At 71.9% G+C, this 57671-nt stretch carries 45 protein-coding genes and 1 riboswitch (1 of these 46 only partly in view); of the genes, 34 read left to right on the forward strand and 11 right to left on the reverse strand.

Going from position 1 to position 57671, the window contains the following annotated elements; genetic code table 11:
• The first annotated feature begins 58 nt into the window (after positions 1–58).
• The 3 genes from AC07FT_RS05005 to AC07FT_RS05015 all read left to right on the forward strand — a co-directional run bounded on the left by AC07FT_RS05005 (position 59) and on the right by AC07FT_RS05015 (position 5157).
• Entirely contained in the window at positions 59–2032 is a 1974-nt protein-coding gene (locus AC07FT_RS05005) for an IucA/IucC family protein (RefSeq protein WP_479174043.1), read from the forward strand.
• 165 nt (positions 2033–2197) lie between these two features.
• Complete coding sequence (locus AC07FT_RS05010) at positions 2198–2899, forward strand: GNAT family N-acetyltransferase (RefSeq protein WP_479174045.1); 702 nt, start codon at positions 2198–2200, stop codon at positions 2897–2899.
• A gap of 257 nt (positions 2900–3156) precedes the next feature.
• Positions 3157–5157 carry an ATP-dependent DNA helicase gene (locus tag AC07FT_RS05015; RefSeq protein ID WP_479174047.1) on the forward strand — a complete coding sequence of 667 codons (2001 nt, stop codon included), beginning with the start codon at positions 3157–3159 and terminating at the stop codon, positions 5155–5157.
• 108 nt (positions 5158–5265) lie between these two features.
• Here the strand turns inward: AC07FT_RS05015 and lexA are convergent, their stop codons facing one another.
• A complete protein-coding gene (gene lexA, locus AC07FT_RS05020) occupies positions 5266–6066 on the reverse strand; it encodes a transcriptional repressor LexA (protein WP_479174049.1) in 801 nt (266 codons plus the stop codon).
• Between the two features lie 433 nt (positions 6067–6499).
• Here lexA and nrdR point away from each other — a divergent pair, with 433 nt between their 5' ends.
• The 3 genes from nrdR to AC07FT_RS05035 all read left to right on the forward strand — a co-directional run bounded on the left by nrdR (position 6500) and on the right by AC07FT_RS05035 (position 10888).
• Positions 6500–7021 carry a transcriptional regulator NrdR gene (nrdR, locus tag AC07FT_RS05025; RefSeq protein ID WP_478773207.1) on the forward strand — a complete coding sequence of 174 codons (522 nt, stop codon included), beginning with the start codon at positions 6500–6502 and terminating at the stop codon, positions 7019–7021.
• 113 nt (positions 7022–7134) lie between these two features.
• A complete protein-coding gene (locus AC07FT_RS05030; protein WP_479174051.1) occupies positions 7135–10008 on the forward strand; it encodes a vitamin B12-dependent ribonucleotide reductase in 2874 nt (957 codons plus the stop codon).
• Positions 10009–10282: 274 nt separating this feature from the next.
• Positions 10283–10888, forward strand: coding sequence for a YdbC family protein (locus AC07FT_RS05035; RefSeq protein ID WP_471192747.1), 606 nt, complete (start codon positions 10283–10285; stop codon positions 10886–10888).
• A 59-nt stretch (positions 10889–10947) separates the two neighbouring features.
• Here the strand turns inward: AC07FT_RS05035 and AC07FT_RS05040 are convergent, their stop codons facing one another.
• Positions 10948–11589: a TetR/AcrR family transcriptional regulator gene (locus AC07FT_RS05040; protein WP_479174053.1), complete on the reverse strand. Its 642-nt coding sequence runs from the start codon at positions 11587–11589 to the stop codon at positions 10948–10950.
• Positions 11590–11713: 124 nt separating this feature from the next.
• Here AC07FT_RS05040 and abc-f point away from each other — a divergent pair, with 124 nt between their 5' ends.
• From abc-f to AC07FT_RS05065, 5 genes are all read left to right on the forward strand, one after another.
• Positions 11714–13360 (forward strand): ribosomal protection-like ABC-F family protein, encoded by a 1647-nt coding sequence (gene abc-f, locus AC07FT_RS05045; protein WP_479174055.1) that lies wholly within the window; start codon positions 11714–11716, stop codon positions 13358–13360.
• 9 nt (positions 13361–13369) lie between these two features.
• Complete coding sequence (locus AC07FT_RS05050) at positions 13370–14029, forward strand: histidine phosphatase family protein (RefSeq protein WP_479174057.1); 660 nt, start codon at positions 13370–13372, stop codon at positions 14027–14029.
• 11 nt (positions 14030–14040) lie between these two features.
• The gene (locus AC07FT_RS05055) at positions 14041–14934 is read left to right on the forward strand and encodes an ADP-ribosylglycohydrolase family protein (RefSeq protein WP_479174059.1); all 894 of its coding nucleotides are present in this window, start codon (positions 14041–14043) and stop codon (positions 14932–14934) included.
• Between the two features lie 199 nt (positions 14935–15133).
• Positions 15134–15835 (forward strand): ribonuclease HII, encoded by a 702-nt coding sequence (locus tag AC07FT_RS05060; protein WP_479174060.1) that lies wholly within the window; start codon positions 15134–15136, stop codon positions 15833–15835.
• Between the two features lie 67 nt (positions 15836–15902).
• Positions 15903–16565: a hypothetical protein gene (locus AC07FT_RS05065; RefSeq protein ID WP_479174062.1), complete on the forward strand. Its 663-nt coding sequence runs from the start codon at positions 15903–15905 to the stop codon at positions 16563–16565.
• 81 nt (positions 16566–16646) lie between these two features.
• Here AC07FT_RS05065 and AC07FT_RS05070 read toward each other — a convergent pair whose 3' ends face one another.
• Positions 16647–17267: a hypothetical protein gene (locus AC07FT_RS05070; protein ID WP_479174064.1), complete on the reverse strand. Its 621-nt coding sequence runs from the start codon at positions 17265–17267 to the stop codon at positions 16647–16649.
• A gap of 238 nt (positions 17268–17505) precedes the next feature.
• A complete protein-coding gene (locus tag AC07FT_RS05075) occupies positions 17506–19692 on the reverse strand; it encodes a RecQ family ATP-dependent DNA helicase (RefSeq protein WP_479174066.1) in 2187 nt (728 codons plus the stop codon).
• 111 nt (positions 19693–19803) lie between these two features.
• On the opposite strand from AC07FT_RS05075, the gene AC07FT_RS05080 reads away from it, so the two are divergent.
• From AC07FT_RS05080 to AC07FT_RS05105, 6 genes are all read left to right on the forward strand, one after another.
• The gene (locus tag AC07FT_RS05080; RefSeq protein ID WP_479174068.1) at positions 19804–21378 is read left to right on the forward strand and encodes a DUF4192 domain-containing protein; all 1575 of its coding nucleotides are present in this window, start codon (positions 19804–19806) and stop codon (positions 21376–21378) included.
• Positions 21379–21521: 143 nt separating this feature from the next.
• Positions 21522–22280 carry an NUDIX hydrolase gene (locus AC07FT_RS05085; RefSeq protein WP_254737157.1) on the forward strand — a complete coding sequence of 253 codons (759 nt, stop codon included), beginning with the start codon at positions 21522–21524 and terminating at the stop codon, positions 22278–22280.
• A gap of 129 nt (positions 22281–22409) precedes the next feature.
• Entirely contained in the window at positions 22410–24719 is a 2310-nt protein-coding gene (locus tag AC07FT_RS05090; RefSeq protein ID WP_479174070.1) for an ATP-binding cassette domain-containing protein, read from the forward strand.
• Positions 24720–24913: 194 nt separating this feature from the next.
• A complete protein-coding gene (locus tag AC07FT_RS05095; RefSeq protein WP_479174072.1) occupies positions 24914–25864 on the forward strand; it encodes a FadR/GntR family transcriptional regulator in 951 nt (316 codons plus the stop codon).
• 688 nt (positions 25865–26552) lie between these two features.
• Positions 26553–28115, forward strand: a complete 1563-nt coding sequence (locus AC07FT_RS05100; protein WP_479174074.1) for an RNA polymerase sigma factor — start codon at positions 26553–26555, stop codon at positions 28113–28115.
• Between the two features lie 234 nt (positions 28116–28349).
• The gene (locus AC07FT_RS05105) at positions 28350–29180 is read left to right on the forward strand and encodes a S1 family peptidase (protein WP_479174076.1); all 831 of its coding nucleotides are present in this window, start codon (positions 28350–28352) and stop codon (positions 29178–29180) included.
• A gap of 123 nt (positions 29181–29303) precedes the next feature.
• Here AC07FT_RS05105 and AC07FT_RS05110 read toward each other — a convergent pair whose 3' ends face one another.
• The gene (locus AC07FT_RS05110) at positions 29304–29534 is read right to left on the reverse strand and encodes a DUF7455 domain-containing protein (RefSeq protein WP_431772761.1); all 231 of its coding nucleotides are present in this window, start codon (positions 29532–29534) and stop codon (positions 29304–29306) included.
• A 441-nt stretch (positions 29535–29975) separates the two neighbouring features.
• Here AC07FT_RS05110 and AC07FT_RS05115 point away from each other — a divergent pair, with 441 nt between their 5' ends.
• The 6 genes from AC07FT_RS05115 (at position 29976) to AC07FT_RS05140 (ending at position 36967) form a co-directional block, all read left to right on the forward strand.
• Positions 29976–32099: a DNA gyrase/topoisomerase IV subunit B gene (locus AC07FT_RS05115; protein WP_471192774.1), complete on the forward strand. Its 2124-nt coding sequence runs from the start codon at positions 29976–29978 to the stop codon at positions 32097–32099.
• Between the two features lie 157 nt (positions 32100–32256).
• Entirely contained in the window at positions 32257–32757 is a 501-nt protein-coding gene (locus AC07FT_RS05120; RefSeq protein ID WP_479174078.1) for a DUF1453 domain-containing protein, read from the forward strand.
• Complete coding sequence (locus AC07FT_RS05125; protein WP_479174080.1) at positions 32754–33908, forward strand: sensor histidine kinase; 1155 nt, start codon at positions 32754–32756, stop codon at positions 33906–33908. The genes AC07FT_RS05120 and AC07FT_RS05125 overlap by 4 nt, the downstream gene beginning before the upstream one ends.
• Before the next feature lie 151 nt (positions 33909–34059).
• Positions 34060–34806: a response regulator transcription factor gene (locus AC07FT_RS05130; RefSeq protein WP_479174081.1), complete on the forward strand. Its 747-nt coding sequence runs from the start codon at positions 34060–34062 to the stop codon at positions 34804–34806.
• A 104-nt stretch (positions 34807–34910) separates the two neighbouring features.
• Complete coding sequence (locus tag AC07FT_RS05135; RefSeq protein ID WP_254737164.1) at positions 34911–35363, forward strand: DUF485 domain-containing protein; 453 nt, start codon at positions 34911–34913, stop codon at positions 35361–35363.
• Entirely contained in the window at positions 35360–36967 is a 1608-nt protein-coding gene (locus tag AC07FT_RS05140) for a solute symporter family protein (protein WP_479174083.1), read from the forward strand. The genes AC07FT_RS05135 and AC07FT_RS05140 overlap by 4 nt, the downstream gene beginning before the upstream one ends.
• A 28-nt stretch (positions 36968–36995) precedes the next feature.
• On the opposite strand, the gene AC07FT_RS05145 is transcribed toward AC07FT_RS05140, so the two are convergent.
• The 3 genes from AC07FT_RS05145 to AC07FT_RS05155 form a co-directional block, all read right to left on the reverse strand.
• Complete coding sequence (locus AC07FT_RS05145; RefSeq protein ID WP_479174084.1) at positions 36996–37703, reverse strand: response regulator; 708 nt, start codon at positions 37701–37703, stop codon at positions 36996–36998.
• Positions 37700–39376 (reverse strand): ATP-binding protein, encoded by a 1677-nt coding sequence (locus AC07FT_RS05150; RefSeq protein ID WP_479174086.1) that lies wholly within the window; start codon positions 39374–39376, stop codon positions 37700–37702. Before AC07FT_RS05150 ends, AC07FT_RS05145 begins: the two co-directional genes overlap by 4 nt.
• Positions 39377–39504: 128 nt before the next feature.
• Entirely contained in the window at positions 39505–40518 is a 1014-nt protein-coding gene (locus AC07FT_RS05155; protein WP_479174087.1) for a sucrase ferredoxin, read from the reverse strand.
• Positions 40519–40712: 194 nt separating this feature from the next.
• Between AC07FT_RS05155 and AC07FT_RS05160 the strand changes: the two genes are divergently transcribed.
• A complete protein-coding gene (locus AC07FT_RS05160; protein ID WP_479174089.1) occupies positions 40713–41120 on the forward strand; it encodes a tetratricopeptide repeat protein in 408 nt (135 codons plus the stop codon).
• Between the two features lie 575 nt (positions 41121–41695).
• Here the strand turns inward: AC07FT_RS05160 and AC07FT_RS05165 are convergent.
• The gene (locus AC07FT_RS05165) at positions 41696–44152 is read right to left on the reverse strand and encodes a DNA gyrase/topoisomerase IV subunit A (RefSeq protein WP_471192793.1); all 2457 of its coding nucleotides are present in this window, start codon (positions 44150–44152) and stop codon (positions 41696–41698) included.
• A gap of 304 nt (positions 44153–44456) precedes the next feature.
• Here AC07FT_RS05165 and AC07FT_RS05170 point away from each other — a divergent pair, with 304 nt between their 5' ends.
• The 4 genes from AC07FT_RS05170 (at position 44457) to AC07FT_RS05185 (ending at position 49404) form a co-directional block, all read left to right on the forward strand.
• On the forward strand, positions 44457–45818 hold the full coding sequence (locus AC07FT_RS05170) for a M16 family metallopeptidase (protein ID WP_479174091.1): 1362 nt from the start codon (positions 44457–44459) through the stop codon (positions 45816–45818).
• A 20-nt stretch (positions 45819–45838) separates the two neighbouring features.
• A complete protein-coding gene (locus tag AC07FT_RS05175) occupies positions 45839–47221 on the forward strand; it encodes a M16 family metallopeptidase (protein WP_479174510.1) in 1383 nt (460 codons plus the stop codon).
• A 215-nt stretch (positions 47222–47436) separates the two neighbouring features.
• Positions 47437–47599, forward strand: a riboswitch (cyclic di-AMP (ydaO/yuaA leader).
• 14 nt (positions 47600–47613) lie between these two features.
• Positions 47614–48402 carry a M23 family metallopeptidase gene (locus AC07FT_RS05180; RefSeq protein WP_471192797.1) on the forward strand — a complete coding sequence of 263 codons (789 nt, stop codon included), beginning with the start codon at positions 47614–47616 and terminating at the stop codon, positions 48400–48402.
• Positions 48403–48630: 228 nt separating this feature from the next.
• Complete coding sequence (locus tag AC07FT_RS05185) at positions 48631–49404, forward strand: GntR family transcriptional regulator (protein WP_479174093.1); 774 nt, start codon at positions 48631–48633, stop codon at positions 49402–49404.
• A 193-nt stretch (positions 49405–49597) separates the two neighbouring features.
• Here AC07FT_RS05185 and AC07FT_RS05190 read toward each other — a convergent pair whose 3' ends face one another.
• The gene (locus tag AC07FT_RS05190; RefSeq protein WP_471192801.1) at positions 49598–49888 is read right to left on the reverse strand and encodes an HPr family phosphocarrier protein; all 291 of its coding nucleotides are present in this window, start codon (positions 49886–49888) and stop codon (positions 49598–49600) included.
• A 234-nt stretch (positions 49889–50122) separates the two neighbouring features.
• Here AC07FT_RS05190 and AC07FT_RS05195 point away from each other — a divergent pair, with 234 nt between their 5' ends.
• From AC07FT_RS05195 to AC07FT_RS05215, 5 genes are all read left to right on the forward strand, one after another.
• Complete coding sequence (locus AC07FT_RS05195) at positions 50123–53002, forward strand: bifunctional acetate--CoA ligase family protein/GNAT family N-acetyltransferase (RefSeq protein WP_479174095.1); 2880 nt, start codon at positions 50123–50125, stop codon at positions 53000–53002.
• 21 nt (positions 53003–53023) lie between these two features.
• Positions 53024–53380: a hypothetical protein gene (locus AC07FT_RS05200; RefSeq protein ID WP_479174097.1), complete on the forward strand. Its 357-nt coding sequence runs from the start codon at positions 53024–53026 to the stop codon at positions 53378–53380.
• A gap of 223 nt (positions 53381–53603) precedes the next feature.
• Positions 53604–54200, forward strand: a complete 597-nt coding sequence (locus AC07FT_RS05205; protein WP_479174099.1) for a DUF5998 family protein — start codon at positions 53604–53606, stop codon at positions 54198–54200.
• Positions 54200–55423 (forward strand): alkaline phosphatase family protein, encoded by a 1224-nt coding sequence (locus tag AC07FT_RS05210; protein ID WP_479174100.1) that lies wholly within the window; start codon positions 54200–54202, stop codon positions 55421–55423. Before AC07FT_RS05205 ends, AC07FT_RS05210 begins: the two co-directional genes overlap by 1 nt.
• 43 nt (positions 55424–55466) lie before the next feature.
• On the forward strand, positions 55467–56195 hold the full coding sequence (locus AC07FT_RS05215; RefSeq protein WP_471192811.1) for a thymidine kinase: 729 nt from the start codon (positions 55467–55469) through the stop codon (positions 56193–56195).
• Positions 56196–56224: 29 nt separating this feature from the next.
• Here AC07FT_RS05215 and AC07FT_RS05220 read toward each other — a convergent pair whose 3' ends face one another.
• Entirely contained in the window at positions 56225–57004 is a 780-nt protein-coding gene (locus tag AC07FT_RS05220) for a VOC family protein (RefSeq protein WP_479174101.1), read from the reverse strand.
• A gap of 289 nt (positions 57005–57293) precedes the next feature.
• Between AC07FT_RS05220 and AC07FT_RS05225 the strand changes: the two genes are divergently transcribed.
• Positions 57294–57671 carry the start of a sulfurtransferase gene (locus AC07FT_RS05225; RefSeq protein WP_479174103.1) on the forward strand. The gene runs 459 nt beyond the window's last position, so only the first 378 of its 837 coding nucleotides appear in the window; the start codon lies at positions 57294–57296; its stop codon lies off the right edge, out of view.

A 57671-nucleotide genomic window follows, 5' to 3' on the forward strand; every position in this document is an offset into this window, starting at 1 on the left:
GCCCCCGGCCCTCGTTCTGCCTCCCGTGCCCGGAACACCGTCTTCCGCGAATCCGGGAGTGGCGGCGGGGACGCTGCCGCGCCAGGAGCCAGGTGCTCCAGGCCGAAGCTCCCAGGTGCCCCTGCCCCCGCCCCCGTCCGGACCCCCGTCTCTGGCACCCCTCGCTCCGCGCCCGAGCGCCCCGCGCCCTGGCGGCCGGAGTCTGCCCGCCTCCGGCTGCCTCCCGGCGGTGGCTCCCGACCCGCTCGATGACCCCGACCCACAGGTCGCGGCCGACGCGGCGGGTGTCGAGAACCTGCTGCGCTGCTGGGTCCGGGAGAAGGGCACCCCGTGCCCCGACGGCGACACCCTCCGTATCCCCCTCGCCGCGAGCGGAACCGTCCTGCTCGTCCCTCTGCGCTACTGGTCGCCCACCGGCTGGCACCGCTTCGGGCCGCCGGTGCTGGAGCACGGTCCCCATGACGCACCCTCCGTCGGCGCGGTGACCCTGGCGGCGCTGCTCACCCGTGAAGCCGCCTATGGCGCTCGCCGGGACGACCCCGACGCGGACGGCACCGAACTCGTCGGCCGGGTCGCGGATTCCGTACGGCGCACCGCCGCCTTCCTCTCCCACCGTCGAGCCGTACCGGCCGACCCCGGTGCGCACACCCCCTTTCTCAGCGCGGAGCAGTCCCTCGTCCTCGGTCACCCCCTCCATCCCGCCCCGAAGAGCCGCGAGGGGCTCTCCGACAGCGAATCGACCCTCTGCTCACCGGAGTCGCACGGTTCCTTCCCTCTGCACTGGATCGCCGTGGACCGATCGGCGCTGGTCTGTGAGTCGGCCTGGACCGAGCGGGGCCGGACCGTCCCCGCCGAGCGACTCGCCCTCTCCCTCGCGGGCAGTGGCCTTCAACTTCCGCCCGGAACCATCCCGTTGCCCCTTCATCCCTGGCAGGCCCGGGAGATCAGGCACCGCCCCGCCGTCACCGAGCTCTTCGACACGGGCGTACTGCATGACCTGGGGCCCTCAGGCGCCCACTGGAGCCCCACGTCCTCGGTGCGCACCGTGTACCGGCCCGGTGCGCCCGCGATGCTCAAACTCTCCCTCGGTCTCCGGATCACCAACTCCCGTCGTGAGAACCTGCGCAAGGAACTCCACCGCGGTGTGGAGGTCCATCGGCTGCTCCGCAGCGGACTGGCCGAGCAGTGGCGGGCGGCCTTCTCCGGCTTCCCCGGCTTCGACATCGTCAGGGACCCCGCCTGGCTCGCGGTCGACGGGCCGGACGGGGAACCGCTGACCGGAATCGATGTCGCCATCCGGCACAACCCGTTCGGACCGGGCGACGACGCGGTGTGCGTCGCCGGACTGATCGCCCTCCGGCCCTGGCCGGGCCAGCCGGTGATGCGCTCCCGGCTCGCCCACCTCGTGGCCCGGCTCGCCGCCCGCACCGGCCGCTCCGGTGCGGCCGTCGCCGCCGAGTGGTTCCTGCGCTATCTGCACACGGTCGTACGCCCCGTGCTCTGGCTGGACGGAGAGGCCGGTATCGCGCTGGAAGCCCATCAGCAGAACACGCTGGTGCTGCTCGACCCAGACGGCTGGCCCGTCGGCGGCCGCTACCGGGACAACCAGGGCTACTACTTCCGTGAGTCCCGGCGCTCCGAACTCCAACGACGGCTGCCGGGCATCGGAGCCCGCAGCGACACCTTCGTCTCCGACGAGGTCACCGACGAGCGGTTCGCCTACTACCTCGGTATCAACAATGTCCTCGGTCTGATCGGGGCGTTCGGATCACAGCGCCTCGTGGACGAGCCCGTCCTGCTGGCCGCGTTCCGCCGCTTCCTCGGCGCTGCGGCGTCCGGTCCTGACCGGACCCGCTCGCCACTGCCCGCACGGCTCCTCGACACACCCACCCTTCGTTGCAAGGCCAATCTCCACACCCGGCTGCACGGCCTGGACGAACTCGTGGGCCCGGTGGATACCCAGTCGGTCTACGTCACCATCACCAACCCCCTTGCCGTATCGGCCGCCGCCGCTGTCCTGCCTGCGCCATGACGTCCCCGAGCGACAAGCGTCTCGCCAACAACGCCCTTCGCCGCGCGCTCATGGACATGCCCTCGCACCGATCAGCCCCACGGCCATGGCCACACCGCATCACGCTCCCCACGCCGTGCCGGAGAACCACCACGAGCCCGAGACCCATGAGAGGAGAGCGTCGCCGTGCCGCACACCGAGTCCACCACGAGCTCCGAGACCGACGACACCATCGACCTGCGGCTGCGCCAGGACGAGGAGGACGCCGCACACCTCGGTGACGGGCACCTCGCCGGGGCGGAGACCGACAGTCGTCCGGACCTGCTGGACCAGATCTCCGGGTGGGGCCCCACCAGCACCTCGGCGGGCGCCTTCCAGCTCGTCCCCGTGCGCATCGGGCGTGACCTCCGGCTGATCGCCCAGTGGATGAACGACCCCGCCGTCGCCGCCTTCTGGGAGCTGGACGGTCCCGACGAAGCCACCGCGAGCCACCTGGGCGGCCAGCTCGAGGGTGATGGCCGAAGCGTGCCCTGCCTCGGCGTCCTCGACGGGGTGCCCATGAGCTACTGGGAGCTGTACCGCGCCGATCTGGATCCGCTCGCCCGGTACTACCCGGCCCGGCCGCATGACACCGGGATCCATCTCCTCATCGGCAGGGTCAGCGACCGAGGCCAGGGTCTGGGCACCACACTGCTGCGCGCTGCCGCCGATCTCGTCCTCGACCACCGTCCGTCCTGCGCCCGTGTCGTGGCCGAGCCGGATCTGCGCAACACCCCCTCTATCGCGGCCTTCCTCGGAGCGGGCTTCCGCTTCTCAGCGGAGGTGGAACTCCCGGGCAAGCGCGCGGCCCTGATGCTCCGCGACCGTGCCCTGCGCCACCTCCTCTGATCGGCCCTTCTCTGATCCGCCCTGCCCCGATCCGTACTCCCTGATCCGCCTTCACCCGGGTTGCCTTCCATGATCAGCGTTGCCCTCCCACATCCGGTGACTTCCTGTGACGCATCGGCTCCGCTGTGCGTCTCTGCTTCTGATACACCGCTCACGCCGATTCCGTTCCGCCCCGGCGAAAAGCCTGTACGGATCCATCGGCCACCGTGCGGACTGGGGAGAGCGATGTCGGTGGTGCCCCGTAGGCTGGCAGCCCTATGACTGAATCGTCCTCGCCTCCCCTCGCCGATCTGCTCCACGCCGCCGTCACCGCCGTCGGCGGCGCCGAACGCCCTGGCCAGACCGCCATGGCCGAAGCCGTGGCGGAGGCGATCGACGACAGCTCCCATCTGCTGGTGCAGGCAGGCACCGGCACCGGTAAGTCCCTCGGCTATCTCGTCCCCGCGCTCGCGCAGGGCGAGCGGGTCGTCGTCGCCACGGCGACCCTCGCCCTCCAGCGCCAGCTCGTCGAGCGGGACCTGCCCCGCACCGTCGAGGCACTGCACCCGCTGCTGCGCCGGCGCCCCGAGTTCGCGATGCTCAAGGGCCGTTCGAACTACCTGTGTCTGCACCGTCTCCATGAGGGAGTGCCGCAGGAGGACGCCGACGAGGCCGGTCTGTTCGATCCCTTCGAGGCCGCGGCGCCCACCAGCAAGCTGGGCAAGGATCTGCTGCGGTTGCGCGACTGGGCCGATGAGACCGAGACGGGCGATCGCGACGACCTCACCCCCGGTGTCTCCGACCGTGCCTGGTCACAGGTCTCCGTGACCTCCAGGGAATGTCTGGGCGCGTCCAAATGTGCCTACGGGGCGGAGTGTTTCGCCGAGGCGGCCCGTGAGCGGGCCAAGCTGGCCGAGGTCGTCGTCACGAATCACGCCCTCCTCGCCATCGACGCCATCGAGGGCGCACCCGTGCTGCCCGGTCATGAGGTGCTGATCGTCGACGAGGCCCATGAGCTGGTCTCCCGTGTCACCGGCGTCGCCACCGGGGAGCTCACCCCTGGCCAGGTCAACCGCGCGGTGCGGCGTGCCGCCAAGCTGGTCAACGAGAAGGCGGCGGATGCCCTGCAGACCGCCGCGGAGACCTTCGAGCGTCTGATGGAGCTGGCCCTGCCCGGCCGTCTCGAGGAGATCCCGGAAGATCTCGGCTACGCCCTCATGGCGCTCCGCGACGCGTCGCGCACGGTCATCTCGGCACTGGGCACCACCCGGGACTCCTCCGTCCAGGACGAGGACGCCGTGCGGAAGCAGGCCCTCGGCTCGGTGGAGAGCATCCTCCAGGTGGCCGAGCGGATCGTGGAGGGTTCCGAGTTCGACGTGGTCTGGTACGAGCGCCATGACCGCTTCGGCGCCTCGCTGCGCGTCGCCCCGCTCTCGGTCTCCGGGCTGCTCCGGGAGAAGCTGTTCGAGGACCGCTCGGTGGTGCTCACCTCCGCCACCCTCAAACTCGGCGGGGACTTCAACGGTGTGGCCGCGTCCCTGGGCCTCAAGCCCGAGAGCCCCCAGGACCCCGAGGGCGAGGGGGACGTCGCCCCGCGCTGGAAGGGCCTCGATGTCGGCTCACCGTTCGACTACGCGAAGCAGGGGATCCTCTACGTCGCCAAGCATCTGGCGCAGCCCGGCCGGGAGGGCAGCCGCTCCGACATGCTCGATGAACTCACCGAGCTGGTCGAGGCCGCTGGAGGCCGCACCCTGGGGCTGTTCTCGTCGATGCGGGCCGCGCAGGCGGCGGCCGAGGAGCTGCGGGGGCGTCTGGACGTGCCGATCCTGCTCCAGGGTGAGGAGACCCTCGGCGAGCTGATCCGCGCTTTCGCCGCCGATGCGGAGACCTGCCTGTTCGGCACCCTCTCCCTCTGGCAGGGGGTCGATGTGCCGGGCCCCAGCTGTCAGTTGGTGGTCATGGACCGGGTGCCCTTCCCCCGTCCTGACGACCCCTTGATGAGCGCCCGTCAGAAGGCGGTGGAGGAAGCCGGAGGCAATGGCTTCATGGCCGTCGCGGCGACCCACGCCGCGCTGCTGATGGCGCAGGGTGCGGGACGGCTGGTCCGGGCGTCCGGGGACCGTGGCATCGTCGCCGTCCTGGACCCCCGGGTCGAGCGGGCGCGCTACGGCTCGTTCCTGCGGAAGTCCATGCCGGACTTCTGGTACACCACCGACCGCAACCAGGTGCGCCGCTCGCTGGCCGCCATCGATGCCGCTGCCAAGGCCGACGGGGCATGACCAGAGCGGCCGTGCTCTGTCGCTGAGCACAGCAGGGCCCCGGAACCGGCGCAGTGGTCCCGGGGCCCGGTCGTTGGGCACGCTAGGGGTGCACCTCGATCCGTTGCGTCAGACGCGCCGCAACACGGCGACGACCTTGCCCAGGATGGTCGCCTCATCGCCCGGGATCGGCTGGTACGCGGCGTTGTGCGGGAGGAGCCACACATGGCCGTCCTCACGCTTGAAGCGCTTCACCGTGGCCTCGCCGTCGAGCATCGCGGCGACGATGTCCCCGTTCTCGGCGACGGGCTGACGGCGCACCGTCACCCAGTCGCCATCGCAGATGGCGGCTTCGATCATGGAGTCGCCGACCACCTTGAGGACGAACAGCTCGCCGTCACCGACCAGCTGCCGGGGGAGCGGGAAGACGTCCTCGACCGACTCCTCGGCGAGGATCGGGCCACCGGCCGCGATCCGGCCGACGAGGGGCACATAGGAGGCGGCGGGCTTGCCGGTGGTGTCCGTCGGCTGTGCGCTGGGCTGGTCGGAGCCGCGGACCTCGTAGGCCCGGGGACGGTGGGGGTCCCGCCGCAGAAAGCCCTTGCGCTCCAGAGCCATCAGCTGATGGGCCACGGACGAGGTGCTGGAGAGCCCCACCGCCTGACCGATCTCCCGCATGGACGGTGGGTAGCCGCGCCGCTGCACAGAGTCGCGGATGACCTCGATGACGCGGCGCTGCCGGTCGGTCAGCCCAGAGCTGTCCGCCCGGATGCCTGGAGGTCGTCCGGGTAGGGCGCGGGAGGGCTTCTGGCCCTCCGTGTTCGTGGCGTCGTTCACGGTGGGCGTCTGGTTCATCGCGTGCGCCTGTTCGAGCCTGCTCTGGGAGCGCTCCTGAGTGGTGATGGTGGTGCTCTCTGCGGTGGTCGTCACGACGGGCCCCTCTCGAGATGTTCTCCCTAGCTGGACAACGGTAGTTGCTTTCGAAAGGTTGCGCCAAACACACGTTCGAGTGAAATTTCGTAGATCGGCTGACGCGATCACAGGATTGGGTGTATAGGCCGAGCCTCCGGGGGGCTCGTCCGGTGGTCTCCAGTCTCCCACTCCGACCCCCGTGAATCCGTGAGGACGGTGGCTCGCGTAGTCTCGTGCCTGCTCCCGGACTGTGACACGCCACCCGGTCCTGTTGAGTGCCAGACACCAGATCTAGTGGTTTGATGGATCCAAGCCACCTACAGGTTGTGGTCCCTGGTGATTCATCGCCGAGGTTTTCGCCTATGCTTGTGGCCGCTTCACCGGGCCTTCCGGTCCGGTCGAGGCTATGCAGCCATGCGCCGTTCATAAGGGTGAGGGAGGGTACGGAGCCATGCACTGCCCCTTCTGCAGGAACCCCGACAGCCGTGTGGTGGACAGCCGGACCACGGACGACGGTTGTTCGATCCGCAGGCGCCGCCAGTGCCCCGACTGCTCGCGTCGCTTCACCACTGTGGAGACCGCGTCGCTGATGGTGATCAAGCGGAGCGGGGTCACCGAGCCCTTCAGCCGCGACAAGGTCATCTCGGGTGTGCGCAAGGCGTGCCAGGGCCGCCCGGTCACCGAGGACGCCCTCGCCAAGCTCGGCCAGCAGGTGGAGGAAGCCGTACGCGCCACCGGCAGCGCCGAGCTGTCCACTCATGACGTGGGGCTCGCCATACTCGGCCCGCTCCAGGAGCTCGACCTCGTCGCCTACCTCCGCTTCGCTTCCGTCTACCGCGCCTTCGACTCGCTCGAGGACTTCGAGGCGGCGGTCACGGAGCTGCGTGACCAGCAACGGCCTCCCGCGCGCGACCGCGGATCCGGTGCCGACGGGGCCGCGGAGGCCCCCGCGCCGGCCATCGCTGCCGACTGACCGGCGGCGCAGACGTACCCGGGGCGCAGTGCGCGCCCGGGTGGAAGACAGACACACCGTGCCTGGGAAGAAATGGGCACATCAGGGCGTTTTTGCCCGTACAGGGAGGCGGAATGACAGAGACGACGAGCGGCCCGGCACGAGGCTCCCGCTCCAAGGGAAGCAAGGCGAACAAGGGTCTGCGTATCGAGCGCATCCACAGCACCCCCGGCGTGCATCCGTACGACGAGGTGGTCTGGGAGCGTCGTGACGTCGTCATGACCAACTGGCGCGACGGTTCGGTCAATTTCGAGCAGCGTGGCGTCGAGTTCCCCGAGTTCTGGTCGGTGAACGCGGTCAACATCGTCACGAGTAAGTACTTCCGCGGCGCGGTGGGTTCCCCGGACCGCGAGGCGAGCCTGAGGCAGCTCATCGACCGCGTGGTGCACACCTACCGCGCGGCCGGCGAGGAGCACGGCTACTTCGCCTCGCCCGCCGACGCGGAGATCTTCGACCACGAGCTGACCTACGCCCTGCTGCACCAGGTCTTCAGCTTCAACTCGCCGGTGTGGTTCAACGTCGGCACCAAGCAGCCGCAGCAGGTCAGCGCCTGCTTCATCCTGTCCGTGGACGACTCCATGGAGTCGATCCTGGACTGGTACAAGGAAGAGGGGATGATCTTCAAGGGCGGTTCCGGCGCCGGCCTGAACCTCTCCCGCATCCGCTCCTCCAAGGAGCTCCTCTCCTCCGGTGGCAACGCTTCCGGGCCCGTGTCCTTCATGCGCGGGGCCGACGCCTCCGCCGGAACGATCAAGTCCGGTGGGGCCACCCGCCGCGCCGCCAAGATGGTCGTCCTCGACGTCGACCACCCGGACGTCGAAGCCTTCATCGAGACCAAGGTGAAGGAGGAGGAGAAGATCCGCGCCCTGCGTGACGCGGGCTTCGACATGGACCTGGGCGGGGACGACATCACGTCCGTCCAGTACCAGAACGCCAACAACTCCGTCCGTGTGAACGACACGTTCATGAAGGCCGTGGAGTCGGGTTCGGCGTTCGGACTGCGCTCCCGGATGACCGGCGAGGCCATCGAGGAGGTCGACGCCAAGTCCCTCTTCCGGAAGATGGCGGAGGCGGCCTGGGCCTGTGCCGACCCGGGCATCCAGTACGACGACACCATCAACCACTGGCACACCTCGCCGGAGTCGGGCCGGATCACCGCCTCCAACCCGTGCAGTGAGTACATGCACCTGGACAACTCCTCGTGCAACCTGGCCTCGCTCAACCTGATGAAGTTCCTGCAGGACGACGACGAGGGCAACCAGCGCTTCGACGCCGAGCGCTTCGCCCAGGTCGTCGAGCTGGTCATCACCGCGATGGACATCTCCATCTGCTTCGCGGACTTCCCGACCGAGAAGATCGGTGAGACCACCCGCGCCTTCCGTCAGCTGGGCATCGGCTACGCCAACCTGGGCGCCCTCCTGATGGCGACCGGCCACGCCTATGACAGCGACGGCGGGCGCGCGCTGGCCGGAGCCATCACCTCCCTGATGACCGGCACGTCTTACAAGCGCTCCGCCGAGCTGGCGGCTGTCGTCGGCGCGTACGACGGCTACGCCCGTAACGCGGACGCCCACAAGCGCGTCATGAAGCAGCACGCGGACGCCAACGCCGTCGCCAAGCGCATGGACGACCTGGACACCCCGGTCTGGGCGGCGGCCACCGAGGCGTGGCAGGACGTGATCCGCCTCGGCGAGAAGAGCGGCTTCCGCAACGCCCAGGCGTCGGTGCTCGCGCCGACCGGCACCATCGGCCTGATGATGGACTGCGACACCACGGGCGTCGAGCCCGATCTGGCGCTGGTCAAGTTCAAGAAGCTGGTCGGCGGCGGCTCGATGCAGATCGTGAACAACACGGTCCCCAAGGCGCTCAAGCGGCTCGGCTACCAGCCCGAGCAGGTCGAGGCGATCGTCGCCCACATCGCCGACCACGGCAATGTGATCGACGCGCCGGGGCTGAAGCCCCAGCACTACGAGGTCTTCGACTGCGCCATGGGCGAGCGCTCCATCTCGCCGATGGGCCATGTGCGGATGATGGCCGCCGCTCAGCCGTTCCTCTCCGGGGCCATCTCCAAGACGGTCAACATGCCGGAGTCGGCCACCATCGAGGAGATCGAGGAGATCTACTTCGAGGGCTGGAAGCTGGGGCTGAAGGCGCTCGCGATCTACCGCGACAACTGCAAGGTCGGCCAGCCTCTCTCCGCCAAGAAGAAGGAGGAGGAGAAGAAGCCCGTCGAGCAGGCCGAGCCCGAGGCCGAGAAGATCATCGAGTACCGTCCGGTCCGCCGACGCCTCCCCAAGGGCCGTCCCGGCATCACCACCTCGTTCACGGTGGGCGGCGCCGAGGGCTATATGACCGCCAACTCCTACCCGGACGACGGGCTGGGCGAGGTCTTCCTCAAGATGTCCAAGCAGGGCTCGACCCTCGCGGGCATGATGGACGCGTTCTCCATCGCCGTCTCGGTCGGCCTCCAGTACGGCGTGCCGCTGGAGACCTACGTCTCGAAGTTCACCAACATGCGCTTCGAGCCGGCGGGCATGACGGACGACCCGGACGTGCGGATGGCGCAGTCGATCGTCGACTACATCTTCCGCCGCCTGGCGCTGGACTTCCTGCCCTTCGAGACCCGCTCGGCGCTCGGCATCCACTCCGCCGAGGAGCGCCAGCGCCACCTGGAGACCGGTTCGTACGAGTCCCCCGAGGACGAGGTGGACGTCGAGGGCCTGGCCCAGTCGGCTCCGCTCCAGGTGGAGGCTCCGGCCTCCACGTCGTCCGCACCCCGTGCCGCTTCCTCCGCACCGAAGGAGGCGCACAGCTCGACCGAGCTGGTCGAGATGCAGCTGGGGCTGAACGCCGACGCGCCGCTGTGCTTCTCCTGCGGCACCAAGATGCGCCGTGCGGGCAGCTGCTACCTGTGCGAGGGCTGCGGCTCGACCAGCGGTTGCAGCTGACGCGGGACCCCGTCCGGGAGGTGACCGACCCCCTCCTGGCGGCCTGATGTGACAAGGGGCGGTGAAGCCGTTGACCGGCTTCACCGCCCCTTGTTCCCGTTCACTCCACCCGAGGGACTTCCGTGCCGACGGGATGCGCCGTTCGGGAGGTCGACTCCGGGGGCGCACGGGTGGTGAGAGGGGCGCACAAGGCACTCGGGGTGGTGAACCATCACTGCTTGCCGGATGGTTGGCCATGTGATGCGGGCCACCGGCGGGGCCGTAGGATAGCGCGGTGCTGGTCAAGTGGATTCGCTGCACCGTGGTGGACCGTCCGGGTTTCGAGCGGGGGCAGCGGAAGTGGGCGGGGTTGCCCGGGGAACCGGGTTTCCGGGGGCAGGGCGGCGGATGGAGCCGGGGGCGTTCCGATGTGGCGCACATCTTCTCGTTCTGGGAGAGCCGGACGTTCTACGACTCCTTCATGGCGCGGTCGCACGACCGGCTGGCGGCCTCGCAGTCGGGGACGTACCGGGACATGCAGATCCGGCTGTTCGAGCATCGCTTCGATGTGAAGGTCGGTTTCGAGCCGCGGTTCACCGATGTGGACGTGGTGCGGGTCGCGCACTGCCGGGTCCACGCGGAGCGGGTCGAGCACTTCACGCTGGTGCAGGAGAAGGTGTGGAACCCGGCGATGGCCGGGTCTCCCGGGATGCTGCGCGGCCTGTTCGGCGAGGCCCCGGGGAACGAGTTCCTCACGCTGTCGATGTGGGATTCCGCCGCGGAGCACGGGAAGTACCGGGCCGAGCGGGTGGAGCGCCTGGGTTTGCGCGCGCAGATCGAGGCGGACGTGGCCGCGATCGCGGGTGATGTGGTGGGCGTCGTATCGGCCTGGACGGTCTGACCGGCTCGATGCGCTGAGACCCCCGGGCCGGTCCCCGGTGCGATGTCGGCCGATTGCCTTCAACCGGCTGATTCCCCCGACACGGCCGGGAGATACGCTCCGGCCCTGACCGCGGCGGTGACGGCTCCGGCCGTCTGGTCGGCGAGCTCTTCGCCGAGGGGTTCCCGGGTGATCATCGCTCGGAAGAACAGCGGTGCGGACACGGCCCGTACGACCGCCGCCGCATCGGTGCCGGGCGGTGCCTCGCCCCGCTCGACCGCCCGTTCCACGACGGCCTCGCAGCGTGCGAACCGCTCCGTGTAGAAGCTGTGCAGCGCCCCGGCCGTGCGCTCGGACTGGAACGCGGCCGCGATGAAGGCGGTGGGGACGACCGCGGCTGAGGCATCGCCGAACGTGTCGTTGACCTCGCGGGCCAGGGCGCGCAGATCGCCCTCCAGCGTTCCGGTGTCGGGGGGCGTCCAGGTGTCCTCGCCCGCGAGGTCGAGCGCGTCCGTCACCAGCCCTTCGACGCTGCCCCAGCGCCGGTAGAGCGTCGTCTTGTGGACGCCGGAGCGCTCGGCGACGTACTCCACGGTGAGTCCGGGGTAGCCGTGCTCGGCGAGTCCGGTCAGGACGGCGTCGCGAACGACGGCGCGGGTGCGGGCGGTACGTCCTCCGGGCCGGACGGTGCCCGGTGAGGTGGCGGCATCTTCTGCGGACAACTGCAACTCCAGTTGTGTTAGTCGGTTTGCCGTGGCATGCTGAGGGTAACGCAACTGTAGTTGTGTTTGGAGTGGTCCGGCTCCCCCCTCCCGTCCTGTCCGCTTTCCGCTCGGAGGTTCGCCTTTGCCCACTCAGATCTCGCTGCGCGATGTCACCCTCTCCCGCGGTGACCGCACACTGCTCGACGATGTGTCCTTCTCGGTGCGGCCCGGTGAACGGGTCGGCATCGTCGGGGAGAACGGCGCGGGCAAATCCACACTGCTCAAGGTGCTGGCCGGAATCGAACCGCCCGGCGGCGGCGCGGTGGTGACCGTGGCCGAGGGCGGTGCGGGATATCTCGGCCAGACTCCCGAACTGCCTCCGGATCACCGGGTGGGGGAGGCGATCGACGCGGCTCTGTCTGAGCTGCGCGCCATGGAGGGCAAGCTGCGCGAGCTGGAGGTGCAGCTCGGCGACTGCGCTCCCGAGGCGCTCACCGAGTACGGCGACCTGCTCACCTCCTTCGAGGCGCGCGGTGGCTACGAGGCGGATGCCCGGGTGGACAAGGCTCTCCACGGCCTGGGGCTGGTGGCCATCGGGCGGGACCGGCGGCTCGGCAGCCTCTCGGGAGGAGAGCAGGCCCGGCTCGGTCTGGCCTGTCTGATCGCGGCGGCCCCCGAAGTGATGCTCCTCGACGAACCGACCAACCATCTCGACGGTGCCGCCCTCATCTGGCTTGAGGATGCCTTGCGGAGCCACCCCGGCACCGTCCTCGCGGTCTCCCATGACCGGGTGTTCCTGGAGCGGGTGACGACCGCCATCGTCGAGGTGGACGGCGACCGGCGCACCCTGGTCCGTTACGGCGGGGGGTACGGCGGATTCATCGCCGGGCAGTCCGCCGCGCGCCGTCGCTGGGAGCAGGCGTACGAGCAGTGGTGCGCCGAGACGGCGGCTCTGGCCGAGGCCGCCACGACGGTGGCCCGGCGAATCGCTCCCGGCCGGGGGATGAAGGACGGCAACAAGGTCGCCTACGACCGGGACAAGGGGCGGGTGCAGTCCTCGGTCTCCAGCCGGGTGCGCAACGCCCAGGAGCGGCTGCGCAGGCTCCAGGAGGCTCCGGTGCCCCGGCCCCCGGATCCGCTGCGGTTCACCGCGCGTCCTGAGGCGGGTGGTGAGAGCGGTGTGCTGGTCGGCCTGCGTGATGTGCGGGTGGGGGATCGCCTTGCGGTGGAGGGGCTCACGGTCGCCGCCGGTGAGAGGCTGCTGGTCCACGGGGCCAACGGTGCGGGCAAGTCCACGCTCCTGCGGGTCATGGCCGGGGTGGAGCGGCCGGATGCCGGTCAGGTGGTGAGGCGGGGCCGGATCGGCTATCTCGCCCAGGAGATACCGGTCGCCCGGCCCAGTGAGCGGCTGCTGTCGGCCTTCGGGCGCGGGCTGCCGGGGACCTCGGAGGAGCAGGTCGAGCTGCTGTTGTCCTTCGGGCTCTTCAGAGAACGTGACCTTCATGTGCCGGTGGGATCGCTCTCGGCGGGGCAGCGGCGTCGGCTTGCCCTGGCCCGGCTGCTGGCCCGTCCCGCGGATCTGCTCCTGCTCGACGAGCCGGCCAACCATCTGGCCCTCGGACTGGTGGAGCAGCTGGAGCAGGCGCTGGACCAGTGGACCGGGGCGGTGGTGGTCGTGTCACACGACCGCCTGTTGCGCAGCCGGTTCACCGGTCGGTTCTGCGAGATCCGCGACGGGCGGCCCGTGGCGGACAAGGGGAGCGAGGCGCGTGCCGTGGCGCCGAACTAGGGTGGCGATATGGCAAGACCCCGGCGCATCGTCCTCATACGGCACGGAGAATCGGAGGGAAATGTCGACGACACGGTGTACGAGCGCGAACCCGATCATGCCCTGAGGCTCACCGAGCGGGGGCGACGCCAGGCGCAGGAGGCGGGCAAGCGGTTGCGCACAGCCTTCGGCGAGGAGCGGATTTCGGTCTATGTGTCCCCGTACCGGCGCACCCACCAGACCCTCACCCTGCTCGGACTGGACCCTGCCCGCACCCGGGTCCGGGAGGAACCGCGGCTGCGCGAGCAGGACTGGGGAAACTGGCAGGACCGCGATGACGTGCGGAAGCAGAAGGCGTACCGCGACGCCTACGGGCACTTCTTCTACCGCTTCGCGCAGGGCGAGTCGGGCGCCGATGTCTACGACCGGGTGGACGCCTTCCTGGAGAGCTTGTGGCGCAGCTTCCAGGACCCCGACCATCCGCCGAACGTTCTGCTGGTCACCCACGGGCTCACCATGAGGCTGTTCTGTATGCGCTGGCTGCACTGGACCGTCGCCGAATTCGAGTCATTGTCGAACCCCGGCAACGGGGAGACGCGGTCCCTGCTGCTCGGCTCCGACGGTCGCTACCGCATCGACCGGCCCTTCGAGCGCTGGTGCACCCCCGAGCCGTACGGTCTCACCGGCTAAAGTGCCCAGCGATGACCGCTGACCGTTTCCACCGGGCCCTCGGGAGCCTGCGCGGGCTGTCCGTGGGCGATGCCCTCGGCTCCCAGTTCTTCGTACCCGCCAACTATCCGTTCCTCAAGCGTCGTGAGCTGCCTCCTGCCCCCTGGCAGTGGACCGACGACACCGAAATGGCGAGCTCCGTGCTGGCCGTCCTGGCCTCGCACGGACGGATCGACCAGGACGAGCTCGCCCGGTCCTTCGCCGAGCACCATGACTTCGACCGGGGCTACGGCCCCGCCGTGAACCGGATGCTCCGGCTGGTCAGAGAGGGGGGTGACTGGCGAGACCTGGCTGCTGCCCTGTTCAACGGGCAGGGTTCCTGGGGCAACGGCGCCGCCATGCGCATCGCCCCTCTCGGCGCCTGGTACGCGGGCGACGTGGAGCAGGCGACCCACCAGGCGGAGATCTCGGCCTACACCACGCACCAGCACCGTGAGGCGGTGGCGGGCGCGATGGCGGTGGCCGCCGCGGCCGCGCTGGTGGCCGACCCCGCGAGCCACTCCGGACCGGAAGACCTGCTGGACCGCGTGACCGAGGCCGTGCCCCGCAGCGCCGTGCAGGCAGGGCTGCGCCGTGCCCGGGACATGCTCGACTACGCGGACGCGGGCACGGTCGCCGCGGTGCTCGGATGCGGTCGCCGCACCAGCGCCCATGACACCGTGCCGTTCGCCCTGTGGGCCGCGGCCCGCCACCTGGGCTCCTTCGAGGAGGCGTTCTGGCGGACCGCCCAGGCCGGCGGGGACGTGGACACCACCTGTGCCATCACCGGGGGCGTGATCGCCGCTGCGGCGGCCGGGGCACCGCCCGGTGCGTGGCAGGAGTGCACCGAGACGCTGCCCGGTTGGCTGCCCGAGCCGCCCGCCTGACGTCCGGCGGTCACCGGGCCACCGTCCGGTGGCCCGGTGACCGGCTCCCGCTCCGGGGTCAAACCGCCCGCCCGCGGCGCGGTGTTGGACCGGAGGGCACCGCCGGCGCCGGAAGGGTGCCGGATGCGATCAGCCGGACCCCGTGGCCACGGAACCCGCTTCCGGACCTCCGTGGGGGCGGCGTAATGTTGTCCTCGCCATGGCCTACGAACCGCCCACCCACAGTGTCGAGCGCTCGCTCCGCGCCACCACAGGAGCAAAGATCGTCGTCGGTGTCGACGAGGTCGGGCGCGGGGCATGGGCCGGGCCGGTGACGGTCTGCGCGGCGATCACCGGTCTGCGACGTCCGCCGACCGGGCTCACCGACTCCAAGCTGCTGAGCCCCAAGAAGCGCTCGACGCTGGCGCAGGAGCTGGAGACGTGGGTCACCGCGCACGCCCTGGGTCACTCCTCTCCCGAGGAGATCGATGACCTGGGGATGACGGCCGCCCTCCGGCTCGCCGCGACACGGGCGCTCGACGGGCTGCCCGTCCGTCCGGACGCGGTGATCCTGGACGGTAAGCACAACTACCTCGGCTCTCCCTGGACGGTTCGTACGGTCATCAAGGGCGATCAGTCCTGTGTGGCCGTCGCCGCCGCCTCCGTGATCGCCAAGGTGCGACGGGATGCGATGATGGCCGAACTGGGAGCCGTTCACGCGGACTTCCGCTTCGGTGACAACGCCGGATATCCGTCCCCCGTGCACCGCGCCGCACTGCGGGAGCTGGGGCCCACCCCCCACCACCGGCTGTCCTGGGCCTACCTGGACGGGCTGCCCCGGTGGCGGCACCTCAAGCGGGTGCGCACCGCACCCGAACCGGTCGGGCTGGAGGGCGACGGCCAACTCGGCTTCGACTTCTGAGCAGACCAGCGGTCAAAACCGCCACCCGCCGATGCGAATCGCACCGACGTTTGATAGACATCAGCCCATGCCTCTCATCCCCGAGGAGCCTCAGATTCACGAGAGTGTCCCGGGTCCTCGCGCGACACCGGCCGCAGGCCGCACCGCGCCGACCCCTCGTCCTGTTCCTGGTCCCGGTCCCCGGCCCGCCCCGCGGCGGCCCGGAAACCCCGGCCCGAGCCGCGGTACCGCCGGGACCTCGTCGGCTCCGTCGCAGCGCTCCACGAGCGATTCGACGAAGCCCCTGCCGACCGCTCCCGCGGCCCCGGCTGCCAAGGCCGCTCCCGCTGCCGCCGCGACGGCCGCGCCCCAGATCCAGCTGATCCCCGCTCCGGTGGACGGCGCTCTGGACGCGGCGGACGAGGCGGTCGACCTGCTGCTGGACTCCGGTCGGGCACCCGGTGACATCCTGGTGCTCACCACCGGGGACCAGCATCCGTGGGCGGCCCACGAGTTGTCCTTCGGCGAGGCGTCCTACTGGGCGCAGTTCGACGCCCGCGACGACGTCTTCTACGCCGCGGCGCAAGCCGACCGCGCCAAGGGCCGTCCCGTCGTGGTCGTCGCCGTCAACGGCGGGACGGACGACGCCATCGCCCTGGCGCTGCCGGACGCGATGAGCGGCGCCGGTGCGCTGCTGGTCGTCTGCGGCGACCCGCAGCGCATCAATACCTTGATCGCCGCGGGCGTCTGATCTCGCACGTCCTCGTACGCCCGGTGCCCGGCAGTCTCTGTCCACGGTGACGGAGCTGTCCGGCGTCCGGCCGGACCGTGGTCACACCGCCGCGGAGTGGCTGAGCGCGTCATGCGCTCCGCTTCGAGGCGGTGACAGCGGCGCGGCGCCGCCGTCGCCGCTGGCGGTGAAACCGAGGGCGGTCCGGAGCGAGGCGGAGTGCGGCCGACGGCCGCTCCGCCCTTCGCCGAGGACCTGCCAGCCCTGGCGGGTCAGCGTGATGTAGGCACCGCAGCGCAGCCCGTGCAGGGTGCAGGCATCCCGCAGCCCCCACATCCAGGCACCGTCCTCCTGCGTCCACTGGCTCTCGCCGTCACGGCAGTAGAGCAGTACGGCGGTGCGTACCGGTGAGCGGCGCCGCAGGTCGTGCGGGATGACCCGGCGCAGCTGGGCCAGCAGCGCGTTGCGGAACTCCCAGCCGTCCACCGACACGGTGCCGCGCCGGGAGAACGACGCGCTGGCCGTGAGCCGTTCTTCCGGGTCCAGCACCGCCACGACCGCCGTGGACGGTGTCGGCGTATGGCGGCTGTGCAGTCCGGTGACGACCTCGCGCGGATTGCGCAGCAGGGGGATACCGGCGGCGGCCCATTCCGAGGGTTCGAGCATCCGCCCCAGTCGGGAAGCGGGATCGGCGGACGGTGGCGGGGCGAAGCCGAAGGTCACGGTCCTCCCTTCGTCAGCGCGCCCAGGATCCGTATGGGGTCGGGGGCGCGGGCCACGACACTGCCCCAGCGGGACCACGGACTGGCCGGGGCGGGGAGCTGAGGTCAATTCTCGCGGTCGGGCCCCCGCGCGGCAATGAGCAGTTGGCGCCACTGACCGATTTACGTTGGTGCGCGTTCTAAAATCCCGGCCGCCCACGCACACCCCGCCACCCGCCGACGGCGCCGGCGGGTGCCCGTCACCCCTGCACGGCGAGAACCAGCGGCAGCACCTCGCCCGCCCCGGCCCGCCGGAGCAGCCGGGCGGCGACAGCCATGGTCCAGCCGGTGTCCGAGAGATCGTCCACCAGCAGCACCGGGCCCTTGGCTTCGGCGAGGGCCTCCGACAGCGCGGGCGGCACCGTCAGCGCTCCGTGCAACGCACGGAGTCGCTGTGCGCTGTTCGTACGCGGCACCCGGGTGTCCACCTCTCCGTCGCGGTAGGCGATGGTGCCCAGCAGGGGCATCCGGCCGATTCCGGCGATCCGCTCGCCGAGTGTCTGGATCAGCTGCGGCCGGGTGCGGGAGGCGATGGTGACCACTCCCACCGGTCGGGCCGGTGCGTCCGGCGCCCCCGACGCCCATCCGCCCGGCCCCCTGGCCCAGTCGGCCAGCACCGTGACCACCGCTTCCGCCACATCGTCGGGCACAGGCCCGTCCGCGCTCTGCGGGGCGAGCAGTGGCCGCAGCCGGTTTCCCCAGCCGATGTCGGAGAGTCGGCCCAGGGCCCGGCCGGGAGCGGCCTGCTCGCCCGCCGGGATCCGGCCCTTGAGATCGACGCCCACCGCCGGGAGACCCGTCGGCCACATCCGGCGTGGCTCCACCTCCACACCGGGCCGCCCCAGCTCCCCGCGCGCCGCGTCCAGCGTGGCCGCGGACACCTCGGCGGTGAACCGGGCCCCGGCGCAGTTGTCACAGCGGCCGCAGGGCGCCGCCTTTTCGTCATCCAGCTGTCGGCGCAGGAACTCCATCCGGCAGTCGGCCGACGAGGCGTAGGTGCGCATCGCCTGCTGCTCCGCCTCCCGCTGCCGCGCCACCCAGGCGTACCGCTCGGCGTCGTAGACCCAGGGCTGCCCGGTCGCGGTCCAGCCACCGCGGACCCGGTGGACCGCGCCGTCCACATCGAGCACCTTGAGCATGATCTCCAGACGGGAGCGCCGCAGCTCGACCTGCGGCTCGAGCGCCGGCAGCGAGACCGGTCGGTCCGCGGCCGCCAGCACGTCCAGGGTGCGGCGTACCTGCTCCTCGGGCGGAAAGGCGAGCGAGGCGAAATACCGCCAGATCGCCTCGTCCTCACGGCCGGGCAACAGCAGCACCTCGGCGTGCTCCACACCGCGTCCGGCGCGGCCGACCTGCTGGTAGTAGGCGATGGGGGAGGAGGGCGAACCGAGGTGCACCACGAAGCCCAGATCGGGCTTGTCGAACCCCATGCCCAGCGCCGAGGTGGCGACCAGTGCCTTGACCCGGTTGGCGAGCAGATCCTCCTCGGCCTGCTGCCGGTCGGCGTTCTCGGTCTTGCCGGTGTAGGAGGCGACGGTGTGCCCGCGCTGCCGCAGAAACGCGGTCACCTCCTCGGCCGCGGCCACGGTGAGGGTGTAGATGATCCCCGACCCCGGCAGCTCTTCGAGGTGGTCGGCGAGCCACGCGAGCCGGTGGGCGGCGTCCGGCAGCTGGAGCACCCCGAGGCTCAGACTCTCCCGGTCCAGCGGGCCGCGCAGCACCAGGGCCCGCATGGTCTCCTCGCCGCTGTCCTGCCCCTGCCTCCCCGTCCCCAACTGCTCGGCGACATCGGCGGTGACCCGGGCGTTCGCCGTGGCCGTCGTGGCCAGCACGGGGACGCCCCGGGGCAGATCGGCGAGCATGGTGCGCAGCCTGCGGTAGTCGGGCCGGAAGTCATGGCCCCAGTCGGAGATGCAATGCGCCTCGTCGACGACAAGCAGACCCGTGGCAGCGGCCAGCTTGGGAAGCACTTGATCCCGGAAATCGGGGTTGTTCAACCGCTCCGGACTCACCAGCAGCACATCCACCTCTCCCGCGGCCACCTCCGCCTGGATGGTGTCCCACTCCTCGGTGTTGGCCGAGTTGATGGTGCGGGCGTGGATACCGGCGCGCGCGGCCGCCTCGACCTGGTTGCGCATCAGCGCCAGCAGCGGAGAGACGATCACGGTCGGACCGCTGCCGCGCTCGCGCAGCAGCGCGGTGGCGACGAAATACACCGCGGACTTGCCCCAGCCGGTGCGCTGCACGACCAGCGCTCTGCGGCGCTCGGCCACCAGCGCCTCGATCGCGCGCCACTGATCTTCTCGCAGCCGCGCCGAGCCGGTGGGGTCGCCGACGAGGCGGGCCAGGACGCGGTCGGCCGAGATACGCAGGTCTTCGTCGCTCATGCCCCCCATGCAACCCGATCCCCCCGACAATGCGCGAACGGGCCGGGCAGCCTGTGGATAACGTTATCCACAGGCCTGGCGGGGTCGGCCCGGCTGAGAGACCGTCTGGTCATGACTCGACACGACGAAACGGCCGGGATCTCCGGCCAGGACCAGGTCACCCTGCGCAGCCCGGCGGAGCTCGCCGACGCCCTGCCCTATGTTCTGGGCTTCCACCCCGACGACAGCATCGTGATGATCGCGCTGCACGGCCCCCGCGGCCGGTTCGGGGGACGGCTGCGGCTCGGTATCCCCGGCGCGCCCGAGGAATGGCCGGAGATCTGCGACCAGCTCGCCGAATGCCTGATCACCAGCAGTCAGCGACGTGGCGAGCGTCCCGACGGGATCGTCCTGTTCCTGTGCCAGGATCCGGCCGCGGGCGAGTCGGGGCTGGACACGATGGAGCGGTTACGACCCCTCGCCCAGCGCCTGCGCGTCGCGTGCGGGGCGATGGAGGTGCCCGTCTACGAGGCGCTGTGCCTGTCCGACGGCAGGTTCTGGTCCTACGTCTGCCCCGACCAGCGGTGCTGCCCGAAGGAGGGCGTGCCGCTCGCCCTGCCCGGCACCTCGGTCATGGCCGCCGCCGCGACCTTCGCGGGTGTGCAGGTGCGCGGTTCGCTGCGGGAGATGGAGGCGCGGCTGGCACCGCTGGTCGGCCCCCGGGCCCAAGGGCAGGAGCATGCGCTGGACGTGGCCGCGGGCGAACTGGTGCCGCGGATCCTGGAGCGCGCCGACTGCGCCACGGTCCGGGCGGAGACTCTCATCCTGGTGGGGCGGATGCTCGACCGGCTGCGCTCGGCTCCACCCGCCGCCGACCCCTGCGCCGCCGACCTGCGGGACGACCGCCTGCTCAGGGACGATGAGGCGGCGGCGGTGATCATCGGTCTCCAGGACCGGGTGACACGGGACTGGGCCGCGCGATGGATGGAAGGACCGGACACCGAGGCGGCCCTGCGTCTGTGGCGGGCGCTGGCGCGCCGCTGCGTCGGCTCCTATGAGGAGCATGCCGCGGCGCCGCTCACCCTCGCGGGCTGGGTCGCGTGGTCGGGAGGCGATGAGCCCGCCGCCCGGGTGGCGCTCAGCCTGGCGCTCAAGGCCGATCCCGAGTACCTCTTCGCCCGGCTGCTCCACCAGGCGTGCAACGAGGGACTCAACCCGGAGCTGCTGCGCCGCTGCCTTCGACAGGGCGGAGTGGACCGAGCCGTGCACGCCGCGGTCCAGGAGGAGTTGGCTCGGGCCGGCGCCAAGGAGCCATGGGGGCCCGGCGGGGCGGCGGACGCGGCACATACGGCGGACGCGAATGGCGCGCCGGACATGGCGAGCACGGTGGCAGCGGTGGATGCGGGGGAAGCGGGGGAGAGCCCGTACGGCACGGCGGGAGTGATGAGCGCGACGACGGAAGCGGAGCGGCACGAGGAGGCGCAGGACGAGGAGAGGTCCGGACGGCGGGGAAGCGAGACGAACCGGGTGGACGAGACGAACCGGGCGGGCGGGACGGAGCGGCCGCCGGAGCAGCGGGGGACGGACGGGAGGACCGGACCCGGCGGACCCGCCGCGGCGACGGCTCCGGGAGGCAGGCGTCGTCCGGAGGGCAGGCCGCGCACCCGACGCCGTACCGGGGGCCGGGGGACGCACAGCCGACGCTGAGCGCGGCGGCGTTCCGGAGTGCGCGGCATTCGGAGACAGTTGCGAGAATCGCGCGAGGATACGGGGGAGAGAGCGATCTCAGGAACATCCACGATCATGCTGAAGACCCTGTTTATCGTCAGGCAGACGACTATGATCGCGTCATGCCCTACGACCCTTCGGCCTTTCCGGCGTTCGCCGTCACCGTGGACCTGGTCGTGCTCACCGTGCGGCGGCACGCGCTGTGTGCGCTGGCCGTCCGCCGCGGAGAGCCGCCCTTCAAGGGGCGATGGGCGCTCCCGGGGGGATTCGTGCGGGCCGATGAGGACTTGGCGATGGCGGCGGCCAGGGAACTGGCCGAGGAGACCGGGCTGCTCGCTCACGATCCGGCCCTCCCGGCCCCGCCGAACGCCGCGCACCTCGAGCAACTCGCCACCTACGGCGACCCGAAGCGCGATCCCAGGATGCGCGTGGTCAGCGTCGCGCATCTCGCGCTCGCTCCCGATCTGCCCGCGCCCCGGCCGGGTGGGGATGCGCACAGCGTGCGCTGGGCTCCGGTGGAGACGCTCCTCGACCAGGAGGGAGCGTTCGGCCGGGACGGCGAGTCGGCCCCGCTCGCCTTCGACCACGCCCGGATCCTGGCGGACGGGGTGGAACGCGCCCGCTCCAAGATCGAGTACTCCTCCCTGGCCACAGCCTTCTGCCCGCAGGAGTTCACGGTCGGCGAGCTGCGCCGGGTCTACGAGGCGGTGTGGGGCGTGGCCCTGGACCCGCGCAATTTCCACCGCAAGGTCACCGGCACCCCGGGATTCCTGGTGCCCACCGGGGGGACGACGACCCGTCAGGGCGGTCGGCCCGCCCAGCTGTTCCGGGCCGGGGGCGCGACGCTCCTCAATCCGCCCATGCTCCGCCCCGAAGTGTGACGGCCCATGACACGACGACTCGTCAGAGGGTGAGGTTCCGACGAAATAGGACATAGCGGGTTACCGTGCTCCGGTACGTCACCAGTCCCCACGTGCCACCGAGCGGTTCCACGCCCCGCGGGAGAAGGAATGATTCAGGCCACCGGACTGACCAGCACCCCCCGCCGCAACCACCCGCCCGTCATCGACGATCTCACCTTCGAGGCTCCACCGGGCCGTGTCACCGTCCTCCTCGGTGGCTCCGGCGCGGGGAAGACCAGTGCGCTGCGCCTGCTGTTGCAGCTCGACCGAGGCCATGGCTCCGCCTTCTTCCGGGGGCGGCCCCTGCACCGCATCAGGCGCCCGGCCCGTGAGATCGGCGTCCTGCTCGAGGACGTGCCCGGCCACCCGGGCCGCACGGCGCGCAACCATCTGAGGATGCTGGGAGCAGCGGTCGGGGTGCCCTCCTCCCGCGCCGATGTGGTGCTCGATGTCGTCGGCCTCACCGACCTGGCCGACGAGCGCATCGGGGATCTCGCCGCCGGGATGGAGCGTCGCCTCGGCATCGCCGCCGCGCTGCTCGGGGACCCGCACACCCTGATCCTCGACAACCCCGCGCGGGGTCTGTCCCGCCGCGAGACCGCCTGGCTCCACGGGCTGCTGCGCGGGTTCGCCGCACAGGGCGGTGCTGTCCTCGTCACCTCCGACGACCCCGAGGGCGTCGTCCGCCTCGCCGACCAGGTGCTGACCCTGGAGGGCGGACGGCTGATCGCCGATCAGCCGGTCGAGGAGTTCGCCCGGACCCGGCTGCGGCCCCGGGTGGTGGTCCGCTCCCCGCTGGCCGGACGACTCGCCGCCGTGCTCGAGGACGAGGCACACGCCATTCGGCAGGCCGCCGAGGCGGAGGCGGCGGCCAAGGCGGCGGCCAAGGCCGCGCTCGCGGCCAGGGCAGCCGAAGCCGCGGAGGCCGCCGCCAAGGCGGGCGAACCCGCGACCACGGGCTCGGCGGCCGGAGCCGCCAACGGTTCGGCCAAGAAGGTCAGGACAACGAAGGCGGCCAAGGCGCAGAAGGCGACGGAGTCGAAGAGCCGGTTCAGATTCCGGTTCCGTACCCGAGCGGCGGCCGAGGCGACAGCCCCCGCCGAGCGCGCCGCCCGAGCCGCGGAAGCCACCTCGGCCACCGCGGTGATGGCCTCGGCCACCCCGGGGGCCCAGGCAGCCCCTGCCGGCACCACCGGCTCTGCCTCCACCGCTTCCTCCACCGCCACTGCTTCCACGGTCTCCGCCACGGCGCCCACCGTCGCGCTCGCGGCCACCGCGCCCACGGCGGCCACCGCGAAGATCCCGGCCGTCGGGGCCGAGGGCGCTGCCGGCCGTAACGGCAAGGGCGTCGTCGGCGGGTCCGGCACCGCGAGCGCCGCTGACACCGCCGCCGACGCCGACACGGAGCTCGACACGGAGGCCGGCGCGCTCGCCGATCCGTTCTCCGTGGTGCACGACGACGAGGTGCACATCTCGGTCTACGGCCTCCCCACCGCCTCCGTCGGGGAGGCCGCCTACCGCCACGGCATCGTGGTGCACCGGCTGGTCGAGGAGACCGCCGACATGGGGCCGGCGACCTCCGCGGGCGCCCGCGCCCGTGACCCCGAGGCTCCGCCGCCCCGCTTCCTGCCCCGGCTCCGCCTCCCCGGCCCCGCCTGGCCGATGCGTTACGAACTGCGCCGCGCCACGGGTGTGCGGACCGGCTGGATGATCGTCGTCGCGTCGATCGTCACCTCGCTCCTCGCCTCCGTGCTGCTGGCTCGCGCGGGTATCACCGGTGAGCTCCACCGGGTCACCGGCTGGCCCGTCGACCTGCCGCTGCCGCCGATCGCCATCGGCGCCGGGCTCCTCGGCGCGCTCGCCTTCGGGGAGGAGTTCCGCTATCCGGCGCTGGCTCCCGCCCGTGACACCGTGCCCCGCCGACTCGGCCTGCTCTCCGCGAAGTTCGTGGTCTGCGCCGCCGCGGCGATCATGCTGTCGATCGGCGTGGTGGTCCTCGACAGCGCGGCCCTCCTGCTCCTCGTCGGCGGTGACGCCGTCCCGCTGCCGGGGGACTGGCCCGAGCTGACCGCCAGTCTCATCGGGCTCACCGTCGGTTCGGCCTGGGCCGGACTGCTCGCCGCCGGAGTGTTCCGCTCCACGGCGCTCGGGCTGGCGACCCTGCTCGCCGTGCCGGTCCTGGCGGTGCCCGTCGTGCGGCGTGTTCTGCGGGAGCCGGAGCTGCGCTCGCTGGCCATGCTTCCGCACCGGCTGCGCGCCGAGGCACTCGAACGTCCGACCTCTGAATTCGACCGGATGTTCGCGGTGCTGATGCGGCTCGCCGGTCAGCCCATGGGGCAGGCGCTGATGCTGTCGGTGGCCGTCCTGTTGTGCGCGTATGCCCTCACCGGGTTGCGTGGCAGGAGTACGCGCCAGTAGTGCGCCGCGGGCCGGTCTTCCGGCCCGCGCTCCGGCCCGGTCGCCTCTCGTTCTCCGTGCGGCGGCGCCCCACCGGACCAGGTCGGGGGCCGTTTCGCAGGTCCATCGCACGAAGTGCTCGCAACTCCGCGAAGGGTGCTGCTTTCTGTCCGATTGAGCGTCAATTATGAGGTAATGGGCGATCACCCTTTCGTGTGCTTTTCACCAAAGACCTCAAGGGGCTTCGGAGCGTCGCCGACAAAGGATGCGTGAGTACCCTTGCGCACACCACGATGACCGCGGCTCGTCCCGCCGACTCCGGCCTGGCCGGCTCGGGCGAGCTTGACCGCTACTCCTACGCCGACGCCCCCGGCGCCGACCGCGGCAGCGTTCCCTCCTGGGACGGCGCCGACGCGGAAATCGGGCGGGTGGGCCGACGCGCGGCCGGCAACCGGGGCCGTGGGCTGCACGGCCAACTCGTCCAGCAGCTGGGCCAGATGATCGTTTCCGGCGACCTGGGTGCGGACCGCCCCCTCGTCCCCGAGGAGATCGGCCAGCGCTTCGAGGTCTCCCGCACCGTCGTTCGGGAGTCCCTGCGCGTCCTCGAGGCCAAGGGCCTGGTCAGCGCGCGCCCCAACGTCGGCACCCGGGTCCGCCCGGTCAGCGACTGGAACCTCCTCGACCCCGACATCATCGAATGGCGCGCCTTCGGCCCGCAGCGTGACGACCAGCGCCGTGAGCTGTGTGAGCTGCGCTGGACGATCGAGCCGCTGGCCGCCCGCCTCGCCGCCGGCCACGGCCGCGAGGACGTCCAGCAGCGGCTCGCCGACATGGCCGAGATCATGGGCCATGCCCTGACCCAGGGCGACGCCCTCACCTTCTCCCGCGCCGACGCCGAGTTCCACGCCCTGCTCCTCCAGGTCGGCGGTAACCGGATGCTGGAGCACCTGGCGGGGATCGTCGGCGCCGCGCTGCACGTCTCCGGTGCGCCCAGCACCGGCTGCGAGCGCCTCACCGAGGCGAGCGTCGGCCACCACCGCCGGATCGTCGAGGCGATCGCCGCGGGCGATGCCGCGGCGGCCGAAGGCGCCATGCGTCAGCTGCTGACCGTCCACCCGGATCTCGATCACGCCGAGGTCGGGGTGCCCGCGCCGCGCGAGCACTGATCCCACGGCGCGTTCCGCGCGCCCCCGGATGTCGCGCGTCCGCCGGATATCGGCGCCCGTATACGGCCCCCACCCCGTGTGGTGCCGGACCGGAGCGCACGGCGGACCGGATGGACGGGCGGACGGGTGGACGTGCCGATGTGCGGACGTGCGCGGTGTCCGGAAGCCGCAGGGCGGGCGGCGGGCGGCGGGCGCGAACGCACGGAGGACGTACGGCGTACGGTGTCGAAGCCGGGCGGACCGCGAGCGGTGAGCGAGGGTCCGGCGGGCGGGCGAGGGCCTGGTGGATGCCGTACGGCGTATGCGGGCCGCGCCGCCGAATCCGTGTCGTGGGTTCGGCGGCGCGGCGCGCGCGGGATCGTGACTGACGCGATCCCGCGGGCGGGCGCATCGGTGTGACGGGTGCCATGTGCGGAATCCGCACGTGATCAACTCGGAGTTATCTGTCCGGTTAGGTGGGTATTAATACCGCTATGGGGTGTGACTCGGGCCACGACGATTGGGCGTAACGCTCTTTGGGGCAGAGCGATGATTAAAGAGGTGGCAGCCGCGGAGGGAATATGGATGTCGCTCGCAACGCTGTACACCTCCGCACTCCGCTCCGCGCCGTCGGTTCATCCCTGCCGGCGGTCGTCGGCTCCCGTCCTCCTCGGACGGAGCCGGAAGCCGTTTCCAACGTTCCGAGAGGTTGTTCGTGTCGGCCAGCACATCCCGTACGCTCCCGCCGGAGATCGCCGAGTCCGAGTCTGTGATGGCGCTCATCGAGCGGGGAAAGGCTGAGGGGCAGATCGCCGGCGATGACGTGCGTCGGGCCTTCGAGGCTGACCAGATTCCGCCAACCCAGTGGAAGAACGTACTGCGCAGCCTCAACCAAATCCTCGACGAGGAGGGTGTGACGCTGATGGTCAGTGCCGCAGAAGCGCCTAAGCGCACCCGCAAGAGCGTCGCAGCGAAGAGCCCGGCCAAGCGCACCGCCACTAAATCCGTCGCGGCCAAGACGGTTGCCGCCAAGAAGGCCCCCGCCGCTCCGGCCGCTCCCGCGGGCGCGGGCGCCGACGAGTCCGCCGAGGGCCCGGCGAAGAAGGCCGCCGCGAAGAAGACCACGGCGAAGAAGGCCGCGGCGAAGAAGACCACCGCGGTCAAGAAGACCGCGGCGAAGAAGACCACCGCCAAGAAGGACGCCGCCGACGAGCTCCTCGAGGGCGAGGACGTGCTGGAAGAGGCGCCGACGGGCAAGCCCGGCGGCCCCGAGGGTGCCGAGGGCGAGCCCGAGAACCAGGGCTTCGTACTCTCCGACGAGGACGAGGACGACGCCCCCGCGCAGCAGGTCGCGGCGGCCGGTGCCACCGCCGACCCGGTCAAGGACTACCTCAAGCAGATCGGTAAGGTCCCGCTGCTCAACGCCGAGCAGGAGGTCGAGCTCGCCAAGCGCATCGAGGCGGGGCTGTTCGCCGAGGACAAGCTGGCCAACTCGGACAAGCTCGCCCCCAAGCTCAAGCGTGAGCTGGAGATCATCGCCGAGGACGGCCGCCGCGCCAAGAACCACCTCCTGGAGGCCAACCTCCGACTGGTGGTCTCGCTGGCCAAGCGCTACACCGGCCGCGGCATGCTCTTCCTGGACCTGATCCAGGAGGGCAACCTGGGTCTGATCCGCGCGGTCGAGAAGTTCGACTACACCAAGGGCTACAAGTTCTCCACGTACGCCACCTGGTGGATCCGTCAGGCGATCACCCGCGCCATGGCCGACCAGGCCCGCACCATCCGTATCCCGGTGCACATGGTCGAGGTCATCAACAAGCTCGCGCGCGTCCAGCGCCAGATGCTCCAGGACCTGGGCCGTGAGCCCACCCCGGAGGAGCTGGCCAAGGAGCTCGACATGACCCCCGAGAAGGTCATCGAGGTCCAGAAGTACGGCCGTGAGCCGATCTCCCTGCACACCCCGCTGGGCGAGGACGGCGACAGCGAGTTCGGTGACCTCATCGAGGACTCCGAGGCCGTGGTCCCGGCCGACGCCGTCAGCTTCACGCTGCTCCAGGAGCAGCTCCACTCGGTGCTCGACACCCTCAGCGAGCGCGAGGCGGGCGTGGTCTCCATGCGCTTCGGCCTCACCGACGGGCAGCCGAAGACGCTGGACGAGATCGGCAAGGTCTACGGCGTGACGCGTGAGCGCATCCGTCAGATCGAGTCCAAGACGATGTCGAAGCTGCGCCACCCGTCCCGCTCTCAGGTGCTGCGCGACTACCTCGACTGATCCTTCCATGGCCGCAGGCGGCCGTGGCGGATGAAACCGGCACCACGAAGGCCGGATCCCGGGCAGGGGTCCGGCCTTCGCGCTGTCCGCGTTCGCGTCTGTGTCCGCGACCCCGACCGCGACCGCGGGGGCCGTCCGTGGCCGGGCACCCCGGACGGCCCACCACCGGATGCGGTCTCCCTCGCGGTGGGTGACGCTGGGTGTGCGCCACGCTCCGCACGGTCAGGAGGCTGTATGCGTAGGTCGTTCCGCTCACTCCTCGCCGTTCTCGCGGTGCCGCTGTCCGCCGCCCTCGCCCTGGTACTGATCTCTCCGGCACCGGCGACGGCCGACCGCGGGGTGGTGGGTGGCCAGGCGGTCCGTACGATCGAGGCACCGTGGGTAGTGGCCCTGTCCAGCCGCGCGGTGTTCGGTGCCACCCGCTCCGGTCAGTTCTGCGGCGGTGCGGTGGTCACTCCGACGACGGTCCTCACGGCGGCCCACTGTCTGAGCCGGGCGGTGCTCGGCCGGAGCTGGCAGGAGGTGCGGGACCTCCGGGTCATCGTCGGACGCAACGATCTGCGGGGGACCGCAGGGGTGGAGTACCCGGCGACCCAGGTGTGGGTGAATCCGGCCTACGCGGCGGATGGACGGGCCGGTGATGTCGCGGTGATCACGCTGAGCCGCCCGCTGCCGTCCGCCTACGTCCTCCCCATGGCGCGGCAGGGGGATCCGGCGTACCAGCCCGGTACCCGGGCGGCGGTGTACGGCTGGGGCGATACGGAGGGTGACGGCAGTTATGCCTCGACCTTGCGGATGGCCACGGTCCGGGTGCTGGACGACGCGACCTGCGCGGCGGCCTATCCGGGCAGTGCCGAGGGGCAGTACCATCCGGACTCGATGGTCTGCGCGGGGCTGCCGAGCGGCGGGCACGACGCCTGCCAGGGCGACAGCGGAGGGCCGCTGGTGGCCGGGGGACGGCTGGTGGGCCTGGTGTCCTGGGGGAGCGGCTGTGCGGTGGCGGGCCAGCCCGGTGTGTACACGAGGATCTCAGCGGTGGCACCGCTGGTGGCCGCCCATGGATGAGCCGGTGACGGCTCCTGGCGCGAGCGCTGACACGAGCGCGGGCGGCCGCCCCCTGGTGGGGGCGAGCCGCCCGGGTTCCGGCCCTGGGCCGGCGTCGCTCGTCGTCGTGGGTGGCGCGAAGCGTCAGCGTTCGTCCTCGGACGCGGACGCCGGAGCGGCGGTCAGCCGCTCGGTCTCGTCCTGTATCTCAGCGGCGATCTTCTTGAGTTCCGGCTCGAACTTGCGCCCGTGGTGGGCACAGAAGAGCAGTTCACCGCCGCTCATCAGCACGACGCGCAGGTAAGCCTGGGCGCCGCAGCGGTCGCAGCGGTCAGCGGCCGTCAGTGGGCTCGCGGGTGTCAGAACAGTAGTCACGTCGCCTCTTCTCTAGCTCGACGAGCTGTCGTACCAGGGTCAACATCCAACCAGCCCGAAATCGTTCCCGCTCGTGGCTTTTCCCCAAAGATTGCTTCTGAGTAGGCCGGATGGTGACGGTTGGCGGCGAATGAGCCGTATTGCGATGGTTTACAGATTCACGTCGTTTGGTCGGTTGTGTCCAACCGACTGGGTTGCCGGTTGTTCATGAGGACGTGCCCGGAGCCTAAATGGTTCATGCCTGAAAGGGAACGTGATGTGTGCGTCACCCCAACGGGCTATCGAACGTACGAGCGAAACACGTGATGGCTGGACTAGGGTGGACGTTTCACGGGTGGCGGCACAAAGGCTCTATCAAGCCTCGGTACCCTCTGACGGGCGACCCAGCCACACCGTGCCCACAGTCGGGCCAACCAAGAAATTCAGCGAGGAGCGAACCGCGTGACCGCCGACACGTCCGTGCCGTCCACTGCGCTGCTGACCGGAGCAGACCGGGGCGGCTCCAACTACACCGCGCGGCACCTTCTCGTCCTCGAGGGCCTCGAGGCCGTGCGCAAGCGCCCCGGTATGTACATCGGGTCCACCGACAGCCGCGGTCTGATGCACTGCCTCTGGGAGATCATCGACAACTCGGTGGACGAGGCCCTCGGCGGCTACTGCGACCGCATCGAGGTGATCCTCCACGACGACGGCTCGGTGGAGGTCCGGGACAACGGCCGGGGCATCCCGGTCGACGTCGAGCCGAAGACCGGGCTGTCCGGCGTCGAGGTCGTGATGACCAAGCTGCACGCGGGCGGCAAGTTCGGAGGCGGCTCCTACGCGGCCTCCGGCGGTCTGCACGGCGTCGGCGCCTCCGTGGTCAACGCGCTCTCCAGCCGTCTGGACGTCGAGGTGGACCGCGACGCCAAGACCCACGCGATCAGCTTCCGGCGCGGGGTGCCCGGGATCTTCACCGAATCCGGCCCCGATGCGCCCTTCGACCCCTCCAGCGGCCTCCTCAAGGGCAAGCGGGTCCCCAAGGCGCGCACCGGCACCCGTATCCGTTACTGGGCGGACCGGCAGATCTTCCTCAAGGACGCCAAGCTCTCCCTGGACACCCTGTACGCCCGCGCCCGGCAGACCGCCTTCCTGGTCCCCGGCCTCACCCTGGTCGTCCGGGACGAGCGGGGTCTCGACGGGGAGACCGGACCGGTCGAGGAGACCTTCCGCTACGACGGCGGCATCAGCGAGTTCTGTGAGTACCTCGCCCAGGACAAGGCGGTCTGCGATGTGCAGCGTCTCTCCGGACAGGGCACCTTCAAGGAGACCGTGCCGGTCCTGGACGAGCGCGGCCATATGACGCCCACCGAGGTCACCCGTGAGCTCGGTGTCGACATCGCGCTGCGCTGGGGCACCGGCTACGACGCCACGGTCAAGTCCTTCGTCAACATCATCGCCACTCCCAAGGGCGGTACCCACGTCTCCGGGTTCGAGCGTTCGATCACCAAGACCGTCAACGAGGCGCTGCGCAGCACCAAGACACTGCGCGTCGCCGAGGACGACGTCGTCAAGGACGACGCCATGGAAGGCCTGACGGCGGTGGTGACCGTGCGGCTGGCCGAGCCGCAGTTCGAGGGCCAGACCAAGGAGGTGCTGGGTACCTCGGCCGCCTCCCGGATCGTGGCCAATGTCGTCGCCAAGGAGCTGAAGGCGTTCCTGACCTCCACCAAGCGGGACGCCAAGGCACAGGCCCGGGCCATCCTGGAGAAGGTCGCCGCCGCGGCGCGCACCCGGATCGCGGCCCGTCAGCACAAGGAGGCGCAGCGCCGTAAGACCGCGCTGGAGTCCTCCTCGCTGCCCGCGAAGCTGGCCGACTGCCGCAGCGACGACGTGGACCGCAGCGAACTGTTCATCGTCGAGGGCGACTCGGCTCTGGGTACGGCCAAGCTGGCGCGGAACTCGGAGTTCCAGGCACTGCTGCCGATCCGTGGCAAGATCCTGAACGTTCAGAAGGCGTCGATCTCCGACATGCTGAAGAACGCCGAGTGCGGTGCGATCATCCAGGTGATAGGAGCCGGTTCGGGTCGCACCTTCGACATCGACCAGGCCCGCTACGGCAAGGTGATCTTCCTCGCGGACGCCGATGTCGACGGCGCCCACATCCGGATCCTGCTGCTCACCCTCTTCCAGCGCTATATGCGGCCGATGGTCGAGCAGGGGCGGGTCTTCTCGGCCGTGCCGCCGCTGCACCGGGTCGAGCTGGTCAATCCCAAGCGGGGCCAGTCGAAGTACATCTACACCTACTCCGACAACGAGCTCCGGGAGACGCTGCTGGACCTCCAGCGCCGCGGTGTGCGCTACAAGGACGGCATCCAGCGCTACAAGGGTCTCGGTGAGATGGACGCCGACCAGCTCGCGGAGACCACCATGGACCCGCGCCACCGCACTCTGCGGCGTATCAACATCAGCGACCTGGAGGCGGCGGAGCAGGTGTTCGACCTGCTCATGGGTAACGAGGTCGCTCCGCGCAAGGAGTTCATCACCAACTCCGCGGCGACCCTGGACCGTTCGCGCATCGACGCCTGAGCGATACCCGGTCCGATCGTCGGGGGCTCTCCACCCGCGGGTGGAGAGCCCCCAGCCATCAGCGTCCCCGGGATCCACCCCGGCTCCGATCCGCACCCGCCCCGCCGGTCCGTAGCGTCCCCGGGAGTAGTGATGTCCCTCCCGGAGGCTCTGTGTGATGTCCGGATTTCCTCATGCCGTCGTGATCGCCGCGGTGATCGTCGCCGTGATCGTCCGTCAGTTCCGCCCGCGGAGGGTGGCCGAGGACGTACGGCGCTGGTGGGCGCTGCCGGTCGTGCTCGGCGGGCTGGCGCTGCGCGAACCGGGGCTGATCGACCACCGTCACCACCTGGCGTCCGTGGCGCTGCTGGTGGCGGATCTGCTCGTCGGTGCACTCACCGGGGCCGCCTGGGCCTGGACCAGCCGGGTCTGGACGGATGAGTCCGGCGCGGTCTGGGCACAAGGGGGGAAGGCCACCGCGGCGGTCTGGGCCGGTGGTCTGGCGCTCCGGCTGGCCCTGGCCGGAGCGGGCGCGCTCGCGGGGGTGCGCCAGGAGAACGATGCGATCATGCTGACCCTTGCGGTGTCGCTGCTGCTGAGCGGTGCCGTCGCCGTTCTGCGGACCGTCGGCCCGGACGGGATGACGCACGGTGTGGAGAAGGGCGCGTTCGGTCGATGAGAGCGGCGACGCGATGGCCGTCACGGCAGGCGCTGTCGGGTCAGGGCCTGCCCAGGATCCGGCGGGTGCTCGACATCTGCGGCTGGACGACCGCGGTGTGCTGGCTGGTCCGGGGGCTGTTCCGCGACGAGGGCCTCCCGGGGTGGGAACGGGCGGCGCTGATCGGCGTGCTGGCCGGGTGCACGGTCGCGCTGTTCGTCTTCCGCCGGGTCACCCTGGACCACCGGCTGCGGCCCGCCGTGGCGCTGATGGGCCTGCTGATCGGCGCGGGGGCGGGTATGCGCGCGGCCGGTGCCGACCACGCGGCGGACGTGCTCTGGGGCGCCGTCGCGATCCTCGCGATGGAGCGGCTGCCGCTGCTCACGGGGGTGGTCTGCGGTGGCACCGCGATGGTGTCCTCGGTACTCACCAGCGCCGATCCCTCGGCGGGCGGTGTCATCACCGGCGCCGGGCTGCTGCTCATCGGCTACACCCTCCGCCTCGACAACGAGGCCCGGGGCAACGGCTACCGGCTGCTCGACCAGGAGCGGGCCGCCCGGCGCGCAGAGGCCGAGACGGCGGCGCTGGCCGAACGGGCCCGGTTCGCCCGCGAGATCCACGATGTGCTGGCGCACAGCCTGTCCGCCCAACTGGTCCACCTGGAGGCGGCGCGGCTGATGATCGAGCACGGAGAGGATTCCGCCAAGGTCCTGGACCGAGTGGTGGCCGCGCGGGGGATGGCCCGCGAGGGGCTCACCGAGACCCGGCAGGCGCTGTCGGCGCTGCGCGGCGAGATGGTGCCGGTCGAGGACTTCCTGCGGGAGTCCGCGGCGGCCGAAGGGGCCGGGTTCGCGGCCGAGGGGGAGCGGAGGCGGCTGGGCGCCGAGGCGGGGCTCGCGGTGCGCCGGGTCGCGCAGGAGGCGCTGACCAACGTCCGCAAGCACGCGCCGGGCGCGCGGGTGCGGCTGCGGCTGGTCTACGGGGAGCGTGAGCTGTCGCTCGAGGTGAGCGACGACGGCGCCCGCGAGACCTCGCCGACCGCCGGTCTGGCCGCGACGGGCTCCGGGTACGGTCTGCTGGGGATGCGCGAACGCGCCGAACTCCTCGGCGGCACCCTGGAGGCGGGGCCGGAGGGACAAGGGTTCACCGTGCGGCTGACGGTGCCACTGTGAACGGGGCGGGAGCGGTGAGCGAGGTGGCTAGGGCTCGCGGGGGCGCGTGACGCGCGGGAGGTTTGAGGGGGCGTGGGCGCAGAAGCCGACGGCCCGGGGCGGAGGAGGTGCCGCCGGGTACGGCCGCGGCAACGGAGGGGACGGTGGACGGGTGAGGGACGACGGCACGGCAGGGGCACCGCCGGTGACCGCGCGGGTGGTGGTGGCCGACGACCAGACCGTGGTGCGCGAGGGCATCGTGATGCTGCTCGGCCTCCTCCCCGGTATCGAGGTCGTCGGAGCGGCCGGTGACGGCGAGGAGGCGCTGCGGCTGGTGGCCGAACTGGCCCCCGACGTCGTCCTGATGGATCTGCGGATGCCGCGCTGCGATGGGGTCGAGGCCACCCGCCGGGTGCGTGCCGCCCATCCGGACACCCAGGTCGTCGTGCTGACCACCTACGCCGACGACGACTCGCTCTTCCCCGCGCTGCGCGCCGGGGCCCGTGGCTATCTCACCAAGGACGCCGACGCGGACGAGATCCTGCGGGCCGTCCAGGGCGTGATGTCCGGGGACGCCGGGCTCTCCCCGAAGGTGCAGCGGCTGCTGCTGGAGCGGCTCGCCGAGCGCGACCGGCTCGCTCCCGTACCCCGGCCGTCCGGTGCCGTGACCGGTGTGCCCGGCGCGCTGCCCGACGGCCTCACCCCACGCGAGGCGGAGGTTCTGGCACTGGTCGCGGAGGGGTTCTCCAACGCGGAGATCGCAAGCGCTCTGCACGTCGCCCCCGCGACCGTGAAGACCCACATCAACAACCTCTTCTCCAAGAGCGGTGTACGCGACCGGGCCCAGGCCGTCCGCTACGCCTACCGGCACGGCATCGCCCGGCCACCAGGGGACGCTTCCGAGCCGTTCGTCACCTGAGTCACCTGATGGGGTGAACGTCCGGTATTGAAGGGTCCGGGATCTTCCCTGTCTGTCCATCCTTGGGCACGCGGCCAATGCGGCAGTGAACAAGGAGTTTTCGGGTGGACATGCACAACGCGCGCGATACGGGAGCGGCCCGGCTGGACGATCCCTGGTACGACGCGCTCGCGTCCGGCTGGGGAGAGCCGGACGACACCGACAGCAGACCCCGGCGGGTGAGCCCGCCGGCCGCGGAGGACGTGTACACGGAGGTGCACGGCAGCGCCGCGTTCCAGGAAGTGCGCAGGCGCTACCGTCGGTTCGTGTTCCCCGCGGCCGCCGCGTTCCTCCTGTGGTACCTGGTCTATGTCGTCGCGGCGACCACGGCCCCCGATCTGATGGCCCGCCCCGTGGTCGGCGCCCTCAATGTCGCGATGGTCGCCGGGCTCGCCCAGTTCGCCACCACCTTCCTCCTCACCTGGGCGTACGCCCGCCACGCACGGCTGCGCAGGGACCGGGTCGCGCTCGAACTGCGCTGGGTGACCCAGGAGATGATGCGGGGGCACGGGCGGTGACCGGCAACCAACAGAGCCTGGCGCTGCTGCTCTTCGGCGTCTTCGTGGCCGCCACCCTCGGGATCACCACCTGGGCGGGGCGCCGGCGGCACGGCTCACCGGAGGAGTTCTACGCGGGCGGACGGCTCTTCTCGCCCATGGAGAACGGTTTCGCGATCGCCGGTGACTACATGTCGGCCGCGTCCTTCCTCGGCGTCTCCGGGCTGATCGCGCTCTTCGGCTACGACGGGGTCCTCTACTGCGTCGGCTTCTTCGTGGCCTGGCTGGTGGTACTCCTCCTCGTGGCCGAACTGGTCCGCAACTGCGGCCGGTTCACCCTCGCCGATGTCCTGGCCGCCCGGATGCGCGAACGCCCGGTCCGGATCGCCGCGGGCATCTCCTCGGTCACGGTCTGCGTGCTCTACCTCGTCGCCCAGATGGTCGGCGCGGGCAGCCTGGTCGCACTGTTGCTCGGTGAGACCGGCACCCATGCCCGCACCTGGACGGTCATCGGCGTGGGCACCCTGATGGTGGTCTTCGTGGCGCTCGGCGGGATGCGCGCCACGACCTGGATCCAGATCGTCAAGGCCGCGCTGCTCATGGGCGGGGCGGTCGCGCTGACCGTCCTCGTCCTCATCCGCTTCCACGGCGACATCGACGCGCTGCTGAGCTCGGCGGCGCGCCGCAGCGGGCACGGCTCCGACTTCCTCGCCCCCGGCCTCAAGTACGGCGGCGACTGGACCGCGCGGCTGGACTTCGTGAGCCTGGGGCTGGCCCTGGTGCTGGGCACCGCGGGGCTGCCGCACATCCTCTCGCGCTTCTACACGGTGCCCACCGCCCGTGCCGCGCGCCGCTCGGTCATCTGGTCCATCGGCCTGATCGGCGGCTTCTACCTGATGACGATCGTGCTCGGCTTCGGCGCGGCCGCGGTGCTGGGCACCGACGCCGTACGGTCCTCCAACGCGGCCGGGAACACCGCCGTTCCGCTGCTCGCGCTGGACCTCGGCGGCGGCGCCGGGTCGACCGGGGGCACGGTGTTGTTCGCGGTCGTCGCCGCGATCGCCTTCGCCACCATCCTCGCCGTCGTCGCGGGCATCACCCTCGCCTCCTCCGCCTCCGTCGCCCATGACCTCTACGCCTCGCTCAGCCGCCGGGCGGACCGCACCCCGCGCAGCGAGGTCGCGGTCGCGCGGCTCGCGGCGGTGGGCATCGGCGCCGTGGCGATCGGTCTCGGACTGCTCGCCCAGGACCTCAACGTGGCCTTCCTGGTGGGGCTCGCCTTCGCCGCCGCCGCGTCCGCGAACCTGCCGGTGCTGCTGTACTCGCTGTTCTGGCGGCGCTTCACCACCCGGGGCGCGGTGTGGTCGGTCTACGGAGGGCTGGTTCCGGCGGTGGTGCTGGTGGTGCTGTCCCCGGTGGTCTCCGGCAGTCCGGGCGCGATCTTCCCCGGGCTGGACTTCCAGCTCTTCCCGCTGGAGAACCCGGGACTGATCTCCGTGCCGCTGGGCTTCCTCGCGGGCTGGCTCGGCACGGTCACCTCACGCACGACCGCGGACACCGCCGGACACGCGGCCAAGCACGCGGAGACCGAGGTGCGGGCGCTCACCGGGGCCGGGGCGGCATGAGGGCCGCAGCCGGGTCCCTGCGGCCCGTTCAGACCCACACATAGCGGTGCTCGGGGCGGCCGGTCTCGCCGTACTTGAGACTGAGCCGCACCCGCCCCGTCCGCTCCAGCAGCTTGAGATAGCGCTGTGCGGTCTGTCTGCTCAGCGACGAGCGCTCGGCCACCTCCTGGGCCGACAGCGGTCCTTCGGCGTCGCGCAGCACCTCACGGACGAGATCGGCGGTGAGCGCGGAGTGGCCCTTGGGCAGCTCCGCGGGGCCCGCCGAGGCGCCGCCCAGCGCGCCGAAGATCCGGTCCACCTGGTCCTGGCCCGCCTCGCCGCCGCCCTCCAGCGCACGGCGCAGCGCGGCGTACCCCGTCAGCTTGGCGCGCAGCCCGGCGAAGGTGAACGGTTTGACCAGGTACTGGAGGGCGCCGTGGCGCATGGCGTCCTGGACGGTCGCGATGTCGCGGGCGGCGGTCACCATGATGATGTCGGTGTGGTGGCCGAGCCGACGCAACTGCCCCACCAGCGCGAGCCCCGTCCCGTCCGGCAGGTAGTGGTCCAGCAGGACCAGATCGGCGTGGCCGCCGCCCTCCAGGAAGGCCAGCGCCTCGGCGGCGGAGTGGGCCTGGCCCGTCACCTGGAAGCCCGGCACCTTGCCGACATAGGCCGCGTTCACCCGGGCCACGCGCACGTCGTCGTCCACGACCAGCACGTCGACGATGGGCGCGGTCGCGCCGGGTCCGTCGGTCATCGTGGCTCTCCTGTCGCCGTCAGCGGTGCCCCGCCCGGTTCCTCGGTCAGTGCCTCGGGGAGGACGACGGTGAACTCCGCGCCACCGCCCGCACGGTCGGACACCTGTGCGCTGCCACCCTGGCGTTCGGCGAGCCGTCGCACCAGGGCGAGACCGATACCGCGCTTCCGGTGCGCGGGTGGTTCCTTGGTCGACCAGCCCTCGGTGAAGACCAGGTCGCGCCGGTCGGCCGGAACGCCGGGGCCGGTGTCCGATACGCGCAGGCGCACGGTACGCGTCCCCTCGTCGGCGCGGAGCGCCACCTCGACGCGCGGATCGGGCGAGCCCGTGGCCGCGTCCAGGGCGTTGTCGATGAGGTTGCCGACGATCGTCACCAGACCGGGCGGATCCACCAGCCGGTCCGGCAGCAGGGTGTCCTCACCGAGGACCAGGGAGACCCCGCGTTCGGTGGCGACCGTGGCCTTGCCCACCAGGAGCGCGGCGAGCAGCGGATCGTGGACCTTCTCGGTGACCTGCTCGGCGGTGGCGCGGTGCACCCCGACCGCCTCGGTGATGAAGTCCGTCGCCTCCTCGTGCAGCCCCAGTTCGAGCAGGCCCAGGAGGGTGTGCATCCGGTTGGCGTGCTCGTGGTCCTGGGCGCGCAGGGCGTCGATCAGCCCACGGGTGCCGTCCAGTTCGCGGCCGAGCCGCTCCAGCTCGGTGCGGTCGCGGAGGGTGGCCACCGCACCGCCGTCGTCCGTCGGCATCCGGTTGGCGACCAGGACGCGTCCGCCGGAGACGGTCAGCAGATCGGCGCCGGTGACCCGCCCGGTGAGCACATCGGCCGTACGGCCCGGAGGCAGCACCGACTCCAGCGGCTGTCCGGTGTCCTCGGCGCGCAGGTCCAGCAGCCGCTGCGCCTCGTCGTTCAGCAGCCGGACGCGGCCCCGCGCGTCGAGGGCTACCACCCCCTCGCGGATGCCGTGCAGCATCGCCTCACGCTCGGCGAGCAGCGCCGAGATATCGGAGAACGCCAGGTCATGGGTGCGTCGCTGCAGTCGGCGGGAGACCAGGTACGCCGCGAGCGCGCCGACGGCGAGCGCCCCGCCCGCGTACGCGAGCATCCCCGGCACCGCGCCGACCAGCCGTCCGCGCACCGTCTCGTACGCGATGCCCACCGACACGGCGCCCACGACACGGCCGTCCGCGTCGCGCAGCGGCACCTTGCCGCGTGCGGAGCGGCCGAGGGTGCCCTGATCGATCTGCATGACCTCGCGGCCCGCGAGGGCCTCACTGGGGTCGGTCGAGACATGCCTGCCGATCTCGCGCGGTGAGGTGTGCGACCAGCGGACCCCGTTCCGGTCCATGATCACGACGTACTCGGCCCCGGTCGCGCGGCGGATCCGCTCCGCCTCGGTCTGCACCGGTCCGCCGGGGGAGGGGCGGGTGTCCTGGAGCGCCCCGGCCAGCCCGGGCCGGGCGGCCGTGGTCTGCGCGATGGCGAGGGCGCGGCGCATAGCCTGGTCGTCCAGCTGTGAGCCGAGCGGGGCGAGGAAGAGGCCGGTCGCGAGCACGGTGACGCCCGTGGCGATGGCCAGCTGCATCAGCAGGACCTGGGAGAAGACGCGTCGGGGCCATCCGATGCGCCACCTGGTGGCCGCGAGCCGCGGCCGCGGCGGTATCGCGGCGCTCATGGCAACGAAGGGTAACCAAGGGCGCGGGGCGGGGACCGGGCCGGGAGACCCGGGCCGTGCCGGGACCAACGGCCCGGCACCCCCGGCAGGCGCCGCTCACGGCCCCGGTACGGGCCGGGGCGGCGGGGTCAGCGGCGGGCCGCCGCCACGGTCCGCGCTCCGGGGGCCGCGGTGTGCGTCGCGCGGATGCCCACGACCTCCATCCGGGCCGGGGAGCCCAGCGCCGAGCCGCAGCTCTCCGGGCGCGGCGGGGCGGACGCGACCTGGGCGACGCTCACCCGCCACTCCCGGCCGTCGCGGTGCGCCACGGTCACCGTCCAGGCGGGGGCCGCGCCCTCGGTGCGTGCCACGGTCAGCGTGTCGACGCCGTACTCGCCCGTGATGGCGCGGACCGCCAGCTCCGCCGCCTGCCCCGGCCGCTCCCAGGCCGAGCGGCCGCGGCAGCCCTCGGTCATGACGCGGCCGCCGCGCAGCGCTTCGAGTACGTCGTGCACGCTCCGCGCGGTGGCGCGCCCGTAGGTGTATCCGTGCGGCAGGACGACCAGCGTCGGCGAGAAGCGGTGACCACCGATGTGGGTGACCTCCCAGGTGCCGTCGACCCCGGAGGCGGTGAGCTCGGCGGCGAGCGGGCGTCCGAGGACGGCGCAGCAGCGGTCCCGCTTGCCGTTGGTGCACACGAGCACCAGCGGATCCCCGCTGTACTCCTCCCACTGTCCGGGGGCGCCGTGGACGGTCGGCCGTCCGGCGGGTTCACCGTCGTCCGGTGCCGCCAGCGTCAGCCCGGCCGGGTCACCGGCGCCCAGCGCCGCGAAGTCGAGCGCGCGCAGCCGCCCGGGGTCGGTGAGGGCGGTGGTGCGGATCCAGGAGCGGCCGGGCCGGGTGTGGGCGACGAACACGCGGTGCCGCGCACCGGTGTGCAGATCGGCGTGCCGGCCGGGGCGGCGGATGAGCGCCACCCGTACACCGGTGTCCTTGGCGGCGCGCTCCAGCGCGCGTCCCACGGCCGGGTCGAGATGACTGGCCGTGAGGGCCTCGGTGCCCCACGGGCCGGGCTGTTCGACCAGCAGCCAGGTGGAGGCGGTTGCCGCCGTCCCGGCGAGCGGCTCGGACAGGTCGCGGGAAGCGGTCGCGCACGTGCTCACGAAGGTAAGCCTAACCTCTCTCGAACGGCACGGCGCGCCGGAGTTGGGACAGCCAGAGCCACATGAGTCACTTCACGCCCCATGCGCCCCACAGCCGGAAGATCACGGTCCGTATGCGGCACCGTACGCGCGGTTCCGCGATGCGGAAACAAACGGGAGAATGACGGACACGGGGGTGGGGAGGCGGGGCCGGGATGAGCGGTTTATGGGCGCGGTGGCGGGGGCGCCGGCGAAGACGCCAGGGACGACGGGGGCTGGATCCCGCCCTCGAGTCGATGGTGCGGGCGGCCTACCGCGACGGGCGGCCCCTGCCGGAGCCGCTCGCCCGCGAGGCGGCCCACACCGGTGATCCACAGGGCATGACGGTCTACGGCATCGGGCTCGGCAACCGGGGCGCGTACGCCGAGGCGGTGCACTGGCTGGGCAAGGCGGTCGCCGCGGGGGACACCTCGGCGATGGTGGTCCTGGGCACGCTCCACATGGACCTGGGCAACCTCGAGGAGGCGGAGCGGCACTTCCGCCGGGCGGCCGACCGCGGACACTCCGGTGCCCGCGTCGCCCTCCAGCAACTGCGCGCCCGCCGCAACGGCAGCGGACCCTGACCGCCGCACGAGCGGCGGCCACCGTGCCGCATGCTCGAGCGCCCCGTCGCACGGGGCGGCCCCGGCGAGCGCGGCCGCCCATGACCACGCGGCGTCACCGCTTGCGTGGCGCCCTCTGGGCGGCACGGACGAGCGCCCCCGCGGCCGCGCCGCTTCGACGCGCGCACGTGGCCCCGGAGTGGCCCCGGCGCGTGCGGTGTCCCAACCTCGCGGGGTCGCTCTGCCCGTCCGGCCCACGAAGCCCTGTTCCGCGCTCGCGCCCGGTCCCTGCACACAGGTGGGCCTCAGCCTCCGCGCGTCCTCGCGGATGCGCGGTCCCACGGACGGTGGCCCGCCCGGGCGAGCGGTTCCCGCGCGCGGCTTCCATGGGCGCCGGGTCCTCCCCGTGGGTGGCCCGGCATCTCTGGTCCCTTCGTGCGCACGTCGGCGATGTCCGCCCCGGACGGCGTCACGCTCGCGACGGCGGGGACGCCGGCGGGCGCGGCGGATCGCCTCCGCACGGTGGGGCCACGCCACGCACGGGGGCGCGGCACCCCGTGGTGCCGCGCCCCCGTCCGCTCGGAGCTTCGTCCGGGTCACACCGGTCCGGCCACCACCGTCACCGGCTTCGCGAGGGGCGTGCCCGAGCCGTCGCGGCGTGGGTCGGGCTCCGGCAGGGTCGCCGCCGCTCCGGTGGCCGTCGCCGCGCGGGCCGGTGTGGCGCCCGCCCAGGCGAACACGAGACAGTCCTCGCCCTTCAGGAACCGCTGGCAGCGCACACCGCCCGTGGCCCGTCCCTTGCGCGGGTACTGGTCGAGGGGGGTCAGCTTGGCCGACTGCTGTACCGAGTCGTCGAGCGTGCCGTGCGCGCCCGCCACCGTGAACACCACCGCGTCGGCCGCCGGATCCACGGCCGTGAACGAGATCACCTTCGCGCCGGAGGCCAGCTTGACGCCGGCCATACCGCCCGCCGGGCGGCCCTGCGGCCGCACCTGGCTCGCCGGGTAGCGCAGCAGCTGGGCGTCGTCGGTGATGAAGACCAGGTCCTCCTCACCGGTCCGCAGCTCCACCGCGCCCACGATCCGGTCGCCGTCCCGGAGCCCGATGACCTCCAGCTCCTCCTTGTTGGCCGGATAGTCGGGGACCACGCGTTTGACGACGCCCTGCTCCGTGCCGATGGCGAGCCCCGGCGAGGACTCGTCGAGGGTGGTGAGGCAGATCAGCTCCTCGCCCTCCTCCAGGGTCAGGAACTCCGCGATCGGCGCTCCGCCCGCCAGGCTGGCGGGACCCGATTTCTCCGGGAGCATCGGGAGGTCGATCACCGACAGCCGCAGCAGCCGCCCGGTGGAGGTCACCGCGCCCACATCGGCGCGGGCCGTGGCCGGGACCGCCGAGACGATCACATCGTGCTTGGTGCGCTTGGCCGCCTGCCCCTCGACCGGGAACGGCTCCCCGTTGGAGGTGCGGGCCAGCAGACCGGTGGAGGACAGCAGCACCCGGCAGGGGTCGTCCGCGACCTCCAGCGGCACCGCGGTGACCGGCGCGTTCGCCGACTCCAGGAGCACGGTCCGCCGGGGGGTGCCGAACTTCTTGGCCACCTGGGCCAGTTCGGCGGAGACCAGCTTGCGCAGCTCGGTGTCGGAGTCCAGGATCCGGGTCAGCTCCTCGATCTCCGCCTTGAGCCGGTCGCGCTCCGACTCCAGCTCGATGCGGTCGAACTTGGTCAGCCGGCGGAGCGGGGTGTCCAGGATGTACTGCGTCTGGATGTCGGAGAGTTCGAACCGCGCCATCAGGGCTTCCTTGGCCTGCGCCGCGTTATCGCTGGACCGGATCAGCCGGATGACCTCGTCGATGTCGAGCAGGGCGACCAGCAGGCCCTCGACCAGGTGCAGCCGGTCGCGCCGCTTGCCGCGCCGGAACTCGCTGCGCCGCCGCACCACCTCGAAGCGGTGGTCGAGGTAGACCTCCAGCAGCTCCTTCAGGCCCAGGGTGAGCGGCTGGCCGTCCACCAGCGCCACGTTGTTGATGCCGAAGGACTCCTCCATCGGCGTCAGCTTGTAGAGCTGCTCCAGCACGGCCTCGGGGTTGAAGCCGTTCTTCACCTCGATCACCAGACGCAGACCGTGCTGGCGGTCGGTGAGGTCCTTGACGTCCGCGATGCCCTGGAGCTTCTTGGAGCCGACCAGGTCCTTGATCTTGGAGATGACCTTCTCGGGGCCCACGGTGAAGGGCAGTTCGGTGACGACCAGGCCCTTGCGGCGGGCCGTCACGTCCTCCACCGCCACCGTGGCGCGGATCTTGAAGGTGCCGCGGCCGTTCTCATAGGCGTCCCGGACGCCGCCGAGTCCGACGATCCGGCCACCGGTCGGCAGATCGGGGCCGGGCACGAACCGCATCAGCGTGTCCAGATCGGCGCCGGGGTGCTTGATCAGATGGCGGGCAGCGGCGATCACCTCGCCCAGATTGTGCGGGGGCATGTTCGTCGCCATGCCGACCGCGATCCCGGACGTGCCGTTGACCAGCAGGTTCGGATACGCGGCGGGCAGGGTGACCGGCTCCTGCTCACTGCCGTCGTAGTTCGGCGCGAAGTCGACCGTGTCCTCGTCGATGGACTCGGTCATCAGCGACGTGGCCGAGGCCATCCGGCACTCGGTGTAACGCATCGCCGCGGGCGGGTCGTCATTGCCCAGCGAGCCGAAGTTCCCGTGGCCGTCGACCATCGGCAGCCGCATCGAGAACGGCTGCGCCATACGCACCAGGGCGTCATAGATCGAGGCGTCACCGTGCGGGTGGAGCTTGCCCATCACCTCACCGACGACGCGGGCGCACTTCACGAAGCCGCGCTCGGGGCGCAGCCCCATCTCGTTCATCTGGTAGAGGATGCGCCGGTGCACGGGCTTGAGCCCGTCGCGGGCGTCGGGCAGCGCACGCGAATAGATGACCGAGTAGGCGTACTCGAGGAAGGAGCCCTGCATCTCGTCGACGACGTCGATGTCGAGGATGCGCTCCTCGAAGTCGTCCGGCGGCGGGGTCTTCGTGCTGCGGCGGGCCATCGCGCGTGCGGCTCCTTCAACTGCCGGGGCGGGATCTGACGGCGTCCATTGTGGCCCGCCCCGCCGACAACTGTGGAACGGGCCGTGCGTGAGCGTGGTCGCGTCCCGCTCCGGACCGGTCCAAAGGACGCCGCCGGCGCCGCCGGGAAGGGGCCGCGCCAGGGGTCACGGAGGTGGTCCGCGCGCAGCCCGTGCGGTCGAACGGGACCGGAACTTCGCCAGATGTCCATGCGCTTGCATACAGTGACAGGAGCGCTCATCACGCGGCTCGCACCGCCTCCATCACGCGATCGAAGGGACGTACATGCCCATGGGTCACACGGCCACGCAACAGGCCGGCTCCGGCGGCCTGAAAGCGACCGAGCACCGTCTGGCCAACGGACTGCGGGTGGTGCTCTCCGAGGACCACCTGACCCCGGTCGCAGCGATCTGCCTCTGGTACGACGTCGGCTCGCGCCACGAAGTCAAGGGGCGCACCGGTCTGGCTCACCTCTTCGAGCACCTGATGTTCCAGGGCTCGGCCCAGGTGACGGGCAACGGGCACTTCGAGCTGGTGCAGGGTGCCGGCGGCTCGCTCAACGGCACGACCAGCTTCGAGCGCACCAACTACTTCGAGACGATGCCCACCCACCAGGTGGAGCTGGCGCTGTGGCTGGAGGCGGACCGGATGGGGTCCCTCCTGACCGCGCTGGACGAGGAGAGCCTGGAGAACCAGCGGGACGTCGTCAAGAACGAGCGCCGTCAGCGCTACGACAACGTGCCGTACGGCACGGCCTTCGAGAAGCTGGTCGCCATGGCCTACCCCGAGGGCCACCCGTACCACCACACCCCCATCGGCTCGATGGCCGACCTGGACGCGGCGTCCCTGGAGGACGCGCGCGCCTTCTTCCGCACCTACTACGCGCCGAACAACGCGGTGCTGTCGGTCGTCGGGGACATCGACCCCGAGCAGACCCTCGCCTGGATCGAGAAGTACTTCGGCTCGATCCCCTCCCACGACGGCAAGCAGCCGCCGCGTGACGGCAGCCTGCCGGAGGTGATCGGCGAGCAGCTGCGCGAGGTCGTGGAGGAGGAGGTCCCCGCCCGCGCCCTGATGGCCGCCTACCGGCTGCCGCACGACGGCTCCCGCGAGGCCGACGCGGCCGACCTGGCGCTGACCGTCCTCGGCGGCGGTGAGTCCTCCCGGCTCCACAACCGCCTGGTGCGCCGTGACCGCACCGCCGTCGCGGCCGGATTCGGGCTGCTGCGGCTGTCGGGCGCGCCCTCGCTCGGCTGGCTGGACGTGAAGACCTCCGCTGGCGTCGAGGTGCCCGCCATCGAGACCGCGGTCGACGAGGAGCTGGCCCGCTTCGCCGAGGAGGGGCCGACCCCGCAGGAGATGGAGCGCGCCCAGGCACAGATCGAGCGCGAGTGGCTGGACCGGCTGGCCACCGTGGGCGGCCGGGCCGACGAGCTGTGCCGCTTCGCCGTGCTCCACGGCGATCCGCAGCTGGCGCTGACCGCCGTGGAACGGGTGCTCGACATCACCCCCGAGGAGGTGCGGGCCGTGGCCGCCGCGCGGCTGCGCCCGGACAACCGGGCCGTGCTGGTCTACGAGCCCGTCGAGGGCGCCGAGTCCGCCGATGACGCCGACGACACCGACGCAGAAGGGGAGGCGGCCCAGTGAGCGACGCCGTCACCGCGACCATGACCTTCCACCCGCAGCCCAGCGGAGGTGCCCCCAGGCCGTGGGCCTTCCCGGCGCCCGAGCGCGGTGAACTCCCCAACGGGCTCACGGTGCTGCGCTGCCACCGCCCCGGCCAGCAGGTGGTGGCCGTCGAGATCAACCTGGACGCCCCGCTGGACGCCGAGCCCGTCGGCCTCGACGGCGTGGCCACCATCATGGCGCGCGCCCTGTCGGAGGGCACCGACAAGCACGACGCCGAGGAGTTCGCCGCCGAGCTCGAGCGCTGCGGCGCCACCCTGGACGCCCACGCCGACCACCCGGGTGTACGGGTCGCCCTGGAGGTCCCGGTCTCCCGGCTGCCCAAGGCGCTGGGGCTGCTCGCCGACGCGCTGCGCGCCCCCGCCTTCCCCGACGGCGAGGTCGAGCGGCTGGTGCGCAACCGGCTGGACGAGATCCCGCACGAGCTGGCCAATCCGGCCCGCCGCGCCTCCATGGCCCTGGCCAAGGAGCTGTTCCCGGCCGAGTCGCGGATGTCCCGGCCCCGCCAGGGCACCGAGAAGACGGTCGAGGGCATCGACGCGGCGGCCGTGCGGGCCTTCTACGAGGCCCATATCCGTCCGTCCACCGCGACCGCCGTCGTGGTCGGCGACCTCACCGGGGTCGACCTCGACAAGGCACTCGCCGACACCCTCGGCGCCTGGACCGGCGGCGCGGCCGTGCCCCGCCCGGTCCCGCCGATCGTGGCCGACGACACCGGCCGGGTGGTGATCGTCGACCGGCCCGGCGCGGTCCAGACCCAGCTCCTGATCGGCCGGATCGGGGCCGACCGCCACGACCGCGTCTGGCCCGCCCAGGTGCTCGGTACCTACTGCCTGGGCGGCACCCTCACCTCCCGGCTCGACCGCGTGCTGCGAGAGGAGAAGGGCTACACCTACGGTGTGCGCTCCTTCTGCCAGGTGCTGCGGTCCACGGCCCCCTCGCCGTCCGGCGGCTCCGCGGGCGCCGCGATGCTGGCGATCAGCGGCTCGGTGGCCACCGAGGTCACCGGCCCCGCGCTGGAGGACCTCTGGAAGGTGCTGCGCACCGTGAAGGAGGAGGGGCTGACGGACACCGAGCGCGATGTCGCCGTGCAGAACCTGGTGGGCGTCGCCCCGTTGAAGTACGAGACCGCGGCCGCTGTCGCGGGCACCCTGGCCGACCAGGTCGAGCAGCACCTTCCGGACGACTTCCAGGCGCAGGTGTACGCCCGGCTCGCCGAGGCCGGGACGGTGGAGGCCACCGCCGCGGTGGTGAGCGCCTTCCCGGCGGACCGGCTGGTCACCGTGCTGGTCGGGGACGCCTCGCAGATCGCGGAGCCGGTCCGGCAGCTGGGCATCGGCGAGGTGACCGTCGTCTCGGGCTGACCCGGCGCGACCTCCGGCCGTCCGACGGGCCGTCAGCGGAAGGACCCTGGCATCGTGTGCGATGTCAGGGTCCTTCCGAATGCCCGTTTTATAGGGAGGTTGGGTGTTTGGTTTGTGGGGAGAGCAACAAAAATCAGGATCTGTTTGGTGATCCAAAGACGCCCCGTTTAGCGTCGGTCCGGCTGTTCGCCATCACCACGCCGCGCCCGCGGCACGGGCAGCCATCGCCGAGTCCCCGTACGGCGCGAGCCAGGGGAGCCGGGGACCCAATGTCCCCAGGGGTGAATCGGACGCCTTGTCCTGAAGGACGAGGGGGCCGTAGGAGACCTTCCTGCTCCGAACCCGTCAGCTAACCCGGTAGGCGAGAAGGAAGGAAAGGAGTGCGCCACAGCATGGCGTTCACCCGTGCCACCGGGAAACACCGCCGTCCCCGACGGTCCGTCCGCACCGGCGCGAACATCGCGGGAGTCACCACCGTCGCCTCCGGTGTGGTCGCCGGTATCGCCGGTCCCGCCCTCGCCGCCGAGCAGGCTCCCGCTCCCGCGCAGACGGGGCTGCAGCAGGCGATCGTGATCGACGAGGGTCTGGCCGACCAGATCCAGGCCCAGGCGCAGTCCCAGGAGACCGCCGCCGCGGAGGCCGCGGCCAAGGCACGGGCCGAGACCATCGCCCGCCAGGAGGCGGCCAGGAAGGCCGAGGCGGCCGCGAAGAAGGCCAAGGCGGAGCGGGAGGCCAAGGAGCGCGCCGCGCGCGAGGCCGAGCGCAAGCGCCTCAACACCTTCGTCTCGCCGGTCTCCGGCTCCTACGTCTCCACCGCCTACCAGGCGTCCAGCGGTCTGTGGTCCTCCGGCAGCCACACCGGTATCGACTTCCACGCCGCCTCGGGCACCTCGGTGCACGCCGTCGGTTCCGGCGAGGTCGTCGAGGCGGGTTGGGGCGGCTCCTACGGCAACAACATCGTCATCAAGATGAAGGACGGCACGTACACCCAGTACGGCCACCTGTCCTCGCTCAACGTCTCGGTCGGCCAGCAGGTCACCCCGGGGCAGCAGATCGGCCTGTCGGGCGCCACCGGCAACGTCACCGGCCCGCATCTGCACTTCGAGGCGCGCACCGGCGCCGACTACGGTTCGGACATCGACCCCGTGGCGTACCTGCGCTCGCACGGCGTCAACCTCTGACCCACCGCACGGCGCCCCGGGCGCCGCGCACACCAGCCCGTGGCCGAAGGCCCCGTCCGCCGAGCGGACGGGGCCTTCGCCGTGGGGCGCCCCGGCTGACCAAAAATATCCATGAATTCAGGCTCGCCATCGGAAATTCCCTCGTTTTGGAATAGGGTTGTCGAACACCCGTCAGCCGGGTGCGTTTCGCTGGGATTAAGGCGGAGGTTCGACAGTGCGGGACCGGAAATGAACGGGGATACCACCGCGATCCCGAGTGGTCGGCGGATTTCGGCGCACGCGGTGTGCAGGGCCATTCGCGAGGACATCGTCTCCGGTGTCCATCCGCCCGGCAGCAGGCTCACCGAGGAACTGCTCGCGCGCCGCTACGGCGTCTCGCGGGTGCCCGTCCGGGAAGCCCTGCGCACCCTGGAGTCCGAGGGGTTCGTGACCACCCGGCGCCATGCGGGGGCTTGTGTCGCACAGCCGTCCGAGCGGGAGGCCGCCGATCTTCTCGACATCCGCGGGCTGCTGGAGCCGCTGGGCGCCGCCCGTGCCGCGCAGCGCCGCACCGAGGCGCATCTGAAGGTGCTGCGCGGTCTGGTCCGGCTCGGCCAGGAGCGGGCCCGCCGCGGCAGCCTGGGTGAACTCGCCCCGCTGGGCGACTGGTTCCATGAGACGCTGGCCCAGGCGTCGGGCAGTCCGAGTCTGGCCGGGCTCCTGGTCCAGGTCCGGCGCAAGATCGCCTGGGTCTACGCGGACGGTCCCGCGCGCTGGTCGGACCAGTCGTCGCGGCGGACCGCGCCGGGCGGCGGTGGCGCGTGGCCGGACCCCGCGGGGCGGGCGGTGGAGTCCTGGGCGGAGCACGGCGCGCTGGTGGACGCGGTCGCGCGCGGCGACGCCGACCGTGCCCGGACGCTGGCCGCCGCGCACACCGAGCGCTCGCTCTCCGCGTACCGGCGCCGTCCGGCGCCGGTGAGAACTTCGAAACACTCCGTCAACACGGCGAGCGGCGGGAATTAACACGGCCCCCATATACAGGTTTTCTCACCGTTTCCTGACCACTTTTCTGATGGCTTTCCCGGCCGCCTATTTCCGGGACGTGGGAAATCGGAAACAGCAGAGCCGCGATGACCGGAATGGTCACCGCGGCCCTGTGCGCGTAGAAAAGGCCCGGCGGATCGCCGGAGCCGGATCGCCGGAGTCGCCGGACGCGTCAGACGGTCTCCGGAAGCTCCTCCAGGCCCTCCGCCACCAGCTTGGCCAGACGGTCGAGGGCGACCTCCGCGACCTCGGCGTCATCCGCGTTGGTGGCCAGGACGACCTCCTCGCCGCCCTGCGCGCCCAGGCCGAGCACGGCCAGCATGGAAGCGGCGTTGACCGGGGTGCCGTCGCCCTTGGCGATCGTGATGGGGACGCCCGCGGCGGTGGCCGCCCGGACGAAGATCGACGCAGGGCGGGCGTGCAGGCCCTCGGCCCAGCCGATGGTGACGCGGCGCTCAGCCATGGTGTTGCCCTTCAGATGTGGCGGGTGCTGTTGTCTAGACCAAAATCATACGGTGCCCGGGTTCACCCGAACGATGTCCGAGTGGGTCCGGCCATGCCCGGACCGGTCCGATACGGACCTTCCCCCGACACCCGGCCCCCACGCAAGGGCGTCCACCATTCGGACCCGCCCACCAATCCGGACGGGACCGTTCGAACCTGCTCCCGACGGTCTCCCGGCCCGTACGCTTGCCCCATGCCGACGCCGCCGGACCAGCACGCCTACCCGACCCACTGGGAGGCCGACGTGGTGCTCCGGGACGGTGGCACCGCCCAGATCCGCCCCATCACCGCCGATGACGCGCAGCGGCTGGTCAGCTTCTATGAGCATGTCTCCGACGAGTCGAAGTACTACCGCTTCTTCGCCCCCTATCCGCGTCTGTCCGACCGCGATGTCCACCGCTTCACGCACCACGACTACGTCGACCGCGTGGGTCTCGCGGCCATCGTGGGCGGCGAGTTCATCGCCACCGTGCGCTACGACCGCATCGACAGCCGGGGCCGGTCGGCCAGCGCGCCCGCCGACGAGGCCGAGGTCGCCTTCCTGGTCCAGGACGCCCATCAGGGCCGGGGCGTCGCCTCCGCTCTCCTGGAGCACATCGCCGCGGTCGCGCGCGAACGCGGCATCCGCCGCTTCGCCGCCGAGGTGCTGCCCGCCAACACCAAGATGATCAAGGTGTTCACGGACGCGGGCTACACCCAGCAGCGCAGCTTCGAGGACGGCGTCGTCCGCCTCGAGTTCGACCTCGAACCCACCGACCGCTCGCTGGCCGTGATGCGCGCCCGCGAGCAGCGGGCCGAGGCCCGCTCCGTACAGCGGCTGCTCGCCCCCGGCTCCGTCGCCGTCATCGGCACCGGCCGTGCTCCCGGCGGGGTCGGCCGCACGGTGCTGCGCAACCTCCTCTACGGGGGCTTCACCGGGCAGCTCCACGCCGTGAACCGGGCCTTCCCCGAAGGCGGCGGGCCCCTCGATCCCGAGGGCGTCCCCGGCCACCGCTCGTTGCGTGACATCGACGGCCCGGTGGACCTCGCCGTCGTCGCCGTCCCCGCCGCCCAGGTGCCCTCCGTGGTGGCCGACTGCGGTGAGCACGGCGTGCAGGGCCTGGTCGTCCTCTCCGCCGGATACGCCGAGAGCGGGGCCGAGGGCCGGGCCCGCCAGCGCGATCTGCTCCGCCAGGCGCGCGGCTACGGCATGCGCGTCATCGGCCCCAACGCCTTCGGCGTCATCAACACCGCCGACGGGGTGCGGCTGAACGCCTCGCTCTCCCCGCAACTGCCCATCCCCGGGCGGCTCGGGCTGTTCACCCAGTCCGGGGCGATCGGCATCGCGCTGCTGGCCGGGCTGCACCGGCGCGGTGCGGGGCTGTCCGGACTGCCCGGGATCGCCGGGATATCGACCTTCGTCTCCGCGGGCAACCGCGCCGACGTCTCGGGCAACGACCTCCTCCAGTACTGGTACGACGACCCGCAGACCGACGTGGCCCTGATGTACCTGGAGTCCATCGGCAACCCGCGGAAGTTCACCCGGCTCGCCAAGCGCACCGCCGCCGTCAAGCCGGTGGTGGTGGTCAAGGGCGCCCGGCACAGCGGCAGCGCCCCCACCGGCCACGCCGTGCCCACCACCCGGATCCCCGACGCCACCGTCTCCGCCCTGCTGCGGCAGGCGGGCGTCATCCGCGTCGACACCGTGACCGAACTCGCCGACGTGGGCGTCCTGCTGGCCTCCCAGCCGCTTCCGGCCGGACCGCGCGTCGCCATCCTCGGCAACTCCGAGTCCCTGGGGCTGCTCACCTACGACGCCTGCCTCACCGAGGGGCTGTGCCCGCTGCCGCCCCGCGACCTGACCACCGCCGCCGAGCCCGGCGACTTCCGCGCGGCCCTCACCGAGGCGCTCGCCGACGACGGGTGCGACGCGGTCGTCGTCACCGCCATCCCCTGGGTCGGTGACACCTGCGCCGCCGATCTCGCCGCCGCGGTGCGCGAGGCGGCCGGCGCGGCCCCCGCGCCCGGCGGCGCCAAGCCCGTGGCCGTCGTCCACCTGGAGATCCCCGATCTGGTGGAGGCTCTGGCCGGGGTCGGCGACGGGGACGACGCCCCGCGGACCCGGCGGATCCCCGCCTACCCCGCGGCCGAGCGGGCGGTCCGGGCCCTCGCCGAGGCCGTGCGGTACGCGCACTGGCGCGAGGAGTCCGCCGACCCCGGCCGGGTGCCGGAGTACGACGACATCGACGAGTCCGGGGCGGCGGCCGATATCGAGGTCCTGCTCGCACCGGGCGACGGCACTCCCGCCGGGACCGCGCCCGCCGCCGGTGTCCCGGCCCCGGGCGTTCCGGCCGACGCCGGTCCGCACCCCGGCGCCCCGCCGCCGGACGACCCCGCCACCGTGACCGGTGTCGAACTGTCCGCCGCCGACACCCAGCGGCTGCTGGCCCGCTACGGGGTCAGTGTGCTGCCCGCCCTGCCCGCGCCCGGCCCCGACGCCGCCGTCCGGGCCGCCGGGCGGCTCGGCTTCCCGGTGGCCCTCAAGCCCACCGCACCCCATCTGCGCCACCGCACCGACCTGGGCGGGGTGCGGCTCGACCTCGGCGGTGAGGCGGAACTGCGCCGCGCCTACGCCGAGTTGACCGACTACCTCGGCCCGCCCGAGGAGCTGGGGCTGGTCGTCCAGCGGATGGCGCCGCGGGGGGTCGACACCGTGGTCCGCGCCGCGATCGATCCGGCGGCCGGGGCGGTGCTCTCCTTCGGTCTCGCCGGTGCCCCCTCCGAACTGCTCGGTGACACCGCCCACCGCCTCGTCCCGGCCACCGACCGGGACGCCGCCGAACTCATCCGGTCCATCCGGACCGCTCCCCTCCTCTTCGGCTGGCGCGGCTCCAAGCCCGTCGACACCGCGGCCCTGGAGGAGCTGCTGCTCCGGGTGTCCCGTCTGGTCGACGACCATCCCGAGATGGTCGCGGTCGATCTCGAACCGGTCGTGGTCGCTCAGCGCGGTCTGTCGGTGCTCGGGGCCTCCGCCCGGCTCGCTCCGCCGCCCGTCCGCACCGACCTCGGCCCCCGCCACCTGCCCGCCTACTGACCCGCGGAGGAGGTTCCGACGGTGGACAGCGCGTCCCCGTACCCGGCGCTCCGGCTGCCGGAGGGCTCCTGGTGGGACTGGGACGTCCTCGGCTGGGACTCCGGCGCCTTCCGGCTGGCCGCGGGGTACGACCTCACCTACCACCACGGCCTGGAGCTCGTCTTCGGCGATCCGGTCTTCGTCAGCTGCCCCGCGGCCTTCCACGATCCGGTCTTCCGGGCACCGACCGCCGGGGAGGTGGCGACGGTCCTCCGGCGGCTCGGCGAACGGCCGACCGTACTGGCCGCCTTCGAGGCGGACGCGGACGGTACGGAGCCGGTCTCCTGCCTCATCGCCGCGGGACGGCTGGAGATCGTGCACGGGCACACCCCGCGGTGACCGGCCGTCCGCCTTCTCGCCCGGGCGGACCGGCCGCACCCACGGACCAGTGCCGTGTCGGCCAAGGTCCGCCCGGTGGCGAGGCGTCCTGGTGCGGTCGGCCGCGAGGCGCCGGATCGGCCTCGTCGGGGGCCCACTCGGCCGGTTCGGCAACGCCGCAGATGGGCGTGGTAGGGCGGCGAGCGGGGCGAACCTTGGTTGACGCGGCACTAAGATGGTGCACATGGCGAAGACCGGTACGACGACCCAGGGGCTGCGCGCGGCGATCGAGCGCAGCGGCTATTACCCGGCACTCGTGGCCGAGGCGGTGGAGGCCGCCGTGGGCGGGGAACCGATCGTGTCATACCTCGTCCACCAGGAGACGACCTTCGACGCCAACGAGGTCCGCCGCCATGTCACGGTCCTCGTCCTCACCCGCAACCGCTTCATCGTCAGCCACACCGATGAGCAGGCCGCGGACGGCACCTCGCCGTCGCCGTACGCCACCACCTCCACCGAGTCGGTGAAGCTCCAGCGGATCTCCTCGGTCGTGGTCAGCCGGGTCGTCGCCAACCCCGAGTCGTACACCCCGGGCACCCTGCCGCGGGAAGTCGTGCTGACGATCGGCTGGGGCGCGGTCAGCCGGCTGGACCTGGAGCCCGCCGCATGCGGCGACCCCAACTGCGAGGCGGACCACGGCTACACGGGCTCCTCCACCGCCGACGACCTGAGCCTGCGGGTCAGCGAGGCGGGTGACGGCCCCGACAGCGTCCGCCAGACCCTCGCCTTCGCCCAGGCGCTCTCGGAGGCCACCGCGGCCACGCCGGACTCCAGCCGCTGATGTCCGGTTCCGCCACCGGCCCCGTCATCCCGGCCGGCTCCGCCTGGCCCGAGCCCGAAGCGCTGGACCCGCGTGCCGCGCCGCTGCCCCGGTACGGCTCCGCGTCGCTGGCCGATCTGCTGCCCGCCGTCACCGCGGGGCAGGAGGTCCCGGGCATCACCTCCGGGCTCGCCCTCGCCCCCGCCGACCGGGTCTGCGTCTTCCTGATCGACGGCCTGGGCTGGGAGCTGCTGCGCGCCCACCCCGCCGAGGCGCCGTTCCTGACCACGCTGCTGTCCAGCTCGCTGAACGGCACCGGGGCACCGCTGACCGCGGGCTTCCCGTCCACCACCGCGACCTCGCTGGCCTCGGTCGGCACCGGGCTGCCGCCGGGCGCGCACGGGCTGCCCGGCTACACGGTGGCGGACCCCGCCACCGGCCATCTGATGAACCAGCTGCGCTGGCAGCCCTGGACGGATCCGCACATCTGGCAGCCGTACCCCACGGTCTTCCAGCGCGCGGACGCCGCGGGTGTGCACACCTGCCAGGTCTCCGCGCCGACCTTCGCGGAGACCCCGCTCACCAAGGTCGCGCTGAGCGGCGGCACCTTCCACGGCCGGCTCTCCGGCGAGGAGCGGATGGACTTCGCGGCCGAGCAGCTGGCCGCCGGGGACCGCTCTCTCGTCTACACGTACTACAGCGAAGTGGACGGCAAGGGGCATCGCTTCGGAGTGGACTCCCCGGAGTGGCGTGACCAGCTGCGCTACGTGGACCGGCTCGCCCAGCGGCTGGCCGAACAACTCCCGCCGCGCGCCGCCCTCTACGTCACCGCCGACCACGGCATGATCGACATCCCCTTCGATCCGGAGTCCCGGATCGACTTCGACGAGGACTGGGAGCTGCGCGCCGGTGTCGCGCTCCTGGGCGGCGAGGGCCGCGCCCGGCATGTGTACGCGGTGCCCGGTGCCGCCGGTGACGTGCTGGCCGTCTGGCGCGAGGTGCTGGGCGACCGGATGTGGGTGGCCGGGCGCGACGAGGCCATCGAGGCGGGCTGGTTCGGACGCCCCGGGGACGGGGTGGACGAGCGGGTCCACCGGCGGATCGGCGATGTGGTGGCGGCTGCCGCCGCCGACGTCGCGATCGTCGCCTCGGAGACCGAGCCGAAGGAGTCCGCGATGGTGGGGCTGCACGGTTCGATGACCCCCGTGGAGCAGTTGGTCCCGCTCCTCGAAGTACGCTCCTGAAGCGCGTTCCGTCATCCGCCGTACGAAAGGCTCTGCCACCCTCATGCCCGAGCTGGTGTTCTTCTCCGGAACCATGGACTGCGGAAAGAGCACCCTCGCTCTGCAGATCGAGCACAACCGCTCGGCGCGCGGACTGCAAGGGATGATCTACACCCGGGACGACCGCGCGGGCGAGGGCAAGCTCTCCTCGCGGCTCGGCCTGGTCACCGAGGCGGTCGAGGCCGCCGCGGACCTGGACTTCTACGCACATGTGGTGGGGGTGCTGACGGCCGGGGGCCGCGCCGACTACGTCATCGTGGACGAGGCGCAGTTCCTCGCCCCGGCGCAGATCGACCAACTCGCCCGGATCGTCGACGACCTGGGCGTGGACGTCTTCGCCTTCGGCATCACCACCGACTTCCGCAGCAAGCTCTTCCCCGGTTCGCAGCGGCTGGTGGAACTCGCCGACCGGGTGCAGGTGCTGCAGGTCGAGGCGTTGTGCTGGTGCGGGGCGCGGGCCACGCACAACGCCCGTACCGTCGGCGGACGGATGGTCGTCGAGGGCGCGCAGGTCGTCGTGGGCGACGTCAACCAGCCCGAGGGCGCGATCGGTTACGAGGTGCTGTGCCGCCGTCATCACCGGCGCCGGATGACGGCCGCCACCGCCCACGCCGCGACCCTGTCACCGGACGTACTGCCGGTCGACGCGCCCTCCGGACCGCGCGGCGCCGGTGTGGAGCCCGGATCCGCGGAGCCCCGGCGGCAGCACGACACGGCGCACACCTCCGCCTGAGGCCCCGGGCGATGGCGGTCGGCGTACCGTCAGCGGCCGCCGGCGGCCAGGACGACGGTGAAGGCGGCGCCCTCGGGGTCGGTCACCGTGGCCGACCGCCCGGCGTCGTCCCACGACGGCGGACGCACCACCCGGCCGCCGGACGCGGTCACCCGGCCCACCGCCTCGTCCACGTCCGCCACCGCGAAGTGCGTGGTCCAGTACGGCCCCCGGTCACGCGGCAGCGTGCCGCCCGCGCTCTGGATCGCGCACACCGGCCGGTCGTCCAGGAACAGGGTGCGGCAGCCGGAGTCGGCCGGGTCGGCGGGCTCCGGCCGGTATCCGAAGACCATCTGGTAGAACTTGGCGACTCCGGTGGCCGAACGGGTCATCAGCTCATGCCAGACGGGGGTGCCCGGCGTTACCGTCGCCGGGGTCTCCGGCTGGTGCACCTCCTGCCACACCCCGAACACCGCGCCCTCCGGATCGGCCGCCAGCAGCATCCGCCCGGCCTCGTCGGCGTCGAGCGGGCCCACCGCCACGGTGCCGCCGCAGGCCCGGATCATCTCGGCGGTCTCATCGGCGTCGTCCGAGGCCAGATAGGTCATCCAGGCCACCGGAAGATGACGGTCCGGAGGCAGTTCGCCCAGTCCGGCGACCGGCCGGCCGTCCCGCAGCGCGCGGACGTACGCGCCCAGCTGCTGTGGGCCCGGTGTGAACTCCCAGCCGAACACGGCGTGGTAGAAGTCCTGTGTCGCGGCAAGGTCGTGCACCATCAGACTCGTCCAGCAGGGCGTGCCCGGTGTGCGCCGAGTCGCAGCCTCGGTCATACGTCAATCTCTCCTCGGACCATGTGTCGTGGCCGTACGGCCCCGGGCGCCGGTCGGCGGTGCGGGGCGGTGGTGCGGAGGTGCTGCCGTGGGGGTGCGGAAGATATTTGCACTCCTGGCCGCGGGGCGACCCCCGGCCGCGCCGCAATTCACGGGTTCCCACTGGAGAATGCCCGAAATCACACGGTGCATCCGTTTCAGCTTCCGTGGGGCCCTGTGGCCATGAGCTGTACGTCGGGTGACTCGATAGTCCAAAAGTCGCAAGGATCTCTACGTAAGGAGGGTTCCTATGAATCCCCTCATCACCGCATCTGAACTCATGGGCGAGATGGCGGGGGACCGTCCGCCGCTGCTGCTCGATGTGCGCTGGCAGCTCGGTGGCCCTCCGGGGCGACCGGAGTACGAAGCGGGGCATCTGCCCGGCGCCGTCTACGTCGACCTCGACAGCGACCTCGCGGGGCCGGCCGGGCCCGCCGGACGTCATCCGCTGCCCGAACTGTCCGTCTTCGCAGCCGCGATGCGCCGGGCCGGTGTCGGCCGGGACCGGCGCGTGGTGGTGTACGACGGCGGTCAGGGGTGGGCCGCGGCGCGTGCGTGGTGGCTGCTGCGCTGGGCGGGCCATCCGTCCGTGCGGGTGCTGGACGGCGGTCTGTCCGCCTGGAAGGCG

The organism is Streptomyces sp. NPDC045899 (assembly GCF_056431485.1).

Bases quoted from the DNA above. Each gene is read 5' to 3' on its own strand.
- AC07FT_RS05150 (WP_479174086.1), bottom strand. From the start codon at position 39,376: ATGAGCGCCGCGATACCGCCGCGGCCGCGGCTCGCGGCCACCAGGTGG.
- AC07FT_RS05210 (WP_479174100.1), top strand. From the start codon at position 54,200: ATGTCCGGTTCCGCCACCGGCCCCGTCATCCCGGCCGGCTCCGCCTGG.
- AC07FT_RS05180 (WP_471192797.1), top strand. From the start codon at position 47,614: ATGGCGTTCACCCGTGCCACCGGGAAACACCGCCGTCCCCGACGGTCC.
- nrdR (WP_478773207.1), top strand. From the start codon at position 6,500: ATGCACTGCCCCTTCTGCAGGAACCCCGACAGCCGTGTGGTGGACAGC.
- AC07FT_RS05190 (WP_471192801.1), bottom strand. From the start codon at position 49,888: ATGGCTGAGCGCCGCGTCACCATCGGCTGGGCCGAGGGCCTGCACGCC.
- AC07FT_RS05030 (WP_479174051.1), top strand. From the start codon at position 7,135: ATGACAGAGACGACGAGCGGCCCGGCACGAGGCTCCCGCTCCAAGGGA.
- AC07FT_RS05105 (WP_479174076.1), top strand. From the start codon at position 28,350: ATGCGTAGGTCGTTCCGCTCACTCCTCGCCGTTCTCGCGGTGCCGCTG.
- AC07FT_RS05205 (WP_479174099.1), top strand. From the start codon at position 53,604: ATGGCGAAGACCGGTACGACGACCCAGGGGCTGCGCGCGGCGATCGAG.
- AC07FT_RS05195 (WP_479174095.1), top strand. From the start codon at position 50,123: ATGCCGACGCCGCCGGACCAGCACGCCTACCCGACCCACTGGGAGGCC.
- AC07FT_RS05065 (WP_479174062.1), top strand. From the start codon at position 15,903: ATGCCTCTCATCCCCGAGGAGCCTCAGATTCACGAGAGTGTCCCGGGT.
- AC07FT_RS05050 (WP_479174057.1), top strand. From the start codon at position 13,370: ATGGCAAGACCCCGGCGCATCGTCCTCATACGGCACGGAGAATCGGAG.
- AC07FT_RS05175 (WP_479174510.1), top strand. From the start codon at position 45,839: ATGACCTTCCACCCGCAGCCCAGCGGAGGTGCCCCCAGGCCGTGGGCC.
- AC07FT_RS05215 (WP_471192811.1), top strand. From the start codon at position 55,467: ATGCCCGAGCTGGTGTTCTTCTCCGGAACCATGGACTGCGGAAAGAGC.
- AC07FT_RS05055 (WP_479174059.1), top strand. From the start codon at position 14,041: ATGACCGCTGACCGTTTCCACCGGGCCCTCGGGAGCCTGCGCGGGCTG.
- AC07FT_RS05165 (WP_471192793.1), bottom strand. From the start codon at position 44,152: ATGGCCCGCCGCAGCACGAAGACCCCGCCGCCGGACGACTTCGAGGAG.
- AC07FT_RS05075 (WP_479174066.1), bottom strand. From the start codon at position 19,692: ATGAGCGACGAAGACCTGCGTATCTCGGCCGACCGCGTCCTGGCCCGC.
- AC07FT_RS05125 (WP_479174080.1), top strand. From the start codon at position 32,754: ATGAGAGCGGCGACGCGATGGCCGTCACGGCAGGCGCTGTCGGGTCAG.
- AC07FT_RS05090 (WP_479174070.1), top strand. From the start codon at position 22,410: ATGATTCAGGCCACCGGACTGACCAGCACCCCCCGCCGCAACCACCCG.
- AC07FT_RS05220 (WP_479174101.1), bottom strand. From the start codon at position 57,004: ATGACCGAGGCTGCGACTCGGCGCACACCGGGCACGCCCTGCTGGACG.
- AC07FT_RS05080 (WP_479174068.1), top strand. From the start codon at position 19,804: ATGACTCGACACGACGAAACGGCCGGGATCTCCGGCCAGGACCAGGTC.
- AC07FT_RS05185 (WP_479174093.1), top strand. From the start codon at position 48,631: ATGAACGGGGATACCACCGCGATCCCGAGTGGTCGGCGGATTTCGGCG.
- AC07FT_RS05060 (WP_479174060.1), top strand. From the start codon at position 15,134: ATGGCCTACGAACCGCCCACCCACAGTGTCGAGCGCTCGCTCCGCGCC.
- AC07FT_RS05145 (WP_479174084.1), bottom strand. From the start codon at position 37,703: ATGACCGACGGACCCGGCGCGACCGCGCCCATCGTCGACGTGCTGGTC.
- AC07FT_RS05015 (WP_479174047.1), top strand. From the start codon at position 3,157: ATGACTGAATCGTCCTCGCCTCCCCTCGCCGATCTGCTCCACGCCGCC.
- AC07FT_RS05160 (WP_479174089.1), top strand. From the start codon at position 40,713: ATGAGCGGTTTATGGGCGCGGTGGCGGGGGCGCCGGCGAAGACGCCAG.
- AC07FT_RS05170 (WP_479174091.1), top strand. From the start codon at position 44,457: ATGCCCATGGGTCACACGGCCACGCAACAGGCCGGCTCCGGCGGCCTG.
- AC07FT_RS05085 (WP_254737157.1), top strand. From the start codon at position 21,522: ATGCCCTACGACCCTTCGGCCTTTCCGGCGTTCGCCGTCACCGTGGAC.
- AC07FT_RS05120 (WP_479174078.1), top strand. From the start codon at position 32,257: ATGTCCGGATTTCCTCATGCCGTCGTGATCGCCGCGGTGATCGTCGCC.